The organism is Neobacillus sp. DZ-9 (assembly GCF_059587065.1).
Genome location: NZ_JCAIOL010000005.1, coordinates 1 through 57,671, shown reverse-complemented (window position 1 = coordinate 57,671; position 57,671 = coordinate 1). Strand labels below are relative to the sequence as shown.

Genomic DNA, 57,671 nt, shown 5'->3' with positions numbered 1-57,671 from the left:
AATCCAGTTGATATTTTTTGGAAGCTTGTTGGATCGTTTCTAATACATTATTCACTTTGACAGTCATGTCCTCTTCCCCCTAAAAATAAAAAATCCGCTCGGGGAGAATTCGAGCGGATGAAACGATAACAAATACAAAAGGGCAAAATGGAAAGAAATTAGGACCCTCTGCTGCCACCGTTCCATCTTCTCAATCCCCGAAGAAGCTGAAACATCTTAAGAAAGACAGGTCTCCTGACTTATGCATCTCCCTACTCTGAACCCTTCCCATATAACCGCCTAATTTAATAAGCTTTTTTATACAGTGGTTTGTTCATTTCGTCAGCATTTACAGTTGCGGGGGCAGTTCTGGATTTTCACCAGATTCCCAATTAAGCCGTTTCCGGCATCTCAACTTAAGGCAAACACAATATATAGTTTTATTTTTAAGAACTAAAACAATATGTTGATTTTAAACTAAAATCTATCATAGTATAAACTTAGTAATTTATCAAGTATTTTAATTAGTTTTTTGCTGAGTTTTGAAGTAGGATGGTTTATTCCCTAAAAGATATTGCCCATATTGAAAAAATGGATAGGCTATGAAAGTGAATAAAGCTAATATACCAAACACAATTGCACCACTTCCAACCCCAAAATAATTGAGGAGCCAGCCGCCAAACCATGCCGCAGCGCCTTGACCGATAAATTGCAGACCGACAGCCCCGAAATAAGCTCCCCTTAAATTGGATGGCGCAATATCACTAATCAGCACATCCCCAATAATAAAACAAAGAATTTCCCCTACAGAAAAAAGGATCATGGAAACGATGAACAAAATTAGTGAATCAGATACTCCAAAACCCAATATCCCTATTGAAAACAATAGACACCCTGCTTTTAACGCGGTTAAGGAAGAGTACCTCTTCATCATATTTATAATAGGAAACTGTAGGAGAAGAATGGTCAATGCATTGGTGGTAAACAAAATCGTATAAACACCTGCTTTGTCACTGCCTAAATATTGAGAAAGAGTCGTATCAAGATGGGAATAGCCACCAGTTACAAATATATTCCCTATCAGGAAAAAACGAAAAACACGATCCTTGCTAATAATCTTCAAACTCTCACCAAAGGTATTTTTTTCTTCCTTTTCTCTCGTTAACTTAATCGGATATTTGCGGCTCCAAATGAAAATTAGGAACCCGTATAACAGATATATAGATGCACTTATCATAAAGGGAATCATGGTTTGTGCTCCGCAAATGAACAAGCCTATAATCGGTCCAATGGCTCCGCCTAGATTGATGGCAAAATACCGGATGTTGAAAACTTCTACCCTTGCTTCCTGTGGCGTAACATCTACAAGTATGGCTCGTGCAGTCGGTTCAAAAATACTTCGGCACAAACCGTTTAAGGCATTTAGAATAAGGAAATGCCACACCTCTTCTGCTGCAGCGAACCCTAAAAATACACCTCCCCATGTAAAAATGGAGAAAATCATAATCGGATATCTTCCAATTCGGTCCGACATTGCTCCTCCAATGAAACTCGCAAAGGGACTAACAAAAAAACTTACTGCCAAAATGGCGCCAGTCACAGCAGAGTTAAAGCCTTTTACTTCATGTAAATAAATCCCTAAAAACGGAAGACTCATAAAAAAGCCTGTTCTTGCTAAAAAGGTCCCATAAATGATTCCCAAAGCTACCGGGTGAAATTTAGTTATTATCAATGATTTCATATGTCGTTCACACTTCCTAATTAGTTGATAGCTTAAATTTATCAAAGGATTTAAGAAGCTTCTCTGTCAAAATTGCTTTAATTCTTACAGCAACTTTTGAACATAAAAAAAACCATTGCGTATTTTGCAATGGTTTCCGTTTATGTTTTATTTTTCTTACGAAAATCAGAAATCGTCACGCCATATTTTTTCTTGAATATCCTTTCAAAGGTATGAAGGCTGCCAAATCCTACTTCAAAACCAATCGTGGTAATATCAAGGCTCGTGGCCAGCAATAATTCAACTGCCCGCTTCAGCCTAGTATCCGTCACATATTGAGCCGGCGTACAGTCCATCACCTCTTTAAAAGAACGAATCAAATAATACTTACTGAGACTTGATTCGGCTGCTAAAACCTCCAGTGAGATTTCAGAATGATAATTTTCCTCAATATAATCAACAGCTCTCTTAATTAACGGATGGAACCCAAGGGTCACTTCCCTTTTCCATTGTTCGCTATGGGGGCCTTTTTGGATACCTAAAAAAGTCTCCGCTAATTCCCATTCCAGCTCCTCTGTCCTGACAGGATCTGAATTCCCTAAGAGATTCAATCTGATAAGGTCATTCGCAATTTTAATTAATTTTTCAGAAGAGCCATCACCAAAATGTTTGAAGCCCATTTCGCCAAACTCTTTGTTTAAACGGGAGGACACCACCTGTTCAAGAAAGTGCCTATTAATATTAATTAATAAAATTCGGCTCTCCTCTTCACCAGTGAAGTGGAAATGCTTTTCACCAGGCATGGTAATAATCCGATTGCTTTTATTCAAAGAATTCAATTTTTGCTCAAGTTCTAAAAAAGGTGTCCCTAAAATGGGAATGGTAATTTGATAATCATCCCCATGGTCATGTGCCAAGGGATCAGATTCATGAGGCGATAAATGAGTCATCATAAACTTCGTATTATTCAGTTTCAGTCTTAAATACCTCATTTGCCTTCCGCCATTTCAGCATTTATTTTTTTAACTCTTGCAAAATTGAATAAAGCTCTTCAAGGTGCTTTATTTCATAAGAAGGAACCACTTCATTTCGCTCCTTTTTGTGGCGGTTAATCCACACGGATTTAATTCCGGCTCGATTGGCACCGAGAATGTCTGTCATCAGGTTATCGCCAACCATGATAGCTTCCTCCTTATGTAAGGACATCCGTTCCAATGCATGTTCAAAAATAGCTGGATCCGGCTTGCCTCTGCCAAAATCTCCAGAAATGACAATATGGTCAAAATAAGGGACAAGCTCTGGCGTAATCGCAAGTTTAGTATTTTGCAAATCCGGTGATCCATTGGTTAACAGAAGAAGCTGGTAATTATGTTTTAAATCATCCAATATTTTAAAGGTTTCTTCATACACAAATGGCAGGTTACGACGCTCTTGAGGGAATCGCTCTGCTAACTCATGGCCAAAATCAGGGTCCTCTATCCCCATTGCTTTTAATCCCAATGTCCAGGCATCCTTGCGATAAGCCGGAACCGTTTCTTTCATTTTTTTAAACTCATCCTGTTCATCTAAAAAATTGCCCCATAATCCTTCAAAGGGATTGATTCCAATCATTTGGGTAAAAGGATAGAATTCATAGGACGAGTAAAGACTTCTAGCAGTCTCTCGTACGGCTTCTTCAAATTGAATCGGGTCAAGGCCGTGCTTTTCCTGAGCTACCTTACAGGTGGCAGTAAAAGCTTCCTTTATGCTTTTTTGATCCCATAAAAGGGTATCATCTAAATCAAAAAAAATGGCTTTAATCATATCGTTCCTCACCTATTAAAAAGATTTTTTATTAGTTTACCATTTTTACATAAAATTCGTAATATTTTTATTCATTAACTTATACAAAAAGTCCCATCAACTTAATAAAAGGGACCTTCGTTCCCTAAACTTTTTAACAAAGCGTGAACAAAAAAACGCTCAAAATTAATGATGATTTCAAGCGTTTGATTTACTAATTGTATATTTTTTTCAAATTCGGAAACCGAAAGTGGTTTACTATAATAAAATCCCTGAGCCTCTGTACATTTTTGTTGAAGAAGAAATGATATTTGCTCTTTCGCTGCCTGAAACTCAACTATCAAAAAAAGAACCACCTGAGGATAAGGCGGTCCTAAATTGGATCTATTTTGTATTAAACGCTTTCTTTAGGGTGCTGCCTGATTTTTCAAGGGCACGTTTTCCTTGGTCTATCACGGCAGCCATGCTGACAAATCCATGGATTGTTCCGTCGTAGCGAACACATTCCACTTCTACACCGGCTTCAGCAAGCTTCTTCGCGTATTCCTCACCCTCATCTCTGAGAGGATCAAATTCAGCCGTAATCACAAGTGCTGGCGGAAGGTCTTTAAAATCTTCATACAGAATTGGCGATAAAAGCGTGTTATGCTTATCTTCTTCACTATTTAAATAACAAGCCCTAAACCATTCCATCGTTCCTTTTGTTAAGAAATATCCTTCTGCATTTTCCCTCATAGAAACAGTTGGTTCTCCTCCAACGTTTGTACTTGGATAAATTAATAGTTGGAAGCATATAGCTGGGTAGTTATTATCCTTGGCCAGATTCGTAACGACCGCCGCCAAATTTCCACCGGCACTATCTCCACCAACCGCAATCCGGGAACGGTCAACTTGAAAAGCTTCTGCATTTTCGAAAACATACTGAACTGCCGCATACGAATCTTCCACTGCAGCAGGGAATTTATGCTCAGGCGCTAGACGATAATCGACTGAAATTGTTACACAATTGGCTAGATTAGTTAATGTCCGGCATACATTATCATGAGTTTCAATGTTTCCGATAACCCAACCGCCGCCATGATAAAAGACCAGTGCGGGATAGTTAGCTTGACTTTCCTTTGGATAATAGATTCGAACAGGAATGTTCGTCACTGGACCAGGGATTGTCCGATCTTCTATTTTACCTACTTCCTCTAACTCAGCCTGTGGCAATAAAAACGCTCGTCTTGCTTGCTCAGGAGTTAAAGTTTCCATAGGAGGAGCTCCGGCAGCAGCTAACTGATCTAAAACTAATTTTGTTTGTGGATCTAGTGACATGAATTCGCCTTCCTTCTGTTAGAATATTCTTACATTAATTCAATTCGAGATAAGGCATTTATTTCCTTCTATCGGAAATTATTTGTTAACCATAGAATAAATGAGGCACACATCGAGTAAACGATGGCTATTGTGTCCGATTCCGTGCCCTATTCGGACAGCTTTGGGGATTACAAGGTCGTTCGTGTCCGAATAAGGTGCTCTTCATTTAATACTTATCGGTAATGCTGTTTGAAAAACAGTAATTTTTGCGAAATAGCTTTTAACTAAAATCTTTCCAGATAAAATCAACACTAAGCATACCGACAAATTCTTCTGTTAATGGATCTGGTTCTTTGGTTGCTGCTGCTGGATTGCGGAAACAAACGAGGTGTTTATAATAGCCGAACTTTCGGCAAGTATCAGGCCGAGCTGCATGAATTCCACATCTATCTTTATCAAGGTCGTAGAATATACATGTTCCATAATATCTTTTTTGATTTTGAAGCTGTAGACGTAATTTAACTGGCATTGTTTTGATCTTTGTTTTAATTCTTTTTAATTCCTTTGATGTGACGGGCACAGGACCGCAGCATAGACCTCTACAGCCTTGACATGGAAGACTTTCCATAAATCTCTCCCTTTATTATCTATTTATTTATTAATCTCATAAAAGTAAGGTCGTCCAATTTTTCTGAAAATCCCCATTTATGATAAAAAGGGACCATTTCTGGGCGGCAATATAATTCGAAATGTTTTACATCTCTTAGAGAAGGTTCTTCTAGAATAGTATTTATTATAGCAGAACCTAGATCCCTGCCTCGATAGGATTCCTTTACTATAACATCAAAAATCATCGCCTTATAGACATAGTCCGTTAATACACGCGCAAAAGCAATTAACTCATATGTCCCTGGATCAATATATCCTACAATGAAGTCTGAATGTTCAACCATCCGCTTAATATCGGAAAGTTCTCGTCCTTTTGTCCACCATTCTAACTGAAATATTCTTTCTAACTGGAACAATTGCTCGTTGGAAAGCTGAGTTACAATATTAAAATCCATTTAATTTCACCTTTCGATTTAATATCGAGTTAATCTTTTCATAATCTCTCTTTTTCTATCCCTATCTTGAATTCGCGTTAAATCAAGGGCATACTCATGTCCTTTATGCTTTGCCCGCAAAATTTCTCTAATCGCCTGTTTTACACTGTCTTCATCATCTATAACAACAATGACATTTCTAAGCATTGTTTCCCCTTTCCCTTCTATTAGGGTGTAAATTGCCTGGCTTAGTCTGTTTGGCATTTATTTTTATTACAAATTTCTTCACGTCCCGTAATAAATAGACGTAAGTTTGATAAGCGATGTTTCAGAAAATTTTTTCTTTTATAGAATAAACCTTTTATTTCTATTTCCCTCAAAATATTGAACAGTGTTTATTGAAGGGAATGGAGCCATTCAATATCCAAAGAGTGGGCTGGTCTAATTGGTCAAAATTATCGAGAGTTTTTCATGTCCCCATGGGTTGTGCTCATCCCGCTCACTTGTTATTTTCTCCCAATCATGATTATTAATATGGTTAAGAAAGAAATTGAAGCATCCTTGGACATCCATTCACTCGGAATGACCTTTAAAAAGAAAAAGAAGAAACATAATGAAGCGGCTAGTAAAAATAATTTAGGCATAAAACCAGATTTTACTTTTCAAAAATAATGACCAATAATTAACAACAGGGTGTCAGGTGCCTTAGAATTTTTCACAAAGGCACCTGATACCCTAATTTAATTTTGCTAGTTTTCTTTGTAAATAGTTTCTTCTTTCTTTAACATAGTTGGAAATGACCTCTATTTCTTGATCGAATTGGTCTATGTTTTGTTTTTTATATGGGTCTTGCAGGACATAGGGGCGAATTAATTGAAGGAGCTTTTCTGCTCTTGGAATCATAAATTCTACTGTAAACTGGTTTTTCATAATGTCTTCAAGCAGATTTCGATATTGCCTCCGAAAACTGTCCACATTTAACAATCTTGCTGTCAAGGTGTTAAAACCTTCAATCGGCACATAATTTGCCTCCATCACTTTTCCGTTCACATCCCTCCCCCATGTTGCATCGTAATCCCAAGGAATGACTTCAAATAACTTTGTTTCACGGTTTCTGTAAAGAGCATAATTATGAACAAACCCGTCATAGTTAGCAGTAAAGATAATCCCGGCAATCCAGCGGAGGTATTTATCGACATCCACGTATTTCGGAATTTCCTTTTCAAATTCCGGGACAGGTATGGTGTTAATCTTAATGATAAATTCCTGCAAAAAGAAATCATCAGTCTCCGGCCCAAATTTTCTTTCATAGCCTAGTTCCAATGATTTTTTTATTTCCTTATCCAAATCACTCATTAAGGAAAAATTAGCATCACCATCAACTGCATAGAAAATGCTCCCTGTTGGGAGGTTTCTACGCTTTAAAAAATGCTGATCCACTGATTCAATTTCTAAATAAACCCCCTCAAATTTTCCATTAAGCGTTAATAAAACATGCTGGGATTGTGGCGAGAGAACCCCAAGCTCCGAAAAAAAGTCAAAGGACAACTTGTTCCGTATTAACGATGGGTCCTTGTACTCTGCATTTAAATGGATTTGTTTTGAACCTTTAAACATATTGGGTTTATAGAAAGAAATTTGATAAGACTTTTTCGAAAAATCACGGATATGAGACCCACGGTAGCTTATATCAATTTCGAGTCTTTTACCATCCACTTTTAATTGTGCCGGAATTGGGTCATCAATCCAAATGTCTCGTTTAAGCTCTTTAATATCAAAAGGGTTAATGAAAAGCTTATATTGCGGAATATTAGCTCCCTCGTCCATGACCTTCTCCTCCCTCCATTATTCGTATGAATAAAAATAGGGAGATGTCACGCCATGAGTGCATTTTTTCCTGCGTTAGGCGTTTGTCCCAAACAAAAGCTCACTTTCATACGTAAATTGTAAAAAGAAGAGTGAGTTTTATAGACAAACACTGTCAATCAGTTTTCGTACTCCCTTTTCTATTTTTAAAGGAGGTGCAAAAATGAGCGAATTTACTTCAGATGATATTCAATCCGCTGCAGACGAGGCTAGACGAGGCGGGTTGTGGGATTTCATGTTCAGAGACCCTGGGCATAATCGCGGCACTTCACGCAGAAGAACTTCTAGAAACCAAAATACTTCAAGGAGAAACACTTCAAGAAGAAACACTTCAAGTAGAAATACTTCAAGAAGAAATACTTCAAGAAGAAATACTTCAAGGAGATTCACTTTTAGATTATTCACTTCAAGAAGAAATACTTCAAGAAGAAATACTTCAAGAAGAAACACTTCAAGAAGAAACACTTCAAGAAGAAATACTTCAAGGAGAAATACTTCAAGCAGAAATACTTCAAGAAAGAACACTTCCAGAATGAACACTTCCCGTCGCAATACTTCAAGGAGAAACACTTCAAGCCGTTGTACATCAAGACGTCGTACATCAAGACGCCGTACATCTAGACGTTGTACATCTAGAAAAAGATGCCACACTACTTGCTACCGTAATAGCGAGATAAAGAAATGCTGGGATAGAAGTAATAATCAGAATTATTTCAGAAAAAGAAACTGTAGATAAGATACCGAAACTGTTCAGGTAAAAAAGGGAAAGGAGCCAAAGACCCCTTTCCCATCTTTATTTATATTATTTTTCAGGAATGGCACAGCTGCCATCATCACAGCTTACATCTGCATCTGTAGACAAATCCTGCAGCACCGGTGAAGCTGATTCTTCCTCCCATACCTTAAGTAGCGCACCCTTAAAGGTTTCAATAGGCTGGGCTCCAGAAATAGCATATTTTTGGTTAAGAACAAAATAAGGAACACCACGAACTCCATATTGCTGAGCTAAGGACTCGTCAAACCTTACATCCTGTGCAAATGAGTTTTTATCTGCTAATAAGTTCAAGACTTCTTGACGATCAAGGCCTGCCTCAACTGCAATTTCTACTAAGGTTTCATGCTCTCCAATATGCTTTGAATCTGTAAAATAAGCTTGAAGAAGTTTTTCCGATACTGTCGCTTCTTTTCCTTTTGTTTTAGCAAATTTCGCTAACCGATGTGCATCAAATGTGTTAGTCGGCTTCATTTCATCAAAATTAAAGGTCAAACCAACCGTTGCTGCCTGCTGACCAACGTTTCGATTTGCCTGCTTCGCCTGCTCAATACTCATACCATATTTTTTAGCAAGGACCTCATGAATATTTTGACCGCTATTCTTCGGAGAATTCGGATCAAGCTCGAAGCTTTTAAATTCTACCTCAACCTGCTCTTTATGTGGAAACTGGGCAAGCGCCTCTTCTAATCGACGTTTTCCAATATAACAAAATGGACATACATAATCAGACCATACCTCAATTTTCAAGTTCTGCACCTCATTTATCTTAGGTTGGTTTTATAGTAACACATCGGGAAACAAATCCAATAGAAGGATGCTCATGGAAGGAGTAAGCGAAGGGTTGAATTTGGCTGAAATTAATAGTGCCCTCCATTTTGAAGGGCACTTCTTACATTGGTTTTAATCATTTTCCCGTTCAAATTCATCTTCCAATCTTCTAATCTCATCAATTGATTTTTCAAGGGCAGCTTGAGGGCCTTTAAAGTTCTTTTTATAATAACCAAAATCCATAATCAGCAGTAGAACAAACATTCCTCCAAGCGCGTATGCCGCCATTTGATTTGGCGGAATGACCATGATGACGCAAATAAACACGATCCAAATCAAGCTGATAATATTAATCGGCCTACTCCATTTTCCAAGGCTCCAAGGACCGTAATGCTTCGGTAAAAAGATTCCCTTTGACTCTGCTCTAAGCTTTAAATAAATCGGGATTCCATAGGCGACATATAACCCCACCACACTAACCGCTGTTAAAAAGGCAATCGTGGAGTACCCGACATTTGGGTTAATCAGCTTTGTGATGTAGTCTATCAATGCTAAGACGAAGGAAAGTATAACCGAAAGCCAAATGGCTTTTGCCGGAGTACGGAACTTGCGGCTGATTTCTGCCCAGTGGCGGCTCAGAGGCATTCCATTGTCTCTCGAAAAAGCATACATCATCCGTGAAAACGAGGTGATGGAAGATAAGCCACAGAAAAACATGGCGAAGGTTACGAGCCAAAGGACGACTTTACCAAACGTACCGCCTAATGCCTGGCTGATGACATAAATAAAGGCATTATCAGAGTTGACTGCACCGCTTGCATCATGGATGGAAAGCGTAACGAAGGAAAGCATGATAAAACCAAAAACGAACGAAAAAGCAACCGAGTTAAAAATCCCCCATGGGGCGCGAACCCGCGGGTGGACCGTTTCCTCAATCGTATGAGCAGATGCATCGTAGCCTGTAAACGTCCATTGTGCTTGCAATAATCCAATTAGGAAAGCGAGAAAATAGGGTTTATCGGAAAAGGTTTGCCCGACTTTAAACAAATAATCAATTGGCTGCAAGCCATTTTTTGTAAAAAATGCCAGACTGACTACCAAAATAGCTACCACAATCATATGGTACCAGGCAGAAAAATCATTAAGTTTTGCAACGATTTTGATCCCTACATGATTGAGGATTCCGTGTAAAAGGAGAACAGCGCCAAAGAAAATTAGAGTGGTAGTATCGGTGGAAGAATAGTCGAAGATTCCTGCCAGGAGCGGATCGGCGAATAAGGCTACAGAGTAATCAATTCCGGCAACAATGCCAATTTGACCAATTAAGTTAATCCATGCAGTGTACCAGCCAATCCTTGTTCCTTTCAAGGCAGCGGCCCAATGATATAGGGCACCTGCAGTAGGAATGGCTGATGCCAGCTCTGAAAGGGAAGCAGCTATGAGAAGGACGAAAAAAGCGACGATTGTCCATCCAAATCCCATCATCCCTGGGCCGCCATAGAGTAAGCCATGACCATAAAGCGATACGGCACCGGTTAAAATGGAAATAATAGAAAAAGAAATGGCAAAGTTTGAAAAACCACCCATATCACGCAGCAATTCTTGGGCATAGCCATAACGATTGAGATGTTTTCGATCCTCCAACAACTGTTGGTCCTTATTTTTCATTTCCCTAGCTCCTTTCTATTTGTTATCCCTTCCGACAAAAATTTCATGTTCTTCTTCATTAAAGGCTCTGACATTTTTATTTGCCCTCACACCAATGGCTGCTCCAACAGCTAGTGTGAACAACACTAAAGCAAATCCAATTAAAACCCCCATTCTTTCCCCTCCTTCCTTTCCTATTTCAACAAAAGACAAACAAGACTATAACTCTAGTTTCACACCGCTCACCTTTTGTTCAATCATTCTTCGTAGAACGGTTCCTATGTGAGCGCCAGCTTCTATTGGAGGGGTACCCAGCGGATGGATATTCGAGATGACGTTGCGGTCTGATTCAATTATCCCCTTTCGCGGCCGGTAACACATATACGCACTCATCGAGCTTGCTGACACAAGCCCAGGACGTTCGCCGATTAAAAGCACGAGTACCTCCGGCTCGAGGATTTCACCAATATGGTCCATACAGGCAACCCTTCCCCCTTTGACAAAAAAAGAAGTTCCACATGATAGATTGTTTATTTTCAATGAATCTATCAGGGCAGGGTAAACATCTTTTAGGTTTGTCTCAACGGCACTGGCACTCAGTCCATCGGAAACAACAATTTGAACTTGAGGGCGATTTTGACAGCGGCTGTTGATACTGTCAACGGCAGCGTCCGTAAGCACCCGGCCCTTATCTGGCCTTTTCAGGTAAACTTCTTTATTTTCATAGCAGGTCTCAACAGTAAATAAATTGAATTCCTCTAAGTATTTTTCTAGGACCTCACTGCCAACCGCATCAATAGCAGCTGCATGATCGAACTGCAGCTTTAACATTGTTTTCGTTAATGGCCGGGTGCCTGTTCGCCAGACTCCAATTCGTGCAGGGGTCGAGGCGGTCAACTCCGCCACTCCTTCCTGATAGGCAGGCAGCGGAATCGATGTTTTCCAATCCTGTTCTGAAAAAATTAAACCTTTTTCGATAATTTCTTTTACATTCTCCCTGGCAATATTATGGTCGGGTGTAAACCTTTTTTGCAGCTGTTCCATTACTTTTTGAACAATTAATTCAATCTGTCCCTCATTCATTCTTGAACCCTCCTTTCTACAAAAATATCGTCGGATCTCCTGCACGCTCTGTTAATTTGCCGTTTTCCATAATGCCTATTTTCTCCAGCCATTTCTCGAAATAAGGGGCAGGTCGTAAACCCAGAACACCTCTTACCGATGCAATATCATGAAAGCTCGTGGATTGATAATTGAGCATGCAATCATCAGCCATTGGCACACCAATAAGGAAATTGACCCCTGCAGAACCAAGGAGAATCGCAAGGTTTTCCATATCATTTTGATCGGCTTTCATATGATTTGTATAACAAACATCGACCCCCATTGGTATCCCCTGCAGTTTCCCCATAAAATGATCCTCAAGTCCTGCCCTAATCACCTGCTTGCTGTTATACAGGTACTCAGGACCAATAAATCCGACAACTGTGTTGACGATAAAGGGGTGATATTTTTTAGCGAGACCATAACATCTCGCTTCAAGTGTTACTTGGTCAATGCCATGATGGGCATCCGATGATAACTCAGAACCCTGTCCTGTTTCAAAGTACCAGAGATTCGGGCCAGCTGACGTTCCTTCTTTTTGAATTAAATCATTCGCTTCATCTAATAATGCAACACTTATTCCAAAAGCCTTGTTACCTGACTCCGTTCCAGCTAAGCTTTGAAAAAGCAAATCGGACGGCGCCCCATTTTTTATCGCTCGCATTTGCGTGGAGACATGGGCCAATACACAGTTTTGTGTAGGGATTTGAAAACGGTCCATTTCCTCTTTCGTCATTTGTAAAATTTGCTTTACACTTTCAGCTGTATCAATCACGGGATTAATGCCAATGACCGCATCGCCGATTCCATAGCTTAATGCTTCATAAAGGGATGCTTTGATGCCTTGGATAGAGTCGTTCGGATGGTTGGGCTGTGCCCTGCCGGAAAGCGTTCCTTTATATCCTATTGGAAAATTGCACTGAGTTATGACTTCTATTTTCGATGCAGCTTGAATTAAATCCAAATTGGACATAATTTTCGTGACGGCTGCAACCATTTCACTTGTGAGGCCCATCCTGAGGCGAGTGATTTCCATGTTAGCTGTGGTATCGGATAGAAGAGTTTCACGCAGGTCACTGACGGTACAATTGGCAATTGATTGATAGATTTTTTCATTGATTGAATTTTCTATTACTCTCGATACCTCGTCCTCTTCGGGGGCGAGGACTGGGTTGTTTCGAATATCGTTAAGGGTTAAGTCAGCCAGAAGGTGCCGTGCGGCGAGCCGCTCCTGAGCATCCTTTGCCGCGATGCCCGCAAGCTGATCGCCAGACTTTTCTTCATTAGCTTTTGCGAGGATTTCTTTTAAATTACTAAATTGATAAGTTTTATTTAGCAAAGTAATTTTTGTTTTCATTGCTTTCACCTCCTAAATGCTAGCGTTTTGACGACAACCGGCACTATCGTGTCTGTTAACGGTTCGCCAATATCGATGTAATCACCATGTTCAATTTTAATTTGATCGATACAAATAACATCGAAGGCAAATTGCAGCTGTAACGTCTGTCCTAAGGCCTTTGCCATATCATTTTCACAAACTACTACTAGAATCTCACTACGAGGAAAATATTTATAGTAAAGGGTTCCGATGACAGAGGATAAGTCTTTCATTTTTTCATAGGTTAAATATTCTGTCCCAGATAAACCAATGGCAAAGGGTAATCGTTCATTTCTACCAAACATTTCTTTTCCAAGTAAAAGGTTTCGTTTAATCTCCTCGACTGAAAGAGTTATTTTAATAACGGGAATGTTTCGTAACGGCAGACGGTTCGCTTGGATCAAAATTGTCGCCCCACTGATCTTGGTCGTTTGCATCCCGGCCCCGATGACAGTTGCCCTTGAGGTTTGCAAAGGCTTGATGACCTGGAAATGGTAATCTATTATTTTTTGATTTATACTGTTTGCCAGCAAGGGTCCAAAGTCATTATATTTCGCTGCCTCTTCCATTGTAGTTGGGGGTCCTGCTAAGGTGAGACTCCCTACTCCTCCAGATATCATTACTTCATCAATCGTTGGCAATGCCTCACATGATGAACTATGAACCAATGTATTTAGTGAATGGATGGATTTTTTACCAGCTAAACAATCCAGCATATCAATGACTAGTGCCGTACTGATTTCAGATAAGATCTTTTGCGTCAGCTGCATGCCCTTTTCTATTTGAAATTTTTTTAAAAAAAGCCAGGGCCTTATGGAAGGTGAAACTGCTAAGACTTCACCATTCGGATTGATTTCTATTAATCTGCCTCCAACATGAAACGTAATTGTTTCAAGAACTTTACCTTGTTGAAAAAGAACCACATTTGCCGTACCGCCGCCAATGTCAATATTGGCCACTATTCCCTTCGTCTTATTGGAATGCTCATGGGCGCCCGAGCCTCTTCCAGCTAAAACCGCCTCTAAGCTGGCACCCGCTATCGCAACCACAAAGTCCCCCGCTCGTTCGGCTAAATAATGAATCAAGGCATCTGCATTCTTTTTAATGGCTGTTTCACCCGTAATTACGACAGCCCCAGATTGTATATCCGAAATGGTTAGACCCGCTTGAAGGTATTCTTTTTCTAGCCAAGCAACTAATTGTGTTAGGTCGATTTCCTCTTCGTCTATCAGTGGTGTTGATATGATTTCACTTACAAAGGTGACCTTGCGCTCGATAATATCAAAATGCGGCAGAGCAAACTGACTTGACACCCGTCCAAATGTCAATTCGCTCATCATCAATTTGGTCGTACTCGTGCCGATATCGATTCCTACACTTTTTATTACTTTATTGCTCAAGCTAGGTCACCTCCTGATTTAGTCATGTTTTGCACCAGATTATTCCAATTGCTCTGACTATATTCGGAAATGAGTCGATTGACATCTCATCATTTTTAACATTAATTTTTGGAATAAAATGTCTAATTGTCCAAACTTTATAAAAAATGTCCAAACATCTTTGAAAAATGTCCAATCCACCGAAAAAAAAGTCCAAAGCACCCTTAAAAATGTCCAAAACACTAAAAAAAATGTCCAATCTAGATTTCGCTTTTAAAGATACTCCAGAATAGCCGCCCGAAGCTCTGAAATTCCTGCCAAAGTAACCGATGATACCCGAAAAATAGCTTGAATAGGCAGGACTTGCCTCAATATCTGCTCAGACCGCATTAAATCTGCATTGGGATGATCAATTTTTGTAATCACACCCACAGCAACTATAGGAAATCCCCCCGAAAAATTAGGTGGAAGTACTTGATAATGCTTGGTGGCATCCTGTATCACCAGCAATACGCGTGCTTCCAATGACGTCGCGATTAAGGAACGATAAAACATCGGGTTTTCACTATATTCACCTGGTGTATCAATAATCCAGTCTTTATAGTTAAGTGCCTGAGTTTTCTTGACTGGAGATGACTCCTCCAATAATCGCGCCGCTAATGTGGATTTTCCTGAACCAATTGGACCAATCAGCATAACCTTACCTTTTTTCATGACCGTGTGATTTCCGCAGGTTCAAACTTTAAATGCCTGCATAAAAAGTGATTAATGGCTTGTATGGCCATTTCAACATTTGACACAGTTCCACAAATAACCAACGATCCAGTAAAACGGTCTAAGTAACCTATCTCGATATCCGCAGCTTTTGTGGCAATGTCGGCCGCAATAATGGCCGTTTCAACAGGGGTTAATGTTAAAATTCCGATCGCTCCAGCCTGTCCGATACCCAGCTTTGTATATAAAGCTTCATCTGGGTTGGCAATGATGTGAGCTAATGTTAGTTGTTTACCGGGAACATATTCTTGAATGACGCGCTGCTTTTTCTCAGTCATAGAATTCAACACCTTTTTACAAACTAATGTTGCTATAATTTTCCTACCCTATTAAAATGTTAGATGAGGAGTTTTTGCAATTTTCTTAATTATATCAGCAAACGTCTCCGCTGCGGCCATACAGGCAGATTGGCTTCCTGTTAATAGGCCGCCTCCAAAGTTAGTTTCCGTCGGCGGACCATAAAACACACAAAGCCTTACATCTGCAGCCTTCAAGGCGGCGTCCAGACCGACCATGGCTTCAAGCGGCGGTGCGATTAAATACGCTAAGGGCTCTCCTGGATTGATTCCGGCCATTTTGGATAAATAGGTTCCTGTTCTGGAAATCGTGTGGGCATAATAGGCATGTTCTCCTGCTTCGTCCATTGCATAAAATGCGGGACCTTCGTTTATCATTTGAATCGCAATTTCAAGACCGCTCTTTACTTCTGATGGAGTTGCTGCTCCTAAAATGCCCAAAAACTCTCCTGATAATGGACCAGAAGCATGAGCAGCCCCTGCGTAGAAGGACTTCGCATATACAACCTCAACAGCAGATTTCTTTGTCGCTTCGTCTAATGCGGTATACCCAACATCGTCACTAGTACTTGTAACTAAGGCAAGACTCTTAATATGATCCTGGAGCTTAAGTGACTCTCTTAATCCAGTATCGACATTCGGGATGATACGGCTTGCCAGTGCAAGAGAGGGAACTTTTTTTACTTCCATGTAATCACCTCCTATAACTAAGAAGTGCCCTGAAAACAGCGCTAGACTGCATACAAGGCACCAAATCCAGCATCTATTTACTTATATATATATCTGCTTCTTTCAATCTATGACTTATTAAGTCGGAATGTTGGCCAAATGTTCTAACGACTTATTTTTAACGTAATCATTACTATATTAAATCTAGGAGGATTTTTGCTTGAAACTTACTTTAAATGAATTGGAAAAAGACGAATTGGTCCATATTACACAGGACAATATGATTGAGCTTATGCGCTATTGGAGTGAATGTACCGACCAATTTCAAGTCGTGGAAGATCAGCAAAGCTTCCGAGTAAAGTCCTATTTGCCTCATCCATTATTTAATAACATCCTAAAGACAGCCATTAATCATGACGAAACGGAATCAGTCATGCAAATAGTAAAAGAATATAAGGACCAAAAGGTTCCTTTTCTTTGGCGAATTTGGGACCATGACACTCCAGTAAATATCGAGGAAATTTTGTTAGAAAATGGCGGGCAGCAAATACCTAATACAACGCTTATGGCCATTGATTTAGGTTCTTTTCATCCGTTGACAGAGCCATATCCAGGCCTCATCATTCAACGAGTTAAAAATAAACACGATGGATTAAATTTTTCAAAATGTGCTTCAAGCGCATTTGGTATACCTTCAGATTTAACTAATGTCATGGCTGAAGTAATCGCAAAGCAGGACCAAAACACATCCCATTATGTTGGATTTATCAACGGATCCGCCATTTCTACGTCATCCATTTTTTACAACAATGATGTTGCAGGTATTTATAATGTTGGAACCTTACTTGATTTTCAGGGCAAAGGAATCGGGTTAGAAATGATGACCACTATTCTTCTAAAAGCAAAACTTGATGGATATAAAACGGCCATTTTGCATGCTACCCCTGCAGGAAAGAGACTATATGAAAAGCTTGGATTCAACACATATGGTGAAATGAGACAATATTTATTTGTCTAATAATTAATATGAAAATGCATCGGTCGCTTTTTATTTCTCAAAAGGGTTTCTACTTTAAAAATAGAAGTATTAATTAAAAAATAACAGAGGTGATGTTTGTTGAAGGAATGGACAAAAGAAATTGAAATCGATGCTCCCATTGACTATATATGGGATTTATTAGAAGGACCCTTGGAAAAAATGCAAAAAATTATGCCACAGGTGGTCGACCACCAACCAGTGAAGCTGACGGATGAAGTGGTGGGAAGTATTTACCGTCAGAAATATAAGGAAGGGAAACGGATTGAAGAGTATGATGTGGAAACACTAGACTACCTAAATACTCCTGACAAAAAGAAATTAAAGGTTGGATTTACTCTTGCTAAAATGTTCGAGATTACAGCTTTATATGAGCTAAACCCACTCAACGAAAACAAAACTCTATTTAAATACACCTGTACAAATCGTCCATTGAAATCATTCCTCAGATTATTCATGTTGCTTGCAAGTGATCGCGTTGTGGTCCAATTTTGTGAGAGAGTTAAGGAAACAGCAGAAGATGAGTTCAAAGACTCAAAGTTTATATTAAAGTAGTTTTCCCAAATAGAAAGGTGATTTTTATGACTAATGACTATCGTTTTTCACATCGGTTAAAGGTTCGTTATTCAGAAATTGATGGACAAAAGATTGTGTTTAATGCCCATTATCTGACTTATATCGATGTGGCCGTAACGGAATATTTTCAAGAAGGGTTAAAACTGGAATTGGGAGAATCAGATTTTGATTTTGTCTTGGCAAAGTCCACTTTGGAATATAAAAAATCCGCCCATTTAAATGACTGGTTAACTATTTGGTGCCGAATAGGTAAAGTCGGCAAAACGAGTATGACAATGAATTGTATGATTACAAGAGAGGGGGAAGAAGACCCCATCCTCTTAGCAGAGATTATTTACGTCAGTTATAATGCTGAAACGAATTCCTCCCAGCTAGTTCCTGATTTTGTCCGCACCCGAATCGAAGCATTTGAAAATGATAGCTTTTCATTGAGCTGAATCTAATAACCTTTACTTATCGCCATTTTGTGGATATAATTTAACTATAATATCATATACTAAAAAAGAGCTCCGGCTGGCGGGCCGGAAGCTCTTTGTACAGCGTACTGCAAGATGTGCAGTGGCCTAGAGGAGAATAACTCACCCAACTTATGCCAAGAGCGGGGTGGGTTATTTCTTTTGTTGAGAAGAAATAACAACTGCTATGACTGCCACGATTAAACTTCCAAAACCAATCATCAGACTGATTACCTCGTAAACAGTTAGCATCAAGCGTCACCCCCCTTCTAAAAAGGAGTGCCACTGCCACCCAGCTTTTTGCTGTACTTTTTTATTATAATATTCGTTTCTGTAATTGTCTAACTACTAAAGTGCCGCCAATCGATTTTGTTCAAGGAAATAGAGATATACACCTTTTACCTTTTCTCCGGTTAACACTTCCCAAGCATGCTTATAGAAATTTAGCTGACTAGTATAGAAATCCTGCAACTTTTCATAATCCTCGAGCTGCTTAGCGCGATCCGTTTTGTAGTCAACGATCATCCAGGTCCCATTCTTTTTGTAGATAAGGTCAATGATTCCTTTAACATAAAATGGATGATTATCATCAGGATCCAGTGTAATAAGTGAAAAGAGCTGTTGACTCTTTTCTACCTTTAATGTAAACGGTACTTCGGTTAGAATTTCTTCTGCCGCTTGTAATTCGTTCCAAAGTGATGACGACCTTAAATTATCCAAATAACGTTTTACTTCTTCTCCTCTTGTTATAGGGAGGTTAAATTTATTTAATGCGATATTAATATAATGTGACACGTCCATTCCTTGTACTACTTTATCAAAAATATCATGAATGAGTGTTCCCCACTGTTTTCCGCCGCCTGAGTCCCGTTCAATCGTTATTTCTGAAAAATCCTTTTCCTTAGTCGGTGTCCAATGATCATAGGTTTTAAGCTTGCTTTTCTCGAGCCAGGCATTTTTGCTGCCCGTTTTTGCTTGGTAATCACCTAGTGTAATCTCACAGGATGCATCATTCATTTCCAACCTAACTAGGTCAAGAATTTCAAGATCCTTCATGTTGTCTATTTCAAAAAGGATGTTCCAAGGATTCTTTTTGTTTCCTGCGTTTGAACTGATTACTAATGCCTTCTCTGCCCGAGTTGACGCTACGTAAATAATCCGAAGCTCCTCTTCCGTTAAATACGTCAGTTCCTCAGCCTTATGAGTCTCCCACTCTAGAGGAATCGCCACCTCTTTATTGCCATATCCATTTTCTACTGAAAAAGTAAAATACCCTTTTGATTGTTGGTCTTCCCGTTTAATATGCTGTGATAAAAAAGATTCCGGACTAATTGCCTTAATAGGATGGGCTAAAAAGACAATCGGCGCCTCCAGTCCTTTCGCCTTATGAACATTCATAATGCGTACGGCATCCGCCTCTTCTTCCATATTGGCAACAGCCGTTTTTTCAAATATCATATCGGTTAAGGTATTCACAACATGTTTATAGGTGGTATTCCCTGCAGCTTCCTGATTCCTTAAGGATTCGATCATTTGCAACAGACTTTTAAATGTCCGTTTGCAGTGACCATTTCTTAAAAGTAATGGATAAAATCCGATTTCTTCGATTATTTTTTCAATCGCAGCAGTAGGAGCTAGTTGACGAATAAACCTTTGACAAAGCTGCAATTTAGCCAAGGCATATTCAAACTTTGCTTTTGTTTCTGGTGCTAAACCAAGTGGCACATTTGCATAAATGGAAAAGCGGCCCTTGTTCAATCGCCACTGATACAATTCCTCATCGCTAAAGCCAAAGAAAATCCCTCTTAAAACGGCCAAAAAGCTGACTTCGTCGGTTGGTTCCAAGAATGATTTTAAGAGAATCCACAATTCTTGGAACTCTCTTGTCTCACCAATGATAACTTCACCGCTTATACTGACTGGAATACCAAGGTCTTCAATCATTTTTGCATAAACAGCGACTCCATCGTTATACCTGGTCAGTACCATAAAGTCTTTCGCCATATGTCCCTGAGCCATTAGGTTATAAATAGTAGATGCAATGTTTTCGGCGTCCTTTAGGATTACTTCTTCTTTCTTTTTAAAATCTGCTGGCACCGAAAGTCTTTTGATCCCAGAAAATCCATTTCCCAGATCTTCGTGATAAGAGATTAATGGGCGGTAGGCTGCTTGATAATCGGTTTCAAATTCGGGTAAGTGTTTTTCAAAAACTGCATTTAATTCTTTAGTAACCGTATCTAAGGTTCGGAAGTTGGTTGTTAGCTGGAGCACTTCCCCGTCATGCTCCTCCAGAAGCTGCTTGACGCGATTGTAAGTATCGATATCTGCCCGGCGAAATCGGTAAATGGCCTGTTTAGGGTCGCCGACAACAAATAAAGATCCCGGTTTTGGCCTACAGTTAGTCCAGTTTCTTTCGTTGATATTTTCACCTGTCAAAAAGAACATGATTTCTGCTTGAATCGGGTCAGTGTCCTGAAACTCATCGACCAGCAGGAATCGATATTTTTCCTGAAAGTAACCGCGAACTTCAGTATTTTCTTTCAATAGTTTAGAAGTATGCATCATTAAATCCTGAAAGTTTAACAAGGACCTTTGCTTTTTAAGAACCTCATACGTAAGTATGGCTTCCCTTATGAATCTGACAATCTTAGGATGACAGTATTCCTTCCATGCTTTAAGAAGCGGCTTGATTGTACCCTCGAATTCTGCACCAATTTTGTCAAAGTAAAAATTTGCATCCTCTTTTGAAAGCCAGCGGTTGTAAGTAGGTTTTAGCTTTTTATCAAATAAGCTGAAAATGCCGATGATGTCCTTTTCTTTTGGGGTATCAATAAACCGGCTTTTTTGCAGGGCTGTTACTATGGCCTTCTGCAGGGCATCGTACCCTTTATCCGGCTCCTTGTCAGGTACGCATTTTTTTGCCTCTTTAATGATTTTAATAAAAGACTGGTATTCCGAGTGTAACTCTGGTTTTTGGACCAAATTTGTTACCCATTCTACATCAGAACACTCCTTTAAACGCTTTATCCACGGAAACAGCTGGTCCACTGTTATGCCGATTTCATCTATTTCCTCAAACTGGCGGGGTGACTTATCCCTCAGGTTTTGTAAATAGAGCTGCCATGCTTCTTCTAATACCTCCATATCATCCGCTTCCTCAAGCTCTTTAAAGGTCAAATCAAGCTGAGCTTCAATTGGACGCTCACGAAGGAGCTTAGCACAAAAGGAATGGACCGTGCCTAAAAAGCAGCGTTCCAAATTTTGCAAGGCTTCACCTAATCGAAATTGAGCATCAATGTCGGTTTCTTTCTTCCATGCTTCCTCTAATTTTGCTTGAAAACGGACCTTTAACTCGTCTGCTGCCTTTCGTGTAAAAGTAATCGCGACTATTTCCTGAATCCGAGCCGTACCTGTATAGATAAGGTTAACCATACGGTCTACCAGACTGGTTGTTTTTCCAGACCCAGCCCCAGCTTCCACGAGAAAATTCGTTCCAAGTTCAAGCTTAATTTTATCGCGTGCTTCTTGATCGGGAATCCTTTTAGTCATAAGCTCTGACCCCCTTTAATTTTTGATTGGACTGCTTCATTACCAAGGTTTCTTTTGGATAAAAATGTCGCCTGCAAACCAGCTTATACTCACAAAACTTACAATCATTTTCGTCATCGGTCATCTCAAAATAACCGTGTTTGATCACATCAATTAATTTTTCTAAAATATCCAAACCCTTTGTTCTAAGGGCCGTGTCCTGTTTTCGTGAAAACCGCTCCGCCATACCTTTCACCGTCGGAAAATAATAGGCACTTTCTTCAACGGCACCATCACCAAGATTTAGATGCTGTTCAATGGCTAAGGCATAAATCAAATGCTGCAGTTGCCGTCCGCCCTTGAATTCTCCATTTTTCGCATATCCATAAGTGCTTCCTGTTTTATAGTCAATGATATGGTAATTACCATCCTTCGATTTATCGACTCGGTCGATAATTCCGGAGATTTTAAGCTCACCTGATGGAAGAGTAACAATCGCTGGTTCCTGATCGCCAATCCCAAATGAATATTCAAAATGAAGCGGATCGTAATTTTCACCATACCGCTCCTCTTCTTTTAAAAAGATTTCACAGCACGCTAAAATATCTTTTACTTCACGTTGGCAGACTCTTTCATTTGGAGGTGGAAGGATTTCTTTTTGCTGCTCGATTAAGCTTGCAACAATATCTTTGATCAAGTTCAAATGTTTAGCAACTGAAGGCTTTGAGTTTTCCTCCTTCAATGTTTTATAAAAAGTTTCAAAAATACTGTGCAGCAAGCTACCCCGGATTGCGGCATCTAGCCATTTATTGGCGTCATATGAAACATCCTCAACAGGTCTTACCTTTAAAACTTCTTTTAAGAAGTAGGAATATGGACACTTCGCCAGTGTTTCCAGCTTCCCGGCACTCATGGTTTTTTCATGATTTTGAAGCGGGTCAAATTGTGCTGCATCGATTTTTACAATCCCGTCGTATTCTGAATATCCATTTGAATGACGAGCTCTTTCGGCATTTAGACCATTAATGACATTGGGAAAGTGCTCCAAAATCCCCCGCGTCACATAACCATTTACATTTTTCGTTAATTTTTCATTCCAGTAATCTTTATCTTCAAAAATATCATCAGCAATGATAAAGGTAGGAAGTTTTTTTAGCTCTTTGAATTCCGCCTCTTTATTGCCAGTCAACAAGCGATAGCATTGTATGACAACAAATGCTGGATTGATGGCCCGATTATCGTTGATATCAAAATTGCAATAGCTGACCGTTACTCGTCCTGCAGATTGAGCTAAAACCTGAAGCAGGGTATATAAACTTTCTTGCCCTTTTTCGCGAAGCAACCTTAGATTGTTTCCAAGCCTTATTCTTTCTGTATCTAAAAGCATTGGGTCTTCGCTTGAATTTCCAGGAAACTTCCTATTATCTAAACCAACTAAAAAAATATTTGACCGACTGCAATAAATTCCATCCTGATAGGAAGAAACATGGAGATGACCTGGTTTTGGACGTGATTGATTGACCCGTATAGAAAGTAGGGAATCCCTTACCTTTTCAATAACCTCATAAGTTGGCAACGTTTCATCTGCATAAGGTAGGATTCTTTCAATCGCCTCAATTAGTGCTGATTTTGATAATTCATCGAGGGCCGATCCTGTTTTACAATTATTTTCAAGTATAAACCTTATCCCTGTTAAGCATTTTTTATAGTTAATGGTCGCATCCATTGGAGGAAGGTTTTTAAAAATGGTTTTAAAACTCATCCATACCCATGTATGTTCTTTAATATAGTTTTCAAGTGAAGTATTTTTGGAATCTTGGAGTAATTTTTGAGTCAATCGATCGATTTCATTTCCAAATTGTTTATCATAGCGTTCAGGTGACCATCCTATTTGAAGATCCCTAAGGATTTTTGCTATTTTCGCTTTGGAAACAATCATTTTATCCAGTTCAGCAAATCCTGAATTAATAAACGGGACATTCTTCCCAAGATCAATTAAGCCTTCATTTAACAAATCCAGAAAGACTTGTACACTATAATTGGACTGAATCCACTCCAACAGCACTAAAGTCAGCCGGCCTGGACGACTAAAGGTAATAGGAAGACCGTCTCCAAAAGTAATAGGAAGTTCTATCTTTTGTGAAAGTTGATAAAGCAGGGTTATGTAGGCATCACCGCTGGTATAAAAAATGACACTTTCATCTAATGGTTCATCTGTCATTTTTATTTTTTCTAATACCTGTTTTATTTCCAACTCTTCTGTTTTTGCCGTAAAAAGGTGCAAATCTGCTTCTCCTCTTGCATTATCCTGTTGGTAGAGATAGCTAAGTGGAGTTGGGTCAGCAAAGCTAATGGAACTAAGACTTGTCCTTTCAGGGGTATTGATACCAAATACAGGTGCGAGCGGAAGTTTATTGTGCGTTTCAGGCAGTATTTTACTAAGGAATCGTTCTTCCAGGTACGAAAGCTGAAGATTCGACTGTAATATAAATACAACTTGATCATTTATTTTTACATGTTGGTTTGCTTTTGTTAAAAGTTCAGCACGGTCGATAAATTCCAGACTGTTTATCCTTTCTTCATATGCTGAAAGAATATTGTCCATATCCTCGGCTTTGATAGGAGTTATGAAGGCATCCTTTTCTAACGTATCTAGTGTATAACCTGCTAGGCGAAGGGTTTGTATGGTTTTATAGATGGCATGGCTAAAAGAAGGGGTAATCTCCATCCCTTCAAAGTATTGAAGTTTCCCTTTTTCCTTTAATTCCTTTAGCAAACTGTACGTTAATTGAACCCCAATGGAATGGTCCAAAAGCTCGATCTCCTCGTTAGAGTTCAATTCAACTAGATTTCGCGCAAGGTCGGTCACCGTTTTATACTTTAGATTAATGGCTTGATGGCCTTTTTTTACGAATGCTTCATTGATTTGCTCCCCAATTGAGTGAGAATCGACAATGACAATTTTTTCATTAAAAATATATTTGGTACAAATTTGGTTTAATTCATTTACTAGTGTTATCAAAGGATCACCACCATATTTTATCTACTAGTTTATTATCCCACATTATTTACCAATGGCATTACCAAAAATGGGAAAGGTTTATGAAATATGTATAAAGGGTTGATTTTGCAGCCAATTATCTCAACATAAATTTTAACATATTGGAAATAATAACCTCGATGAACTTTGAGAGGATGGGATAACGGATGTCGTTAGAATGGTTTGATAGAGTTTGCGGGGAATTGCAGGACCATCTGGAGTCTATTTGTGAAGAATATGATCAAGTAGGCCAAATGGCAATTGAAAGAGCCGCTAAACATCCAAGGATTGAATTTTTCGTTGAAACAGCGGATACAGAATCTGATGAACTTGATCGTGAATATTTTTGCTCCCTTTTCTTTGATCCGCAAAACGAAGAGTTTTACATTGATACCTTTGATGTTGACAGTGGTCACACTGCAAAAATCATCCTTTCTGATATCGAGGAGATTATCGAGGAGGTTCACGAAAGCCTTCATGATTACATGAACGGTGAGGATCATTATACCGATGACGGGGTTTATCTTCAGACAGATGAGGTCTTTGAAGATGAAGAAGCTTGTGAATCTGTTGACGACGACGAGTATTACCAGGCTGAACAAGTGAACAGCGATGACATCTTTGAGGAAATTGATGTTGATTGGTCTACACCTGAAGTTACGGCTTTTAAGCATGAGGATGAAGTCGAAATCACCTATCAATTTGGTGTCGTGCAAGCAACTGGGGACGGTGTCCTCAAACGGGTTAACCGAATTTGGACCACTGAGGATGAGTTAATCAAAGATGAATCTCATTTTATTTTTAGTAGAGAAGAAGCAAGTACGATTATTGCGATGATTGCGAGTCATATGGATCAATTAAGTGAGTTTAATTTTGATGATTATCAATAAAAGAAGGGAGCATGCCGTTAATGTGCATGCTCCCTCTTATTATTCACTCCATTATTGGCTGGCTAAAAATGTGACTATCCTATCTTCTATTTTCTTGCCCTTCGACTCATCTAGAAGGTTGTTTAACAAAATGGAAAAAATTAATGTTTTTCCACTTTTGGTATGTACATATCCTGACAATGAGCTGACGGTAGAAATTGTGCCAGTTTTGGCTCTAACTCTTCCTTGAGTGTCCGGATTTTTCATCCTATTTCTTAGTGAGCCGCCTACCATTTTGTCATGGATGCCTGATAATGGCAGTGCATTAAGATAGGAGGAATACCATTTTTGCCTTTGTACATTCCATAACAGAAGCGATATTTGGTTAGCTGAAATCAAATCCACATGGGAAATTCCTGACCCATCTCGTATTACCATTGTCCTCGGGTTAACACCTAAATTTGTAATCTCTGTCTTTAGTACATCTAATCCCTTCTCCCAACTTCCCTCCCCTTTCACTACCCTCCCCATTTCTTTAATTAAACCTTCTGCATGAACATTGTTGCTCAATTTTAAAAAAGGGACTAATAGCTTTGAAAGTGGCATGGAATGATGAGTGTATAAATTTCTTGCTTTTTCAGGCACCCTGCCAGATTTTATTTTCCCCGCCAATGTAATTCCATGATTAGCTAAAGACTGTTGGAAAAGTGTAACCGCGTAACGGGTAGGGTTCCACACACCAATCCATTCTTTTTCAACTCTCGCTTTTATAGGAATGGTTCCTTGAATGATAATGGTATTTGTCGCATGCTCCCGTTCGACGGTAAGTTTCTTTCTGCCATCCTCTTGCACTGTAATTGCCTTGTTTACTATTTTCACATAGTCCGTTTTCGGGGTAATTTTCACTATGGGTTTGTCCCATCTATGGATTCCTGGCCGAACCTCCACTTTTATAGACCCTGTATCGTAGTCGGTTGTCGGTGAAGCAGTAAGAGCTGATACTTGCGCGCCGTAATAGGCGGTTTCGTCACTCCAGGGCAGATCAAGTGAATAACGTACATCATCGTACCAAGAATCATCACCTATTAAATTTCCCTTTATTTTTTTGATTCCTAGTTTTTGAATCTCTTCAGCCATCTCATCGAAATCCGTTTTTAAAAGTGTCGGATCACCTTTTCCTTTTAAAAACAAATTTCCTTTAAGTGTATGCTTTTTCACTGGGCCGTCAGCATATATTTCGGTCGAAAAAGTATGGTTTTCACCCAAAACGTTTAGAGCAGCGGCTGCTGTTAATAGCTTCATATTAGAGGCAGGCCGCAGCCTTACATCACCTTGATGCTGATAAAGAATTTTCCCATTTGCAGCAGAGCGAATGCTTATCCCAGCCATTGCCCCTTGCAATGCAGGGTCAGTAGATAGAAGTTGATCAATTTGGCTTCTCAAAGAAGAGGTGTTTTCATTTGCAAATACCGGCTGATTATTAGCAACTGTTGTTACGGATAACATCATAAATAAAATTACCTTACATTTATTAAGCAAACTCTTTCCAGCCTTCCCTTTTTTCTTTAAGTTTGTCCAAAATGTTCCAAAAGATGAAAAATTGATTAAAAAGTAGATAATTTATAATATTTCTCCTATATTTAGGAGGAAAGATATTTTTTGTGAGGTGACTAATCATGGCCGTACTTACGGAATGGAAAACTTTTGATGGAAAAAACAGCAAGTGCAGGGCATATTTTGCTTCCATCGGGCCTGCAGTTGAATTGCGCCCTACCGTTATTATCATTCAGGAAATCTGGGGTGTAAACAAACATATCCAAGAAGTAGCAGAGAGGTTTGCCGCTGCTGGTTATGTAGCCATTGCTCCAGATTTATTTGCAATTGAAGGGATCCCACCTGAAGAACTAAGTGCTGAACGGTTAGAGGATGCGAAAGAATTTTTACATTCAATTCCCCATTCTTCATGGTTCAATCCGGATGAGCGGGAAACCGAAATCCTAAAGCAGCCTTCATCACGTCAGGAGAACCTCAGATCGACATTAAATGGATTATTTGGCTTGTTAAATCCTTCGAAATCCCAGTCCTTAACTGGAATTTTAACAGACACGGCTGATTATGCCAGAACTTCATTTGAAAAATCAAAAGGAATGCCAGTCACTTCCGTTGGTTTTTGTATGGGCGGGGCCTTATCGGCGGTTTTAGCTACATTAGATAGGAAACACTCCGGTTCGGTTGTGTTTTATGGCCGGCCGCCTCAGCAGGGCATTCCGAATATTAATTGCCCGATACTTGGTTTTTACGGCGGAGAGGACCCAAATATTACAAATTTAGTGCCAGGTTTTGAGGAAGAAATGAAAAAGAACGAAAAAACATTCGAAGTGGTCATTTATCCTGATGCAAAACACGCATTCTTTAATGATACGAACCCAACTTATCACGTCACTCATGCTCGTGATGCCTTTGCACGAACGCTTAACTTTTTAAATCAGGTTGTAAAATAGGTATTTAGAAAAAAAGCATCGGTTTTCATAGACCGATGCTCTTTATTACTTATAATCTAGGATCAATCGGTTCCGCTTCTAATGCCAATACCCCTAATACACATTCATGATATCGTTCCAAAGATTCTCTTTTGACAAAACGATTTACTGCTTCAACACCCAATGCGAATTCCTTTAATGCATTCCTTTGTTTTTTACCAGCTTTGCGGAGCTTTAACCGAGTTAAATTCTCAGGCTCCAAGTAATCGATTCCGTAAATGATGTGCAAGTATTTCCGGCCTCTGACTTTGATGGCTGGCTGCAAAAGCTTCCCTTTATTACGCGCCACAACTGACTCCGGTTTTACCACAAAGCCTTCATGACCATCTTCTGTCATATCCTTCCACCACTGAATCGCAGTCTTCATCGAATCTTCATCCGTTACCACCTGATACTCCGTTTCCACGAACAAAGAGGATATCTCGCTAAATTCTTTATTTTTTTCCATATGCCAGGTATGCGGCTTATTGAAAAAGGTCTCGATGCTGTGGGCTAATGTATGGAAAGGTGCAATTTGAATTCCTTCCAGTCCTTCCGTTACCCAGCAGTATTTTTGATAAACCTCATTAAAAACAACTGCATTTTCAATCTTTTCATCTTCTTCTCGCAGCCAGTCAACAACGTCATGGCCATTTTCATATGCTTTTTGCAGTCCGGCCCTTAATTTATTTCTATCAAACAGTGCCATTTCGCCAACATGTGCGTATTGGTTCATGATTAGCTCTTTTGCTTTTAAATTCCACGGAAGGATTTCCGCATCAAGCAAAACGAAGTCGGTGTTGTATTTTTCAAAATAGCCAGCTAGGTCTTTATTCAATACCTCAAGAATTTGTGCCTCCAGTTCTTTTTGAAAAAAAGCCCTTCCGGTTCTTGTATAAATGGCCCCTAATGATTCCCTGCCAATGTATTCCTTGGCTGCTTCCTTATTTTTATATAGAAACAATATTCCACGGCTGCCCATATGTTTTTTCTCCACAACCATCGTGTCCACGCCATTGGACTGATAGTATTCAAAGGCTTCCAACGGGTGCTCCAAGTAGCCTTCTAAACTCGATGGTTTTGGTGTCGGGCTCATCGTCGGCGGCAGATAAATGATTTCCTCAAGAGGTAATGTGTAATGGGAAAGGTCATCCAAAGCGGATTTGATTCCCTCTTTGTAAATGGCTATTTCCCCCATTTGCTCCGTTAACACAGAAAAGCCATTGATAAATTTTCCAAGGTTCGGCGGTGAGAGCCGTTTTCTTTCCCACTCACGAAGTGGATTGTCCGGAACATTGGCATAATCCTGCTTTGCCTCAACGGATACAAATTGTTTTTCGGGATAACGATAAGCAGTTAATCGGCCCCCAAATACTACACCTTGGTCGATATTCAGGGTATTATTGACAAGCAGCGGCTGTGGTTTGGGATCATGACCCCAGATAATTAATTCACTAGATTGATGACCGATGGTCCAATCTTTGCGGATTGGCTTACCATTTTCATCCAAACCATCTGAATCACCATATCTGCAAAAATCAGAGATCCGCTGCGATTGTTTGCCAATATAATGATCTCTTATTCCAGCGTGTGTGGCGACCGCAATCTTTACTCCTTTTTTTTCAATGATTAAATGCGATTTTGCTGCTAAGAGTAATTCTTTGAATTCATACTTTAAATGGTCCGAAGCTTCTTTTCCAAATGTTTTTTCATATTCTGTAAATTCAGCAGCCAGCTTCTCATCTCCATGTGCGAGCTTTACACTGCGGCCATCGAGCCAACGGGCAATCTTCCAGCCATGGTTACTGTCAATCATATAGGCGAGCCGCGCTTCCACATGTTTTTTGAAAAATTGCAAGGTTTCCAATGAACGTGGTCCGCGGCTCATAACATCACCTAAAGATAATATCTTTCGTCCCTCAGGATGTACATAATACCCTTCTGTATTTTCTTTATAACCCAGTTTTTCTAATAGTTCCATAAATTCCTCAAAGCAGCCATGAATGTCTCCGATAAAATCAATGCCATTTCCAAGGTTCACAAGCAATGAATTCTGCTGACGCCCCAGCCCAAGTTCCTTGAGTTCTGCTTCATTTAAAATATATGTTCGATGAAAGCCTTCTTTTTTTATAAATTTAAAGGTCCGTTTAAATTGCTGATATTGCTGTTTGATACGATTCTTTCCGCGTGGGTTATCACGATGCTCATCACGTGTAAGGAGCTCTTTTTCTGAAACATTGAAAACAATCGCTACTACTGGAACATGATATTTCTTGCCCATACGTATATAGCGTTCACGATCGTCTTCTTTTAAATGGGTAGCATCAATAATCGTTAATTTATTTAAACGGCACCGTTTCCCAATCAAGTAGTCCATTGTATCGAAAGCTTCGTTTGAGATGCGAAAATATTCATCATAAAGGACATCTGCTTCATCCTTTGGCCGCTGATTCCAATTAACAAATTCAACATCGCTGACGAGTACACGAAATTGGTCTGAGCTTATCACCTCGGAGGATAGAATACTTTTTTCATTCACTAACCGGTTTAATAACGTCGTCTTGCCGCTATTTGATGGTCCGACCATTAAGACGATGCCAGCGTATGGTAAATATATCTTTGTCATGAGTGCCCATCCCCCTTTCTAGTGAAAATTGCCATTTGTGTTGGGTGGCCATAGGTTGGATGCTCCTCACCTATTCCTTGATAACTCAATTGGTATGGAAACAGACTCGACCAATCCTCACAATTTCTCTTAAACTCTTTTCTAGTCCACTCAAAACGATGGTCAGTGTGTCTCATTTCTTCCTTCATTTCATAAACAGCATTGTATTCCTGGTTTGGGGTAGTCACAATCAGCACGCCTGGCCGATAATCTTTAAGGATGGTTTCGAAAATTTTAGGCAGCCGATGTTCATTGATATGCTCGATCACTTCACATAAAATCATAACATCCTTCTTGCTAAGGCGCTCATCATAATAAAATAGTGAGCCTGTTACTGAAATTGGCTCGAGAAATCCATGTTTTCTTTTAGCCAGTTCAAACCTTTCGATCGCCCTTAAACGTGCTCTATTGGATGGTTCCACAGAAATGATCTCATTTATTCCATCCACAAATCCTAGTTGAACCGAAAGCTTTCCTTCACCTGCCCCCAGGTCGACAATAAATTCTTTTTTTTCTAATGCTTTGACATAATTTAGGATTGCTTTATAGCGAAGGTCATTTAACCGAATTTTAGATGGTTCATCTAATTTTTCAGAGTCCGTTTCTTTTTCATAGAATTTGGATTGGGAAATCATGTTTTGAAAGCGTAAAGAGCGCTTTAAAATTAATGCTTTAAATGGGTGTGATTCTAACCACCCTTCTCCATAACGGTCCAGCTTTTCAATTTCCCTTTCATCGATAAAATAATGTTTATAGTTATCCATCACGGGAATTAGAATGGAAACATGCCTTAATGCCATTTGAACGGTTTGTATACCATATAATTTAATAAACCTGGCGGAGCTTTTTTCACGTATAAAGCTTTGACTCCGTTCAATCTCTACCCGATAACCAATTGGCTCAAATAATGCTGCAATTTCCTGATCCCGTAGGTCAGAAGCAATTGGGCCAAATGCCAGTTCCATTTCAAACGGATGCCCCACCCAAACTTCATATTCTTCTTTCGGCTTCCCATTTAACGCTGTTCCTAAAGCCTTACGGATGGAGGAAACAAAAATACTGCTCGCAGCAAATTCGCGGTCATTTATGTAATGGGTGATATCATAAAGGTCCGGTGAATTTTTCACTAATTCAATTGGGTCTGGCTTTACATAGATTAACACTTGAACCTCTTCTGGCAAGAATTTGGGATAAACAATTCGAACGGTCAATCCTTTTTCACCTCGTTCATAGAGGTTGTTAGGATTTTTGGCTAACAAATGGGACACCACTTCAGCATCGGTACCTTTCACTGTTAATAATAGCTGCATTTTTAACACTTCACTTTCCTAAAAAAACAATCATAGATTTATTTTATCAATTATTTCATTAATAAGGAATTAATGGTAAAAATCACATGCCAAAACAAAAAAATTCCACCAGCGAAGGTGGATTTTTTATGATGAACCTAACTTTTATTAAAAATCTTCATCATATCTATATTTTTTAAATCTTGCCCGATAGCAAGCATCACAGGTCGGAAAGGAATGATCCCAAGGAAGTTTCTTGCCGCAGTTTTTACATTTTTTGACGAATTTTTTGATGTCAGTTTTTAGACGTTCCTGCACCTTATCACTGATTTCCTCACGCAGCCTTTCCCAGTACATTGCTTCGGTTCGTTCTCCCAAGCGATACAGGAATAATAAATGCAGGCCAATTGCTTTATAGCTAAGTTCTAATTCCTCTAAACTTCGTTCTTTTACAATTGGCTCAGGTAATTGGCTATCACGGATAATCGCATACATGGTATCTTCCCACTGCTGGGTAAGTAAAGGTTCATTTTTGGCAAAGGGCAGGTGCAGGAAGCCATACAAATCTGTCAACGAAAGTCGTGCTTCAATTTCTGTACCGGCAATTTTTTCATATAGCATTCTTTCCTCAGACAATGAGGCCTTTTTGGTCCCATTTGGACTTTCAAATTTCCCCCATAATTCAAAAAAGGTGCCTAGGTCCCGATAATAGCGCAAAAATCGTTCAAAAACTGAATTGGTCGGGGCTATAGCAAAGGAATGAACAGGTGTATCTTCCTGCAATAATAAATTCCTCATTTTTTTAATATCGCTCGCAAATGCAACCTTTCCGACATTATAGATGCCTTTACGACCGGCACGACCGGCAATTTGCTTCACTTCTTGAGAATTCAAAAGACGTCTTCTTGTGCCGTCAAATTTTTCGTTTTCTAAAAAAACAATCCTGCGAATCGGCAGGTTCAACCCCATACCTATGGCATCTGTTGCCACAATGACCTTTGTCTTCCCTTTGTTAAATTGCTCTATCTGCTTCTTCCGTGTTTCTGGCGGCATACTGCCATAAATCATACTCACCGAATGACCGTCATTTTGTAGTCGAGAGGCCATCTCCAATACACGTCTTCTAGAAAAACAAATAAGTGCATCCCCTTTTTTAACATGTTTAATATGGAATTCTTTCGATTCAACATCTAGAGGTGTATCTCGCATGTATTCATGAATTTCAATTTCCGAGTCACCTAGAAGTTCCAGAAGCATATTTTTTGAATTTCTGCTGCCGATAATATGTACTACTTCCGCATTTGCCTTCGTAATCGCTTTATACCAAGCAAATCCCCTGTCCTTATCCGTTATCATTTGTGCTTCATCAATAACCACCACTTCATAAAAATCCTTTTCATGAAACATTTCTACCGTACAGGAAATATGACTGGCATTTGGATGGACTTTTTCTTCCTCACCCGTCTTTAATGAGCACGGGGTTCCTTCGGCATTTAACTTGTCATATACTTCTAATGCCAATAGTCTTAATGGTGCCAAATATAAACCGCTATTAGCCTCTTTCATTTTTTCTAAGGCATGATGGGTTTTGCCAGTATTCGTTTCCCCGATATGCAGTATATAACGGGATTGTCTTTGTAAGGAAGGATCATATTCTGCACCAAAAATGCCTTTCATGATCCTTTCTTCCTCTGCTTTTTTCCTTTCCAACTCTGCTTGTTCTTCTGCTTGTTTCCGTTCTCGTTCTTGGAGATCCTGTTCAAACTTTTCCTGATGCACGGACAAGTCAAATGGAATCTCCACCAGTTCTAATAAATCAGAGAGGTATTCAGCCTGGATATCCTCAATAAAATATCCCTCAACATCATAAAGAATTTCAGTTATACTCCCTTTCACGAAGGATGGCGTTAATTTTTCATGAAAAGTTTCAAAAAACCCTTCCTTGAGATCATCAGGAAGCCCTTCCAATACTTTTTGAGGAATCAATTCTGAAAGGTAATCTGAAATAAGACCTTCATAAACATAGAAGTAAGTCTGATATTCAAAGTAGCTTCTGCCCCAATTTAATGTTTTATGGATATCTCCAGTTAATTCCTCAAAAAAAGTCGCGACGGTCGTATATGACGAAGGGTTAAACGGACCTTCACCCTCTAATTTTTCTTCAAGAGCAAACGTATCTACAGATTTAAACTTCACATTGTTTTTTATATCGGCAGCCAGCTGCTTTGCAACAAAATGTCGGACATATAAATAGAAAATCTGATATCTCTCTTCCAAAATTAGAGCTGCTTCTTCTTCAATTCCACTTTGAATATTTAGCTTCTGTTCTTCAAACTGCTGTTTCTCTTCCCTTTTGATAAAATTTTCCTTCGCGATCTGATATCGCTTTGTCCATTCCTCTTCTTGATTTTGAAAGCTTTCTTTTACCCATGACATAATATCAAAAGGCTGATAGGTCCTCATTTCATCACGAAAAAGCTTGTTGATTAATTTTCGGTCCACCCCTTGAACCTCGAACCCTTTTTCACTTAAAAATTGTTTCTTTTCGTTCTTTGGAACATCATTGGTGGACTTATTAAGCCAAACATTAATCCAAAGCTGTTCAAGATAGTGGCTGCGGTCGCTTAGATACTGCTCAAAGGTTGTCACCGATTCCTTCGTTTCCAAATATCGATCAATATCTTCATATACTTTCAATTTTGTATGTTCAATCGCTTGAGGATAAATGGTTATTAATTTACTCATTTCGTTCTCACCTCAATATTTCTTTTTTCTAAGAAGTTATGTATAATGTTAGTATAGAATCTCATATAGTAAAAAAGACCGAGCATGACTAGACGACTCGGTCATGCAATAGCTGTTTCCCTCAGGGGAATCGGCATATAAGGCAGTAATCCACCGCTTATGCTTGCCGGCTCAAGGGTGGATTATTTTTTTTTGTGGAAAGACAGAACCGTGACAATGAGACTAGCAAAGGAAATAGCTAACATCAATGCTTGAAAAACTGTCAAAAGCATCACCTCCTTCCAATCGGAAGTGTGCCGCCCACCCTTGAGAAATTCAATTCTATTGCATTTTTAATTATAGCATTTATCTCTTTATCGAACAAGCGTTCCGTTAAATGTTATGTAAATCGCAATATCGGTCAACCAGGTCCTCGATTTGATCTAATTCAGGAAATTTTCCAGAAAACTGAAATTGAATTTCCTCTATGAAATGATCTTTGTTGTAAACATGTATGGCTCCGTTCTGTTGAATGATACTATACTCTGGTACAAACCGGTACCCGTTGCGTTCAATTGCCCCCATATCATTACTCCCTTTTCCATGATTTTTTTTAGTATAAGCAGAAAATAAAAGTATAATCCCATTAAAAGGGACGGTACCTTTCAAGGTAACCGTCCTAATTTAGTGTTAAGCTGTTGTATAAACCTCTTCTTTATTCAACTCATGACGAATTGTTGCCTGTGCAGCTGCCAATCTTGCAAGAGGCACACGGTATGGCGAGCAGCTGACGTAGTCTAATCCTGTGCGGTAGCAGAAATCAATCGAGCTCTTTTCACCGCCATGCTCACCACAGATTCCTGTTTTTAACGATGGCTTTGTGCTGCGGCCAAGCTTTACACCTGTTTCAACAAGCTTACCAACACCATCCTGGTCTAGTACTGCAAATGGATTTTCTGGCAATACTTTGTTTTCAATATATGCTTGAAGGAATTTGCCTTCGGCATCATCACGGCTATACCCGAAGGTTGTTTGTGTTAAATCATTCGTTCCAAATGAGAAGAAATCAGCTTCCGAAGCAATTTGGTCAGCCGTCAAAGCAGCACGAGGGATTTCAATCATCGTTCCAATTGTATATTGGAATGTTTTCCCTGTTTCCTCTTGAATCTTAACAGCCGCATCAATAACCAGCTGTCGCATCTGCTTTAATTCATTCACATGGCCAACAAGCGGAATCATGATTTCCGGCTGTACTTCAATGCCTTTTTCCGAAAGCTTTGCTGCTGCATAGAAAATCGCTTTCGCTTGCATATCATAAATTTCCGGATGAATCATACCAAGGCGGCAGCCGCGGTGACCGAGCATTGGATTGAATTCATCTAATTGACGAACTTTTTTAAGCAATAGTTCTTTTTTCTTTAATTCAGGTGATTGCGGATTTAAAATTTGCAGCTTTGTCACTTCTACTAAAAGTTCCTCTTTATCTGGTAAAAATTCATGTAATGGCGGGTCTAGTAAACGGATGGTTACCGGGAAGCCTTGCATCGCTTCAAAAATCCCTTCAAAGTCGCCTTGCTGCATTGGTAGAAGCTCATCTAATGCTTCCATTCTTTCACTGTAATGCTCCGCTAATATCATTTTTTGAACAATTGGAATCCGCTTCAGGTCCATAAACATATGTTCCGTACGGCAAAGCCCAATTCCGCCTGCCCCAAATTCAAATGCTTTCTTTGCATCCTCTGGATTATCAGCATTAGCTCGAACACCTAGTTTTCGTTCTTGATCAGCCCAAGCCAGCAGCAGCTGGAACTCATCTGAAAGCTCAGGGTCGATCATTGGAATTTCTCCGAGCATAATTTCACCCGTTGAGCCGTCGATGGTAATAATGTCACCATAGTTAACGACGGTTTCACCAATCGTAAATTGTTTGGCTTTTAAATCAATTTTCAAAGCTTCACAGCCGCAAATACAAGCTTTCCCCATTCCGCGTGCGACAACAGCTGCGTGGCTGGTCATTCCTCCACGGCTTGTTAAAATCGCTTGAGAAGCTACGATTCCATGAATATCATCAGGAGTTGTTTCTGGACGAACGAGAATTACTTTTTTCCCATCATTCCCCAAAACTTCTGCTTCATCAGCATCAAAGACTACCTTCCCTGTTGCCGCTCCTGGGGACGCCGGTAAGCCCTTTGCTAAAATTCTTTTTTCAAATTTGTCATCAATACGGCGGTGCAGCAATTGATTTAATTGATCGGGATCGACACGAAGCAGCGCTGTTTTCTTATCAAGAATACCCTCTTCTACCATTTCAACGGCAATTCGAATCGCAGCTTGAGCTGTACGCTTTCCGTTACGGGTTTGCAGGATGAAGAGCTTTCCGCGTTCAACCGTAAATTCAATATCCTGCATTTCTTTATAATGCTGCTCTAAACGTTTGCAGGTATCAGCAAATTGCTTGAAAACACCAGGCATTTCATCCTTTAAAGTGGCAATCGGCTGCGGAGTACGAATTCCGGCCACCACATCCTCACCTTGGGCATTAATTAAATATTCACCATATAGCGCGTGCTCCCCCGTTGAGGGATTTCTTGTGAACGCTACACCTGTGCCAGAGTCATCGCCCATGTTACCAAACACCATACTTTGAATATTAACAGCTGTTCCAAGATGATCAGGAATTTTATTGAGGCGGCGGTATACAATCGCACGTTGGTTATTCCAAGAGTTAAATACGGCATTAATGGCAAGGAAAAGCTGTTCTTTTGGATCTTGTGGGAAGTCTTTTCTCGTATGCTTTTTAACAATTCCTTTATACCCGGCAATAACCTCCTGCCAGTCTTCTGCGGTCATTTCAGGGTCAGAGGAATAGCCTTTTTGCTCGCGGGTTTCTTCTAAAAATTGTTCGAAGAAATACGTATCGATTTCAAGAACGACATTACTAAACATTTGAATAAAACGGCGGTATGAATCATAGGCAAAACGAGCATTATTCGTTAATTTCGCCATCCCTACAACTGTTTCATCATTCATTCCCAGATTTAATATGGTGTCCATCATCCCAGGCATTGAAAAAACAGATCCAGAACGAACAGATACTAGTAATGGATTTTTCGGGTCACCTAATTTTTTGCCCATTTTTTCTTCTAAACGGGTAAGAGCTTCTATAGTTTGCTTTTCTACGATTGTTGGGATGGTTTTGCTAGCTTCATAGTAGGCATTACATGCTTGCGTCGTAATCGTAAAGCCATACGGCACTGGTAAACCAATCCGGGTCATTTCTGCTAGATTTGCTCCTTTTCCACCTAGCAATTCTCTCATATCGCCATTACCTTCGTGAAATAAGTAAACGAATTTCTCCATGATTAAAAGCTCCTCTCTTTTTTCAACACATCTAAAATTAAACCCGCAGTTTCTTCTACTGCTTTATTTGAAACGTCAATGATCGGACAGCCAACCCGCTTCATAATTTTTTCCGCATGATCGAGTTCGTCTAAGATTCGCTGGAAGCTTGCATAATTTGCCTGCGAGCCGAGCCCCAAAGCCTTTAAGCGCTCCTTGCGAATTTCGTTTAATTTATCTGGTGAAATGATTAAGCCGATACAATTTTTCCGCGGAACTTGGAACAATTCATCTGGCGGCGGTACTTCTGGAACTAAGGGTACGTTCGCGACCTTAAAGCGCTGATGAGCTAAATACATCGACAAAGGTGTTTTGGAGGTCCTTGAAACTCCAATTAGGACTATATCAGCTTTGGTAATTCCCCTAGGGTCACGGCCATCATCATATTTTACGGCAAATTCAATCGCTTCAATTTTCTTGAAATATTCCTCATCCAGCTTTCTCATTAATCCTGGACGGTGATGCGGCTGCTTATTGAACCTTGTTGCAAATGCATTCATCAAGGGACCGAGCAAATCAACTGCTAAAATACCTTCTTCGGAAGCACGTTGATCTATATATTCCTTTAAAGAAGGAATAACAATGGTATACGCAATAATGGAGTGACCTCGTTTCGCCAGCATGATGACATCTTCAATATCCTCAAAGTCATCGACATAGGAATTGCGGCGGATTTCAACCTGTCCTCCGTTAAATTGTGTTGCCACTGCTTTTACTACAAACTCAGCCGTTTCCCCTACTGAGTCAGAAACTACATAGACAACCTCTTTCTGTACCAAAATGACAGCCTCTCCCCTTAGTGTGATTTTTCTTCCATAATTTCCAAATAGGCTTTCGTTATTGTCGTTTTTGTAATTCGTCCCACTAGCAAATATGTATTGTTTTGCTCTTCCTTAACAACTGGTAAGGAGTCTATGTGGTTATTTATCATTTTTTTCGCTGCTTCAAGCAGAGTTTCATCTGGATTAATGGTGATGATATTCGGCATCCTCGTCATGATCACACTGACCGGCAATTCATGAAGATTCCTGTTTCCTAATGATGCTCTAAGCAAATCTTTACGGGAAATCACTCCAGCCAAATGCCCTTCTGTATCTACGGCATAAAGGGTACCAACATCCTCTAAAAATAATTGGACTATAGCGTCGTAAACCGAGGTCGATTTTTCAACTACAATTGGATGTGCTTTGTAATCCGTCACTTTTTGATGGATAAATTCCTTAGCTTGGAGCTTAACTTCATAATTATCATTAAAAAAATAACCGACTCTTGGTCTTGCATCCAAGTTTCCTGACATGGTTAAGATAGCGAGATCCGGCCTTAATGCTGCCCTGGTTAAAGATAATTTCTCTGCGATTTCCTTCCCTGTTATAGGTCCATTCTGCTTAACGATTTCAAGAATCTCATCCTGGCGTTTCGTTAGTTTAATCATTAACACCCCCTCACTTTTCCATTAGGTATCTTATTTTATAGAATAATTTTAAATGTGTTATACTTATTTGTATATAGTATATTACATTTGATACAAAACCGAAACAATAACTTATACTTTTTTTTGACAAAATAGAAAACTATTTATTTTGAATATTTAGATTATTTTTTTAAAAAATTTCCCCGCTATTGATCGCGGGATCTATTTCTGACAATTAGGACAATAAAAAGTTTTCCTTGAAGAAATCATTTCTTCGATGATTATCGCTCCACACCTTATAGATGTCCCACCTTTTCTGTCGTAAACTTTGCGTATTTTATAAAAGCTTCCAGTTAACTTGTCGACATAATAAAATGGATTTTCAAGATATCCTCCGTGTTTTAGGGCTTCCTGAAGGACGAATTTCATAGATTGATATAACTGTCCTTTTCCCATTTCGGTAATATCATCTATATCTTTTGTTGGTAAAATCTTTGCATGGAAGCATATTTGAGCAGAATAGCAATTGCCAATACCAGCTATGAATTCTTGATCCAGCAACGCTGTTTTCAAGCGTCCATGTTTTTTAATGATTCTTAATAAAAAGTCATTAACTGTGAAATCGTCTGACAATGGTTCGGTGCCTAAATGGGAAATCTCCTTTTCGACTTCTGATTGATTATAAAGGTGAAGATATCCTAGTCTTAAACCGATAAAATATAAATGATTTAGCCCGAACGATAACCGGATTTGAAACCGTTCGTTTTGGTTTGTCCGCTTCAGACCCATAAAACATCCAGCCTCCGAGCATTAGGTGCAAAAGAAGGATTTGTCCATTTTGCAGTTGAAAAAGCAAATGTTTCCCACGCCTGTTTATATTGAGGACTTTTTGCTGCTTAACGGTATTGATAAATAGAGTAGGATTAAGATTAATTGATTTTTCCCTGTTTACTTGTACATCGGTAATAACCTGACCAGGTATCCTTTCGTTTAACAGGATTTTATAGTTTTCCATTTCCGAAAGTTCTGGCATTTCATGTACCTCCACATAAAGATCTTTTCTTTGAATTATTTTCCCCAAAGACACAAAAAAACCGAACAAAAATTGTTCGGTTTCTCTAAAACGATATGATGGGCCTAAATGGACTCGAACCATCGACCTCACGCTTATCAGGCGTGCGCTCTAACCAGCTGAGCTATAGGCCCAAATTGGAGCGGGTGATGAGAATCGAACTCACAACATCAGCTTGGAAGGCTGAGGTTTTACCACTAAACTACACCCGCATATGTTATTCTCAACGACCTAAATAATTATAACAGTAATTTATATATTTGTCTAGATATTCATAATATCTCGTAGTAGGTAAGGTCTTTTGATTAACCGAACACCTATTTTATTTTGGTATCCGGTCAATCAAATTTTTTTCAATGACCCTGAGTTCTCATTTTTTGGTTCTAGAGCAATGAAAGCCTGTTTCAATTACAGTATCTCCTCTTTTTTTGGGTTAGCGGGCAATGAAAGCCCGATTCATTTACCGTATCCCCTCTTTTTTCGGGTTGCCAGGCAATGAAAACCCCTTTTCATTTACCGCATCCCCTATTTTTACATGCTCTTGGTCAATGAAATTAGCTCATTTTGGAAGTCCATGGAGTTGATTGGCGATTTTTAAATAGAAGTCATTAATTTGTCTAATTCCAATAACATGAGCTTCACTTAATCCAACAAAATCGAAGTGATCCCATGTGTATTGGACGGGATAATAGTTCCAAACTCCTTTTTGAATCGTGCCGTCAAATGGTTTATTTGCCTGTCCGAATGGATATTTGGAAGATTTCACGTTAACAATACCATCGTTTTGCCACCAAGATTTGTCAATCACAGGTGCGGTGTTTGTTCTTGTATAAGATCCAATGAACAGACTTGTATCCCATAACAGAGGAGTCATGGTTGGCAGAGGATAATAATGACCAGTCAAAAGCCCTTTATAGGAGGCATCCCCAGTATATGAAAAATAGTATACATCTTGATTGGTTTTCACCCAGTTGTTAAGTTCAGCAGCTCCGACAGTGTTTAAATCATAAGAACTTATATCTTTACTTGTCCAAATTGAGCTATTCATGACACGCTCCATATAAGTAAGGAAGAATTCTTCTGGTTTTCGTTTCAATCCCCATTGGTCCATCTTGAAATCATAAACGATATTTTCACCACCAGCTCCAGTTACAGCGGCAAAATCAGCAACCATATTTTTGACAAGCGTTTTTACTGTTTCTGCATCAGCATACGTAGAACCATTATTGGGTGTAGCCAGAGTGGTAACACTATGAACCCAATGCTTTCCTCCTTCAAACAGTGGAGAAATTCCTTCCTCAGGGTGCGTCTTATAATATTCTTGTTCAGACTCGTTTCCATTTTCCAATAGCTCTGTCAGCGTTCTAATAGTTTGTCCGCCCATACTATGCCCAACAAGATGAATTTTATTTTTACCATTCCATTCGCTATAATGGCCAGGAAAAGTCTGTCCATATCTTGCGTGCCCAAACTCTTTTGCATGGACTGCCCCATAGTCAACCGTTCCACCTTTTATATAGTAATAAAGTTCCACCGCCCTATCCCAGTTACTAGAAATTGGTCCAACCTCAGCAGTAAACGTTCTATGTCCGCTGTTATTCAAGTATTGTTCAAGGTCATTTGTGCCTCCCCAATATTTGAAGCCAAACAATTCATCCCGTCCCCATCCTGTAAGCCCATGTACTAATACAATTGGATAGTCATTACCGGAAGTTTCAGCTGTTGAAGAAGATTCAGCACTTGCTGAGAAAGCTGGCATGAGCAAGCTGAATAAGGAAAGTGATGATAAGACATATCGCATTTTTGATACCCCCTTTGATAAATTTTTAAAATTTTTTGAATTACAATTTTATTTTAAAAGAAAACAAATAAAAAAGGACCCTACATTTGTAGGAATCCTCTTGTACTATAAATTTCTATTCATTTTATTAATTTCGTTTTTCGGGACCAAATCACCATTATATCCATTCCTTCTTCAACCTGCACACTTAGGTTAATAAGGAAATAGAGCCGCAACAGCGACTCCTAAATTTGATTTTCAATATCTGAGTGGGAAGATGATGACCTGCTTGCGAAAGACGATGCAAGTATCATGCGCTAATATGCTAAATCAAACCCCTGTTGAACAGGTGGTTTGATTCAGCCTTTTATGTATTTTTCCACCACTTTGAAAGACGGGTTAAATAATTCATTCTTTGGCAGATGCTGATAATCTCTTTCCAAATATCCCAGACTCATTTTATCGAAGTACCGTTGACCTTTCGTCTTGATTTCTTCAAGGTCGAGGTTTGGAATTTGCCTGTCTTTCATGACGATTCGTCCATTGATTATCGATAACTTCACATCTCTTCCCGATCCACACGAAAGCATCGTCCTAATCGGATCTCCTATGGTTCCCATGTGGAATCCATCAAGATCAATAGCAATAATATCCGCTTTTGCCCCGGGAGCCAGCCGCCCTAGATCTTCTCTCCCTAGGAATTGCGCCCCTCCTAACGTTGCAGCACGGTAAAAATCTGCATAGGTCGAGTCTTTGACCTCGCCTTCAAGTATTCGTGAAATCATACTGCCTGATCGGATGTTTTGGAACAGATCCGGCGGGAAGGTATCCGTCCCGATAGCAAGATTAATCCCTTTCCTTTTATACCTGGCAAACGTTTCAAGGGCTGAACCATGTCGACCTATGACGAGGGGACAGTGAATGACGGTTGTTTGCGTTTCCTTCAGCAGTTCCAGATCATTACCTTCTCCCGTACTGACACCGCTGTAACCCGCTATATAATGGCCATGTGGTATGGCAGTACTGCGCCCCAGAAATCCCAAATCATAAAGGAATTGGATTGGAGTCTTGTGGTATCTACGTTGGATTTCGTTGTATTCAAATATCCCCTGTGCTGCATGCAGCTTAATTGGGCAACCTAGTTCTTCGCTGTATCGCTTCGTATTGATTAGATTTTTCTGTGTCTGCGTTTCAATCCGCTCAGGTGCAAGCATTCCACGAATCAGCCCGTTGTATGCTCCGTCGAAATTTTTCACGAATTCCACCGCACGCTTGAGGCCATCTTCGCCCTCTTTTTCGTTCCAGTATACCTCCGTTTCCCCATTAGGCTTGACGACTCTCATCCCGGACTGGTAGCTTGGCCCCATGTATATGCGGATCCCAAGCTCCCCCGCATGGTGGGCTGCTGCCTCCAATTCTTCGTAGGTTTCAGCCCATCGTTTATAGAAAACGGATGTAATCGGCATGGCGGTTGTTACGCCGTGCATGATTAATTGCACGTACGCATATAACGATTTGAATGCCTCTTCTTCTGGTGTCATCACTTCATGATAGCCCTTAAGAAAATATTCTTCTGACCATAGGAGGTTCTTTGATTTCGCCGCATCTGCCTCAAGGTGTATGAGATCATGGTCAATGTCTCCTAAGGCGTTCAAATCAATAAAACCTGGGCTTACGACTGAATTTCCCACATCGATCACTTTATCTACTTCACCTTCATACTCATGACCAACGAAAACGATGGTATCCCGTTCATAGACTACTTCCCCATCTTTGAGAATTACATGATCCTGTCCATCAAACCCGATGACATATCTTCCTTTTATCTTTATTTTCATCTTAATATCCTTTCTACCCTACTGGTTATTAGGATCATATCTTCTTTCATCCACATATGCTCTGGCATGGTCAAGCTCTTGTAGAAATTGAATAATTTGCTTCTGATTGTTTTCTACCCATTGTAGTATTTCTATTTGGGCTTCATTCAAAATTATTTCTCCTTTACATAAATTATTAAGTCACAAACCACCTTCAAGAGGTGGTTTGATTTAGCCCAGCATCAATACGGGTTAGGTACCTGGTAACAGTGCGTATTCGTTCATCAATATCTCCCACTAGGGACAGCGGCGATTCGGACAGCGGCATTCCTTTCGAGATCCACGTCGCCACTTCATTAGTTTCTATATCTGGATGATCGTCGAACCAGCCCTCGTTAAGGAACGGTATATCTAGTTCAGCGCGATGGATCTCCCCCCAATACCAGGCATCTGGGTCACTTGCGCTGATTCGTGCCATCAGGGCTGGCCAGTCGATGCATCCCTTACCCACTGGGCAGAGTAATCGGGAGTAGCCTCGGCCGCTCCACAGGAGACGTGCATCGTCAACGTGGACTTGCCCAATAAGACCCGCGAGACGGTCCGCCGCTGCTATCGGATCTTCCATGCGTACGATAACGTTCACTGGATCGAAGGCAACACCAAAAAGATTGGGATCGAGTACTTCGAGTAGTCGTAGAACCTCCCAAGAAGTGATTTCTTCGTGAGTCTTGATGAGCACACGTGACCCTAGCGAACGGAGGTCGGGTTCAAGTCGTTTCAAGAACGAGGAGACCTCTGCCAATTGGTCGGACCAAGCCACTGAACGATTAAAGCGGTCTTCTTCCTTACCAACTACCAACATCACATTAGGTTGTCCGAGGTGGAGAGCCGCCTCCGTCAACTTAAGCAAACCACATGCAAGGTCTCCGTTTCCGACTTTCAATGCATCGGAGGATCGTTCAGGCCTATAGGGATTAAGCATCCCGATCTGGAGTCCAAGTGTGATGCCTGATTCCTGTGCGACTTGCCGGATGTCTTCCAGTTCCCACTGATCCAATGTCGGACTGGCATTGAGGGCGGTCCCAATGAAAGAACCTTTTAACCCATGATGGAGTGCCGCCTGAACCGAATCCCGTACATTAAATGATGAACCGCAGAGATCCTTCGCGAAGATTCCAACAGTCTTAGGCAACTTGTCAAACATGGGCCCTTGCTCCCCTCGTGATCCCAATTTCATGACAGATATTTTCAATGTGCTGTCTTGACGACTCGATACATTGGATAGCTTCGGGGTACTCAAAGGTCTCTGAGTTATGCTGCTGCCAGCTCTTGACCATTCCATTACGAATCCGTTCAGTGAACTCACGAACGAGTTCAAAATATGCGGCAAATTCTTCACGTGAAAGGTCGGGATGTCCCGCGATCCATTCTGGGTTATAAAGTTCTAGAAAGTGCGGCTCACCTTTTACCGCACCCAATCGTGGAGGATCACATTCAATTGTTAAGTTAAGGTCAGGGCGATATTTGTTCAGTTCAGTAAGGACGGCAGTAAAATCGACAAGACCTGATCCGATCATACGTGACTGGTAATATGCACCATCTTCTATAAGTTCAACATAAGCGTCCTTTAGGTGTGTCTGACGTACGTATGGAGCAATGCGCTTAGCGGCATAGACCGGATGCTCACCTCGAATATGGATGTTACCTGTATCAAAGACAATTCCTACAACATCCTCACCGATAGATTCGATAAGGCGGAGAATTTCAAATGTAGTAATCTCCTCGTGTGTTTCAAGATTCAAGTGGATCCCGAGGTCCAAAGCAATCGGCTTAAGCTTCATCATGAAGCGCCGTGTGGCCTCTAGCTGGTCTTCCCAGGAAACATCAGTTCTGAAGCGGTCTGTAGTGAATCGCCCTCTGTATTGTTGTTTTATTCCTGCAGTGGAAATCCAAAGTTCTCTAATATCGAATTCTGCGCAAGCCTCCATCATTCTACGAAATCCGAGTAAAGTATCCCCATCACCGATATCTCGTATCTCAGGTGTTTCGGGAAGTGCAAAGGGATTTACCTTACCAAGACCTGCTTCAAGGTAGAGTCCGAGCTCGTCGGCACGCTGACGGACTTCACGAATCACCGATTTGTCGAGTTTCGGGCTTACATCTAGGATGGTTCGGAAAAATACTCCTTCCATCCCAAGACTTTTGGCATGATCGAGAGCGCCTAAAGGTCCTCTCACTTTTGACTCAGGTATTTTTCTACCATCAATTCCAATACGCATCGCTAAAACATCCTTTCCCGATTTCCTTTTTTATATAATATTTAGTAGATTCTGAATATTTTTTCCGTGGAAATTTGGCAAACATGCTGTCCCATTATCTCCAACTACTGCGGCGTCACTTGCTCAACTATGTCTCAGTTCTGGTCGTGTAACGATTGGATGATTTTCATACACTTGATTCTTACTGACTTATGGTGGTATTGAGTAACTCATCGGCTCTGCAGCATGAGCAAAAGTGGCTATTTCCAAAATCCTTGAGCTCTAAATCTTGACCTACACATTGTGCCTGACTATACAAACATCGTTTTGCAAACCTGCAGCCAGGTTCAGGATCAATTGGACTTGTCAGTTCTCCAATAAGTTTAACTCGCTGCATCTTTTGCCGTATGTTCGGGACGGGTATTGCAGAAAGCAATGCTTGTGTATAGGGATGAACAGTCTTTTTAAACAATTCATCTGATTCTGCAATTTCAACAAGCTGCCCAAGATACATAACCGCTATCTTGTCTGAAAAATATTTTACGACTGATAAATCATGGGTGATAAATAGATAAGTCAGACCATATTCAGCCTGAAGGTCCTTAAGCAAATTCAGAACCTGTGCCTGAATCGAAACATCCAAAGAAGATACTGGTTCATCGCAAACAATAAACTGTGGATTCAAGGAAAGTGCTCTTGCAATTCCAACACGCTGCCGCCGTCCCCCATCAAGCTCATGGGGATAAGAATTGATAAATCTTTTACTTAATCCCACAACATCCATTAAACGTCTGACTTCGGAATCAAGTTCCGCCCGCTTTACTTTTTTATAGATTAAGAGCGGTTCTCCAATAATTTCACCAATGGACATCCTCGGATTTAGTGAGGCAAACGGGTCCTGAAAAATAATTTGCAACTCTTTTCGCAAGTCATGAATCTGCTTCTTATTCATTTTACAGATGTCTTGCCCATTGAAGAGTATTTCCCCACTTGTCGCTTGATGAAGCCCTAATATTAAGCGTCCTATTGTTGACTTCCCGCAGCCTGATTCGCCTACAAGCCCCAATGTTTGACCGCGCTTAATACTGAAAGAAACATCATCGACGGCATGAAGTGTTCCGTTTTTCGATTTAAAATGCTTTTTAAGGTTCCTAACCTCCAGAATATTATCTGACATAATTGACTTCCTCCATAGACTCAGTAGAATCAAGTTTGCCCTCGTGGATAAGACATTTCACTATATGAGTTCCTGCAACATTCGTCATTGCCGGTTTCATTTTCGTACAGACTTCATTCATGTGCGGGCAACGCGGATGGAATTTACAACCCGATGGCAAATTTGTAGGATCCGGCATCTGCCCTTTTATCGGCTTTAATCTATCAACCTTTTCATCCAGCGAAGGAATTGATCTAAAAAGGCCTATCGTATACGGATGTTTTGGATGTTCAAACACTTCCTCAACCGTTCCGATTTCTACAATCTCACCAGCATACATAATGGCGACTCTGTCACATACCTGAGCAACAACACCGAGGTCATGCGTAATGAGAAGAAGCGAAGTGTTCAACTTAACTTTCAAATCATTCATCAATTCTAGCACCTGTGCTTGAATCGTTACATCAAGCGCTGTCGTTGGTTCATCCGCCAAGATAAGTTTTGGCGAACATGCAATACTCATGGCGATGACAACCCTCTGCTTCATTCCTCCTGAAAATTGATGTGGAAATTCATCATACCGATCCTTAGGAATACCGACCATTTCCAACATATCAGCAGCCTTTTGCTGCGCTTCCGCTTTACTGCATTTCTCATGGAGATAAATTACTTCCGCAATTTGGTCGCCAACGGAATAAACAGGATTAAGGCTGGTCATAGGATCTTGAAAAATCATGGATATTTTGTTTCCTCGGATATGACGAAGAAAATCCCTTTTTGCTTTTAGAAGGTCTTCACCCTCAAAAAGAATTTCACCGCCCGTTATCTTCCCCGGGGGGTCAGCAACAAGCTGCAAAATGCTGAGTGCTGTTGTTGATTTACCTGCGCCTGTCTCCCCCACCAGACCAAGGCTTTCTCCGGAACTTAAACTCAAATCAAGGGAGTTAACTGCATAAACAATTTCATCATCCGTTCTATACTCAACATTAAGATCTTTAATTTCAAGTAGTTTGCTACCAGTCATAGTTACCTCCTAATTTTTCAATTTAGGGTCCAAAGCATCACGCAATCCATCCCCAAGTAGATTGAGAGAAAGAATGGTTAACATAATCGCGATACCAGGGAATGCGCAAATCCACCATGCGTATCGTATATACTGCCGTCCACTACTGAGCATGGCCCCCCATTCAGGAGCAGGTGGCTGAATACCGAGTCCGATGAAGCTTAAGGCGGCTATTTCTAATATCGACCCAGCGATACACAAAGTTGCTTGAACAATTACAGGAGCCATAGAATTGGGAATGATGTGTTTAAATATAATTCGTACATCATTTGCACCAATCGCTCTAGCTGCTTCAATAAACTCTTCGTTACGAATGGACAGAACAGAGGCTCTTACGATTCTAGCGAAAGGAGGTATATTTGCTATACTTATAGCAATCATCAAATTCCTCAAACTTGGGCCAAGCGCAGCTACAATGGCAATTGATAACAAAATTCCAGGGATGGCAAGAAAAATATCCATAATCCGCATAATGATATTGTCGACTCTTTTACTTCCATAACCGGAAATGGCCCCGATTAAACCACCTACAACCGTAGCAATTAGAATGGTTGTAAACGCAATAGGAATTGAAACTCTCGCACCATGAACGATTCTTGCCAGAATATCTCTTCCTAATTCATCAGTTCCAAGCCAATGTTTTGCTGATGGTGGTTGCAGCCTCTCTGCGGCATTTTGTTGAATTACTTCTGTCTTATAATCAAATAAAACATTTGCAAAAGCAGCCGAAAGAATGATAAAAATTAATATTACTAAGCCAGCAACTGCCAGTTTATTCTTCCTTAAGCGTTTCCAGATAGAAACCAACTGGGACTTTTTTTTCTTTTCCGTTAATATTTCAGTTCTTTGGTTCTTACTCGGTATTATGGTTGTATTCATCCCCTACACCCTCTTCGCCTTGTACTGTGCCCTAATACGCGGATCAAAAAATGCGTACATAATATCAGTGCCTAGATTAATAACCGTAAACATTGCTGCTTTAATAAGGACAAGTGATAATACAATAGGCGTATCTTTTAATTTTATTGCCTCGACAAGAAGTCTGCCAATTCCAGGCCAAGAAAAGACAGTCTCTATAACCACAGCGCCGCTAATAAGAAAACCAAACTGCAACCCCGATATGGTAATGATTGGTATCATTGCATTCCGAAGCGCATGTTTAATAATTACTTTATACTCCTTGAGTCCCTTGGCACGTGCTGTTCTGACATAGTCCTGCCTGATTGTTTCCAAAAGGGAAGAACGTGTCATTCGTGTAATTATGGCAAGCGAGTTTGTACCTAAAGCAATTGCCGGTAGAACCAAGGACTTTACCCCACTGAATTCTGAAGATGGAAACCACCCTAAACCTGCGGCAAATATTATGATTAACATTAACCCAAACCAAAAGTTTGGCATTGAAACTCCTATTAAAGCTGTAAATGTTGACGTTGAATCAAATATTGAATTTTGCTTAGCTGCTGAAATAGTTCCCAATATAATACCTACCACAATAGCAAAGATTAATGCAGCGATGGCAAGAACGAGGGTATTAGGGAATCGTGCCAGAATTTCATCAAGTACTGGTTGGTGTGTTGAATAAGAAATACCAAAATCACCTTGAATCGCATGTCCGATATAATTTAAATAACGGACAATAAATGGCTTATCGAGACCTAGCTCCTTCGTCATCTCAGCATGCGCCTCAGCTGTATAGTTATCACCTAAATACATCTCAACAGGATCACCGGGAGTAAGATCCATAATTGAAAAAACGATGAAACTTACCCCCAATATTACGGGAATTAGCATGGCTAACCTGCGTAGAATAAATTTATGCATCTGGCACCCCCAAAAAATTCTAATTTACTCTCCTAAAAAAATCGGCTTTTACCAGACCGTTTGTATTTTCTTAGTTTCATGCCGTTGGTTTACCGGCATGAAACTAAGGTCAAAACTTTATTTTTCAAAATACGTTCCATAAATGGAATGCGTTTTTCCAGGATATAAGTTAAAACCCTTAACTGTTGACTGCATCCCGGCATTTATGTGCTCAATTGCTATTGGTACAACCGGAAGTTGCTCAGCCACCGTTTTCTGTACCTCTGCATAAAGTTGCTTAGCCTCGTTACGATCAGTTGTCGCACTTGCTTTATCTAACATTGCATCAACTTCTTTTGTTGCCCAGAATGAACGATTGCCCGAGAGTCCAAAGGCTTCGGAATGATATATAGCTCTGAGCATACTATCAGGATCGATAGATGTTTTTGTCATTAAGGCCAGGTCATGTTCACCCTTTCCTGTAGAAGAATAGAATGTCGCTGACTGCATCAACTTGACTTCAACATCAATACCAATCTTACTAAGTTGCCCCTGAACTACCTCTGCAGCACTTTTTAGAACCTGGGTATCAGGAACCCAAAGCGTTGTCTTAAAGCCATTTGGGTGTCCAGCTTCAGCAAGCAAGCTTTTCGCCTTGTCTAAATTGTATTCATACGTAACAGTATCGGGCGCAGAACCAACTAGGTTCGGTGGAAGCATCGTATTATGAGCCGGAGTTGCTGTACCGTTAAAAACGATATCAATAATGTCCTTAGTGTTAAGTGCATAGGCGATCGCTTTTCTGACGCGAACATCATCAAGGTTAGGCTTTTTGGTATTAAATCCAAGATAATATACTGTTGTACTGGCAGCTTCATTCACCTTAAGATTTTTGTTGTTCTTGACTTTATCCAAATCAGTAATTCCTAAATCATAAGCTAAGCCAATTTCTCCAGTTTCAAGACCAATCGATCTGTTGATAGCTTCAGGAATATGCTTGAAAATCAATTTCTTAATTTTGGGTTTGCCCTTGTAATAATCAGGAAATGCCTCTAAAACAACATCGCCACCTAGATCCCACGAGACAAACTTATATGGACCGGCACCAATGGGATGTTTATTAAAATCTTTATCACCCGTAGCTGCCTTTTTGCTCACTATTGCAGCTGCATCAAGCGAAAGCCTGTACAATAAAGCATTAAAAGGTTGTTTTGTTACAATCTTAATTGTGTAATCATCAACAATAATGATGTCCTTGATAATGAGGTAATTGTAATTTACGCCTGCACTTGCAATAGCTCGTTCAAGACTAAATTTAACATCTTCAGCTTTCATTTCTTCCCCATTGTGGAACTTGACACCCTTGCGAAGATGGAAGACGGTAGTTGTTTCATTTTCTACTTTCCAAGATTCCGCAAGTGCAGGAACAACCTTCATATCTTTATCAAGTGCTACAAGCCTGTCAAAAATCTGTGTTGTTACACGGTATGAAGCAAGGGTAGCTTGAATCTGAGGATCCATATAAGCTGGCGCTTCTGGAACCCCAATAGTTAGAGTATCCTTTGTACTATTTGTGTCAGTTGTACTATTTCCAGCTTGACTGGAGCAACCGGCAATAACACTGACAATCAGAATAAAAACAATAAATAAAACTGAAAATCTTTTAACCATCTTTTCACACCCCTCATTTTTTTTGATTGTCTCGATAATTGGTTTTTGGATCACCTAAAACGTATTAACAGCGTACGACTTCATCAATTTCATAACTCTTTGTAACTTTAAAAGAGATCGATAATAAAACTGAAGTATCTTTATGAGTTTCATAGATTCTACTGCACTCAGCTAAGGTGGTGTTGACAATCCGACAACTTCCTCCTCGTTAATCGGTGCGGAGGACATTGCCTTACCGCAGAGATCCAAACTTTTTTAGGCAATTTGTCAAACACGGGTCCAATTTCCCCCTTGTAATACGTTAACGACATCACAGTTTACCGATTTGTCGAGTTCTGGACTTACATCTAGGATAGTACGGCCCCCCTTCCATTGGCTTGGCAGAGATTGCCTAACGGTTCTTTCAGCATTTCCTCAGGCATTTTCTAACATTAATTCTGATACGCATCGATATACCTACCTCCCTTTCCTCTAATCTTTTCTCAATAGAATTTAATAGACTTTAAATAATTGATAGTTTTCCATCTAATGCAAAATTTACCTTTTTCCGTTTACCATGAGTCATTGAGATTTTCTATGATCGCACAATATAATTTGAAGATTATTGGGAAAGAATTAATTGTCCAATGGGTTTTCCGACAATCCCTTCATCTACGTCATAGACTAACTGCCCCCTAACGAATGTCTTCGTCACCCGGCAATCAATCTTTCTATTGGTATACGGACTATGCTTGTGTCGATAGTAGTAGTTTTCTGCTTTTACTTCATAGGATTGATTAGGATCAATCAAGATAATATCAGCATCTTTGGAGATGGCGATTTCACCTTTCGCTCTAAGGTTGAACCTTTCGGCAGGATTGGTTGCAATCATCCGGACAAATTGGGTTACCGGCACTTTACGCTTTTTAACTGCTTCATCAAACATCAAATCTACATTGTTTTGGCATCCCGTAATTCCTCCCCACACTTCAAACATATTGTTAGTTGCACTAAACTTCATTTCGGGTGGACAAGGAGAATGATCTGAAGTTAACATATCAATTTTGGCTTGTTTAAATGCTTCCCACAATTTTTCCTGTTCCACCTTACTCCGTAAAGGGGGTGAGCATTTGGCAAGGGGGCCAATTGCTTGAAACTGACTGGCCGTGATTGTAAAATAATGCGAACATGATTCCAGGCTCACATCCTGTCCCTGATTTCGTGCTGTGATAATTTCTTCTACTGCATCTGCACTGCTAATATGCACAAAATGCAATTTACAACCCGTTTCTTTCCCTAATAATAACGCCCGCTTTACTGCATCTACTTCGGTAAAAATAGGGCGGGATGCGACAAAATCGGAGGCTGAAGTTTTTCCTCGCTTGATCATTTCTAGGGCTAGACGGTCCGTAATCTCTGCATTCTCTGCGTGGATGGCTAAGACATGCTCAAGCTCGGCTAATTTTTTCATCCCTTCATAAAGCGTATAATCATCAACATTTTTAAAATCACCTGGTAAGTCGCTTCCACATGTGGCCATGAAACACTTGTAAGCTACAACGCCTACATCAGAAAGCTCTTGCAAGTTTTGTAGATTTCCCGGAACCAATCCCCCATACAAAGCATAATCTATGTAGTTCTTCCCTTTTGCTGCCGCAAGTTTTAATTCCAATGCTTCCTTTGTCGTTGTTGCCGGTAATGCATTCAAGGGCATATCGATGTAGGATGTGGTGCCTCCAGCAGCCAACGCTTTGGAACCGCTTTCAAATCCCTCCCACTCCGTGCGCCCCGGTTCACAAATATGCACATGTGCATCGATCATCCCTGGCATTACCAATTGACCTGTTGCATCAACAATCTGATCAGCAGTACCAATTAAGCACTCGGCAATGGCAACTATTTTTCCATTTTTAATGGCTATATCTGCCTTTTTCACGTTTTCCTTAAAAACGATCGTACCGTTTTGAATAATTAAGTCATACCCCATTGCTGATCTCCTCTCTTCTGTAATCCACGAAACCTTGTGAAAAATAAAGAAGGTACAATTAATTTGAATACTCTGAAATTTGCATGCAAAGAAAAAACTAGTTAAGCAAAATGAGATTGGCAACCCCATTCCTTTCAAAGAACGTCTTTTTTCATTTCTGTATTTTTTTTGGGGTTCATGCGAACCTTCCAGCTTATGGTATCCGAAAATCAACGTAATTTATTGGGTTTTAGGTGTGATCAATTTATAACTTATTTTGAAATAAGTCCGACAAAGATGCAGGAATCTGAAGGTTTTCATCAAAATGGAGGGTATCTTCAATTTCTTTCAAATGTTCTATTACCAATTTTTCTGCAAGGTCTTCATCCCGTTGCTGAATGGCGTTGTAGATATGATGATGATGGAGACAGGTGCTTTTTTTTCCATGGCTCTCTCCATATATGGAGATAATAACAGAAGATTGGGATATTAAGTCTTCAAGATACAGATAAAAGTATGAGTTTCTGGCAAGTTCTGCTATCTTCAAATGAAATTTTCCAGACATTTGAATCGCTTCAATGTAGTCAGCATCTTGATAAGTATTAAGTTCGTATTCAACTAGTTTCCCAAATCCATGCAATTGCTCTTCTGTCGCTAGACGACAGGCATTTCGAACTGCATTGGATTCGAGAATTCGTCTCATCTCAAATACTTCTTTTGCTTCATTTACCGAGAACCAGGTCACAAACGCCCCTTTATTCTCAATAATTTTTACCAACCGTTCATATGACAACTTTCGAAGGACATTACGGACTGGAGTCCGGCTCACACCAAAAGCTTCAGCGATTTCTTTTTCGACTAGCTGCATATTGGGCCGAAGTTTTTGATGAACGATTGCTTGTTTAATGTTCTTGTAAATTTCAAGTTCTTTCGAATTCATTTGTTTTTCACTTCCCTTTTTCGAGCCTCGATGCTGGAATCAACAATGTATACAATATGAGTAAAAAAGAAAAACCTTCTTGTATCTTTCTTTTCATACATTATTGTATACAATCTCTTATACAAAAAAGTTTACAATATTTTCTCTAAAATAGCAACATATTTTCTGAAAAATCTGAATATTATTATGATATATCTTTATTGTTGGTAAAATTAACCTCTGATACCAAGATAGTTAATGCTAATATAATAAATCTCACTTTTGGGTCACTTTTTAATCTCTTAGATAAGGATTTATACACAATAAAGCACCTTGTTTTATTTGTAGCGGGATCACTACTGCCATAAAATGAGGTGGATCACACCTTTTGTTAAAATGGGTTCATACCCACTGGCCTTGCATGTGAGTAGTTAAATTGATTTTTTACAAAATATTACATTTGTTTTTTAACCTTAACCGAAAAAGGAGAATAGGGTATTAAACGACCTCGTTCCCTTTTTTTCCATTTTAATAATAATTCCCTAATTTCCTCTCATTATTATTCCGCTGCTTATTGCCAGATTTTCGCCCACACATAAAAAATCCTTCGTTCTTTTCAACGAAGGACAAGATGTTTTATGAGTGGGTCGTGCGTGTCTAAAAAAAGCTGCTGAGCTTTTCACGACCTTCCAATCTGACACCGATTTTGACCAACAAAAAAAAACCGCTGTATTTCAGCGATTTTCCGTTCCATTACTAGAAAACAATACCGATGGTCGGGGTCGAACCGACACTCCTCACGGAACACGATTTTGAGTCGTGCGCGTCTGCCAATTCCGCCACATCGGCAAGGTGATAATAAAAAAAACAGGGGCAGTAGGAATCGAACCCACACTGAAGGTTTTGGAGACCTTAGTTCTACCTTTAAACTATGCCCCTATGTTATTGAAAGTTATTTTCGCTAATGCGAAAAAACTTTGGTGGAGGGGGACGGATTCGAACCGCCGAACCCTGAGGGAGCGGATTTACAGTCCGCCGCGTTTAGCCACTTCGCTACCCCTCCAAAAAGGATAAATAAATATGGCGGAGGAAGAGGGATTCGAACCCCCGCGCGGTTTAACCCGCCTGTCGGTTTTCAAGACCGATCCCTTCAGCCGGACTTGGGTATTCCTCCGTTATAAAAAACTGATTGGTAGCGGCGGAGGGGATCGAACCCCCGACCTTACGGGTATGAACCGTACGCTCTAGCCAGCTGAGCTACACCGCCAAATATAGTATTGAAATATGGTGGAGCCTAGCGGGATCGAACCGCTGACCTCCTGCGTGCAAAGCAGGCGCTCTCCCAGCTGAGCTAAGGCCCCATGTTGTTATTATAAAAATACTCACGACTGGTCGGGAAGACAGGATTCGAACCTGCGACCCCTTGGTCCCAAACCAAGTGCTCTACCAAGCTGAGCTACTTCCCGAATAATGAAAGTTATTTTGCTAACGTAAGAAATTTTGTTTATTTTACTTCGTAAAAAAACTTGGTGCCGAGGACCGGAATCGAACCGGTACGGTAGTCACCTACCGCAGGATTTTAAGTCCTGTGCGTCTGCCAGTTCCGCCACCCCGGCACTTTTGGAGCGGAAGACGGGATTCGAACCCGCGACCCCCACCTTGGCAAGGTGGTGTTCTACCACTGAACTACTTCCGCAATATGTTAAGTTAATTTACTTTGTAAAAAACTTGGTGCGGGTGAAGGGAGTCGAACCCCCACGCCTTGCGGCGCCAGATCCTAAGTCTGGTGCGTCTGCCAATTCCGCCACACCCGCATAAATGGTGCCGGCTAGAGGACTTGAACCCCCAACCTACTGATTACAAGTCAGTTGCTCTACCAATTGAGCTAAACCGGCATAATTTACATATAAATATTAAGTAAACAGCCTGGCAACGTCCTACTCTCACAGGGGCGCGTGCCCCAACTACCATCGGCGCTGAGAAGCTTAACTTCCGTGTTCGGTATGGGAACGGGTGTGACCTTCTCGCCATAATTACCAGACTATTTTATTAAGGGTTCATTCCCTCAAAACTAGATAATGCAGAAGAAGTTTGTAAAAACGAGTTCACCTTCATATGTTCATATGACTTGGTTAAGTCCTCGAACGATTAGTATCAGTCAGCTCCACACGTCACCGCGCTTCCACCTCTGACCTATCAA

General features: G+C 40.1%; 52 protein-coding genes, 13 tRNA genes, 1 rRNA gene and 1 riboswitch (1 of these 67 running past the window's edge). Of the genes, 7 read left to right on the top strand and 59 right to left on the bottom strand.

Annotated features, from left to right (window positions below; all coding sequences use genetic code 11):
- From AC59HZ_RS15200 to AC59HZ_RS15160, 9 genes are all read right to left on the bottom strand, one after another.
- Positions 1 to 67, bottom strand: the start of a protein-coding gene (locus tag AC59HZ_RS15200) for a ribonucleoside-diphosphate reductase subunit alpha (RefSeq protein ID WP_496546652.1). The gene continues 2,204 nt to the left of window position 1, outside the view; 67 of the gene's 2,271 nt are visible here — the first part of the coding sequence; the start codon lies at positions 65 to 67; its stop codon lies beyond the left edge, outside the window.
- A gap of 141 nt (positions 68 to 208) precedes the next feature.
- A riboswitch (cobalamin riboswitch) is annotated at positions 209 to 408 on the bottom strand.
- A gap of 91 nt (positions 409 to 499) precedes the next feature.
- Positions 500 to 1,720, bottom strand: coding sequence for an MDR family MFS transporter (locus AC59HZ_RS15195; RefSeq protein ID WP_496546651.1), 1,221 nt, complete (start codon positions 1,718 to 1,720; stop codon positions 500 to 502).
- A gap of 140 nt (positions 1,721 to 1,860) precedes the next feature.
- The gene (locus AC59HZ_RS15190) at positions 1,861 to 2,691 is read right to left on the bottom strand and encodes an AraC family transcriptional regulator (protein ID WP_496546650.1); all 831 of its coding nucleotides are present in this window, start codon (positions 2,689 to 2,691) and stop codon (positions 1,861 to 1,863) included.
- A gap of 22 nt (positions 2,692 to 2,713) precedes the next feature.
- A complete protein-coding gene (locus tag AC59HZ_RS15185) occupies positions 2,714 to 3,502 on the bottom strand; it encodes an HAD family hydrolase (protein WP_496546649.1) in 789 nt (262 codons plus the stop codon).
- Between the two features lie 101 nt (positions 3,503 to 3,603).
- On the bottom strand, positions 3,604 to 3,825 hold the full coding sequence (locus tag AC59HZ_RS15180) for a hypothetical protein (protein ID WP_496546648.1): 222 nt from the start codon (positions 3,823 to 3,825) through the stop codon (positions 3,604 to 3,606).
- Between the two features lie 40 nt (positions 3,826 to 3,865).
- Positions 3,866 to 4,798 (bottom strand): LipP1 family hormone-sensitive lipase, encoded by a 933-nt coding sequence (gene lipP1, locus AC59HZ_RS15175; protein ID WP_496546647.1) that lies wholly within the window; start codon positions 4,796 to 4,798, stop codon positions 3,866 to 3,868.
- Between the two features lie 262 nt (positions 4,799 to 5,060).
- Positions 5,061 to 5,408 carry a YkgJ family cysteine cluster protein gene (locus tag AC59HZ_RS15170; protein ID WP_496546646.1) on the bottom strand — a complete coding sequence of 116 codons (348 nt, stop codon included), beginning with the start codon at positions 5,406 to 5,408 and terminating at the stop codon, positions 5,061 to 5,063.
- Positions 5,409 to 5,427: 19 nt separating this feature from the next.
- Positions 5,428 to 5,844 (bottom strand): GNAT family N-acetyltransferase, encoded by a 417-nt coding sequence (locus tag AC59HZ_RS15165; RefSeq protein WP_496546645.1) that lies wholly within the window; start codon positions 5,842 to 5,844, stop codon positions 5,428 to 5,430.
- Positions 5,845 to 5,862: 18 nt separating this feature from the next.
- Positions 5,863 to 6,087: a hypothetical protein gene (locus tag AC59HZ_RS15160; RefSeq protein WP_496546644.1), complete on the bottom strand. Its 225-nt coding sequence runs from the start codon at positions 6,085 to 6,087 to the stop codon at positions 5,863 to 5,865.
- A gap of 258 nt (positions 6,088 to 6,345) precedes the next feature.
- Here AC59HZ_RS15160 and AC59HZ_RS15155 point away from each other — a divergent pair, with 258 nt between their 5' ends.
- Positions 6,346 to 6,495 carry a hypothetical protein gene (locus AC59HZ_RS15155; protein WP_496546643.1) on the top strand — a complete coding sequence of 50 codons (150 nt, stop codon included), beginning with the start codon at positions 6,346 to 6,348 and terminating at the stop codon, positions 6,493 to 6,495.
- Between the two features lie 63 nt (positions 6,496 to 6,558).
- On the opposite strand, the gene AC59HZ_RS15150 is transcribed toward AC59HZ_RS15155, so the two are convergent.
- Positions 6,559 to 7,650 (bottom strand): CotH kinase family protein, encoded by a 1,092-nt coding sequence (locus AC59HZ_RS15150; RefSeq protein WP_496546642.1) that lies wholly within the window; start codon positions 7,648 to 7,650, stop codon positions 6,559 to 6,561.
- A gap of 202 nt (positions 7,651 to 7,852) precedes the next feature.
- Here AC59HZ_RS15150 and AC59HZ_RS15145 point away from each other — a divergent pair, with 202 nt between their 5' ends.
- Positions 7,853 to 8,425, top strand: coding sequence for a CotG/ExsB N-terminal domain-containing protein (locus AC59HZ_RS15145; RefSeq protein WP_496546641.1), 573 nt, complete (start codon positions 7,853 to 7,855; stop codon positions 8,423 to 8,425).
- Between the two features lie 66 nt (positions 8,426 to 8,491).
- Here AC59HZ_RS15145 and AC59HZ_RS15140 read toward each other — a convergent pair whose 3' ends face one another.
- The 9 genes from AC59HZ_RS15140 to eutL form a co-directional block, all read right to left on the bottom strand.
- Complete coding sequence (locus AC59HZ_RS15140; protein ID WP_496546640.1) at positions 8,492 to 9,211, bottom strand: DsbA family oxidoreductase; 720 nt, start codon at positions 9,209 to 9,211, stop codon at positions 8,492 to 8,494.
- A 153-nt stretch (positions 9,212 to 9,364) separates the two neighbouring features.
- Entirely contained in the window at positions 9,365 to 10,900 is a 1,536-nt protein-coding gene (locus AC59HZ_RS15135) for an amino acid permease (protein WP_496546639.1), read from the bottom strand.
- A 15-nt stretch (positions 10,901 to 10,915) separates the two neighbouring features.
- Positions 10,916 to 11,053: a hypothetical protein gene (locus tag AC59HZ_RS15130; protein ID WP_496546638.1), complete on the bottom strand. Its 138-nt coding sequence runs from the start codon at positions 11,051 to 11,053 to the stop codon at positions 10,916 to 10,918.
- A gap of 45 nt (positions 11,054 to 11,098) precedes the next feature.
- Entirely contained in the window at positions 11,099 to 11,962 is an 864-nt protein-coding gene (gene eutC / locus AC59HZ_RS15125; RefSeq protein ID WP_496546637.1) for an ethanolamine ammonia-lyase subunit EutC, read from the bottom strand.
- Positions 11,963 to 11,978: 16 nt separating this feature from the next.
- A complete protein-coding gene (locus AC59HZ_RS15120; RefSeq protein ID WP_496546636.1) occupies positions 11,979 to 13,340 on the bottom strand; it encodes an ethanolamine ammonia-lyase subunit EutB in 1,362 nt (453 codons plus the stop codon).
- A gap of 5 nt (positions 13,341 to 13,345) precedes the next feature.
- Positions 13,346 to 14,761, bottom strand: coding sequence for an ethanolamine ammonia-lyase reactivating factor EutA (locus tag AC59HZ_RS15115; protein ID WP_496546635.1), 1,416 nt, complete (start codon positions 14,759 to 14,761; stop codon positions 13,346 to 13,348).
- Positions 14,762 to 15,013: 252 nt separating this feature from the next.
- On the bottom strand, positions 15,014 to 15,454 hold the full coding sequence (locus AC59HZ_RS15110; RefSeq protein WP_496546634.1) for a EutP/PduV family microcompartment system protein: 441 nt from the start codon (positions 15,452 to 15,454) through the stop codon (positions 15,014 to 15,016).
- On the bottom strand, positions 15,451 to 15,792 hold the full coding sequence (eutS, locus tag AC59HZ_RS15105) for an ethanolamine utilization microcompartment protein EutS (RefSeq protein WP_496546633.1): 342 nt from the start codon (positions 15,790 to 15,792) through the stop codon (positions 15,451 to 15,453). Before eutS ends, AC59HZ_RS15110 begins: the two co-directional genes overlap by 4 nt.
- Positions 15,793 to 15,843: 51 nt before the next feature.
- Positions 15,844 to 16,500, bottom strand: coding sequence for an ethanolamine utilization microcompartment protein EutL (gene eutL, locus AC59HZ_RS15100; protein WP_496546632.1), 657 nt, complete (start codon positions 16,498 to 16,500; stop codon positions 15,844 to 15,846).
- Positions 16,501 to 16,699: 199 nt separating this feature from the next.
- Here eutL and AC59HZ_RS15095 point away from each other — a divergent pair, with 199 nt between their 5' ends.
- The 3 genes from AC59HZ_RS15095 to AC59HZ_RS15085 all read left to right on the top strand — a co-directional run bounded on the left by AC59HZ_RS15095 (position 16,700) and on the right by AC59HZ_RS15085 (position 18,528).
- Positions 16,700 to 17,497, top strand: a complete 798-nt coding sequence (locus tag AC59HZ_RS15095) for a GNAT family N-acetyltransferase (protein ID WP_496546631.1) — start codon at positions 16,700 to 16,702, stop codon at positions 17,495 to 17,497.
- A 99-nt stretch (positions 17,498 to 17,596) separates the two neighbouring features.
- A complete protein-coding gene (locus AC59HZ_RS15090) occupies positions 17,597 to 18,070 on the top strand; it encodes an SRPBCC family protein (protein WP_496546630.1) in 474 nt (157 codons plus the stop codon).
- Positions 18,071 to 18,096: 26 nt separating this feature from the next.
- On the top strand, positions 18,097 to 18,528 hold the full coding sequence (locus AC59HZ_RS15085) for an acyl-CoA thioesterase (RefSeq protein WP_496546629.1): 432 nt from the start codon (positions 18,097 to 18,099) through the stop codon (positions 18,526 to 18,528).
- A 171-nt stretch (positions 18,529 to 18,699) separates the two neighbouring features.
- Here AC59HZ_RS15085 and AC59HZ_RS15080 read toward each other — a convergent pair whose 3' ends face one another.
- The 3 genes from AC59HZ_RS15080 to AC59HZ_RS15070 all read right to left on the bottom strand — a co-directional run bounded on the left by AC59HZ_RS15080 (position 18,700) and on the right by AC59HZ_RS15070 (position 25,096).
- Positions 18,700 to 18,798: a putative holin-like toxin gene (locus AC59HZ_RS15080; RefSeq protein WP_223590929.1), complete on the bottom strand. Its 99-nt coding sequence runs from the start codon at positions 18,796 to 18,798 to the stop codon at positions 18,700 to 18,702.
- Positions 18,799 to 18,894: 96 nt separating this feature from the next.
- Entirely contained in the window at positions 18,895 to 22,095 is a 3,201-nt protein-coding gene (locus AC59HZ_RS15075) for a UvrD-helicase domain-containing protein (protein WP_496546628.1), read from the bottom strand.
- The gene (locus AC59HZ_RS15070; RefSeq protein WP_496546627.1) at positions 22,088 to 25,096 is read right to left on the bottom strand and encodes a PD-(D/E)XK nuclease family protein; all 3,009 of its coding nucleotides are present in this window, start codon (positions 25,094 to 25,096) and stop codon (positions 22,088 to 22,090) included. The genes AC59HZ_RS15075 and AC59HZ_RS15070 overlap by 8 nt, the downstream gene beginning before the upstream one ends.
- A 185-nt stretch (positions 25,097 to 25,281) precedes the next feature.
- Here AC59HZ_RS15070 and AC59HZ_RS15065 point away from each other — a divergent pair, with 185 nt between their 5' ends.
- Positions 25,282 to 26,004 carry a hypothetical protein gene (locus AC59HZ_RS15065; protein WP_496546626.1) on the top strand — a complete coding sequence of 241 codons (723 nt, stop codon included), beginning with the start codon at positions 25,282 to 25,284 and terminating at the stop codon, positions 26,002 to 26,004.
- A gap of 51 nt (positions 26,005 to 26,055) precedes the next feature.
- Here the strand turns inward: AC59HZ_RS15065 and dacB are convergent, their stop codons facing one another.
- Positions 26,056 to 27,492 (bottom strand): D-alanyl-D-alanine carboxypeptidase/D-alanyl-D-alanine endopeptidase, encoded by a 1,437-nt coding sequence (dacB, locus tag AC59HZ_RS15060; RefSeq protein WP_496546625.1) that lies wholly within the window; start codon positions 27,490 to 27,492, stop codon positions 26,056 to 26,058.
- A gap of 167 nt (positions 27,493 to 27,659) precedes the next feature.
- Between dacB and AC59HZ_RS15055 the strand changes: the two genes are divergently transcribed.
- Positions 27,660 to 28,484 carry a dienelactone hydrolase family protein gene (locus tag AC59HZ_RS15055; protein ID WP_496546624.1) on the top strand — a complete coding sequence of 275 codons (825 nt, stop codon included), beginning with the start codon at positions 27,660 to 27,662 and terminating at the stop codon, positions 28,482 to 28,484.
- 49 nt (positions 28,485 to 28,533) lie between these two features.
- Here the strand turns inward: AC59HZ_RS15055 and AC59HZ_RS15050 are convergent, their stop codons facing one another.
- The 36 genes from AC59HZ_RS15050 to rrf form a co-directional block, all read right to left on the bottom strand.
- Positions 28,534 to 31,128, bottom strand: a complete 2,595-nt coding sequence (locus AC59HZ_RS15050; protein WP_496546623.1) for a polynucleotide kinase-phosphatase — start codon at positions 31,126 to 31,128, stop codon at positions 28,534 to 28,536.
- Complete coding sequence (locus tag AC59HZ_RS15045; RefSeq protein ID WP_496546622.1) at positions 31,125 to 32,477, bottom strand: 3' terminal RNA ribose 2'-O-methyltransferase Hen1; 1,353 nt, start codon at positions 32,475 to 32,477, stop codon at positions 31,125 to 31,127. The genes AC59HZ_RS15050 and AC59HZ_RS15045 overlap by 4 nt, the downstream gene beginning before the upstream one ends.
- A 147-nt stretch (positions 32,478 to 32,624) precedes the next feature.
- Positions 32,625 to 35,201: a DEAD/DEAH box helicase gene (locus tag AC59HZ_RS15040; protein WP_496546621.1), complete on the bottom strand. Its 2,577-nt coding sequence runs from the start codon at positions 35,199 to 35,201 to the stop codon at positions 32,625 to 32,627.
- 182 nt (positions 35,202 to 35,383) lie between these two features.
- Positions 35,384 to 35,473, bottom strand: coding sequence for a putative holin-like toxin (locus tag AC59HZ_RS15035; RefSeq protein WP_223590865.1), 90 nt, complete (start codon positions 35,471 to 35,473; stop codon positions 35,384 to 35,386).
- A 100-nt stretch (positions 35,474 to 35,573) separates the two neighbouring features.
- The gene (locus tag AC59HZ_RS15030) at positions 35,574 to 35,765 is read right to left on the bottom strand and encodes a YbxH family protein (RefSeq protein WP_223590867.1); all 192 of its coding nucleotides are present in this window, start codon (positions 35,763 to 35,765) and stop codon (positions 35,574 to 35,576) included.
- 105 nt (positions 35,766 to 35,870) lie between these two features.
- Positions 35,871 to 38,540, bottom strand: coding sequence for a pyruvate, phosphate dikinase (ppdK, locus tag AC59HZ_RS15025; RefSeq protein WP_496546620.1), 2,670 nt, complete (start codon positions 38,538 to 38,540; stop codon positions 35,871 to 35,873).
- A gap of 2 nt (positions 38,541 to 38,542) precedes the next feature.
- On the bottom strand, positions 38,543 to 39,358 hold the full coding sequence (locus AC59HZ_RS15020; RefSeq protein WP_496546619.1) for a pyruvate, water dikinase regulatory protein: 816 nt from the start codon (positions 39,356 to 39,358) through the stop codon (positions 38,543 to 38,545).
- 17 nt (positions 39,359 to 39,375) lie between these two features.
- Positions 39,376 to 40,011, bottom strand: a complete 636-nt coding sequence (gene ccpN / locus AC59HZ_RS15015; RefSeq protein WP_430067132.1) for a transcriptional regulator CcpN — start codon at positions 40,009 to 40,011, stop codon at positions 39,376 to 39,378.
- A 201-nt stretch (positions 40,012 to 40,212) separates the two neighbouring features.
- Positions 40,213 to 40,623, bottom strand: coding sequence for a zinc finger domain-containing protein (locus AC59HZ_RS15010; RefSeq protein ID WP_496546618.1), 411 nt, complete (start codon positions 40,621 to 40,623; stop codon positions 40,213 to 40,215).
- Positions 40,624 to 40,669: 46 nt separating this feature from the next.
- On the bottom strand, positions 40,670 to 41,023 hold the full coding sequence (locus AC59HZ_RS15005) for a DNA-formamidopyrimidine glycosylase family protein (protein ID WP_496546617.1): 354 nt from the start codon (positions 41,021 to 41,023) through the stop codon (positions 40,670 to 40,672).
- A gap of 99 nt (positions 41,024 to 41,122) precedes the next feature.
- A tRNA-Ile gene (locus AC59HZ_RS15000) sits at positions 41,123 to 41,196 on the bottom strand.
- A 4-nt stretch (positions 41,197 to 41,200) separates the two neighbouring features.
- Positions 41,201 to 41,274, bottom strand: a tRNA-Gly gene (locus AC59HZ_RS14995).
- Positions 41,275 to 41,621: 347 nt separating this feature from the next.
- Positions 41,622 to 42,863, bottom strand: coding sequence for an esterase/lipase family protein (locus tag AC59HZ_RS14990; RefSeq protein WP_496546616.1), 1,242 nt, complete (start codon positions 42,861 to 42,863; stop codon positions 41,622 to 41,624).
- 338 nt (positions 42,864 to 43,201) lie between these two features.
- Positions 43,202 to 44,680, bottom strand: a complete 1,479-nt coding sequence (locus AC59HZ_RS14985) for an amidohydrolase family protein (RefSeq protein ID WP_496546615.1) — start codon at positions 44,678 to 44,680, stop codon at positions 43,202 to 43,204.
- Positions 44,681 to 44,698: 18 nt separating this feature from the next.
- Complete coding sequence (locus AC59HZ_RS14980; RefSeq protein WP_496546614.1) at positions 44,699 to 44,830, bottom strand: hypothetical protein; 132 nt, start codon at positions 44,828 to 44,830, stop codon at positions 44,699 to 44,701.
- A 43-nt stretch (positions 44,831 to 44,873) separates the two neighbouring features.
- On the bottom strand, positions 44,874 to 45,863 hold the full coding sequence (locus AC59HZ_RS14975) for a sugar phosphate isomerase/epimerase family protein (RefSeq protein ID WP_496546613.1): 990 nt from the start codon (positions 45,861 to 45,863) through the stop codon (positions 44,874 to 44,876).
- The gene (locus AC59HZ_RS14970; protein ID WP_496546612.1) at positions 45,856 to 46,938 is read right to left on the bottom strand and encodes a sugar phosphate isomerase/epimerase family protein; all 1,083 of its coding nucleotides are present in this window, start codon (positions 46,936 to 46,938) and stop codon (positions 45,856 to 45,858) included. The genes AC59HZ_RS14975 and AC59HZ_RS14970 overlap by 8 nt, the downstream gene beginning before the upstream one ends.
- A 181-nt stretch (positions 46,939 to 47,119) precedes the next feature.
- Positions 47,120 to 48,094, bottom strand: coding sequence for an ABC transporter ATP-binding protein (locus tag AC59HZ_RS14965; RefSeq protein ID WP_496546611.1), 975 nt, complete (start codon positions 48,092 to 48,094; stop codon positions 47,120 to 47,122).
- On the bottom strand, positions 48,084 to 49,097 hold the full coding sequence (locus tag AC59HZ_RS14960) for an ABC transporter ATP-binding protein (RefSeq protein ID WP_496546610.1): 1,014 nt from the start codon (positions 49,095 to 49,097) through the stop codon (positions 48,084 to 48,086). Before AC59HZ_RS14960 ends, AC59HZ_RS14965 begins: the two co-directional genes overlap by 11 nt.
- Before the next feature lie 9 nt (positions 49,098 to 49,106).
- On the bottom strand, positions 49,107 to 50,015 hold the full coding sequence (gene nikC, locus AC59HZ_RS14955) for a nickel transporter permease (protein WP_496546609.1): 909 nt from the start codon (positions 50,013 to 50,015) through the stop codon (positions 49,107 to 49,109).
- A 3-nt stretch (positions 50,016 to 50,018) separates the two neighbouring features.
- Positions 50,019 to 50,957 (bottom strand): nickel ABC transporter permease, encoded by a 939-nt coding sequence (gene nikB, locus AC59HZ_RS14950; RefSeq protein WP_496546608.1) that lies wholly within the window; start codon positions 50,955 to 50,957, stop codon positions 50,019 to 50,021.
- A 117-nt stretch (positions 50,958 to 51,074) separates the two neighbouring features.
- Complete coding sequence (locus tag AC59HZ_RS14945) at positions 51,075 to 52,607, bottom strand: ABC transporter substrate-binding protein (RefSeq protein WP_496546607.1); 1,533 nt, start codon at positions 52,605 to 52,607, stop codon at positions 51,075 to 51,077.
- 601 nt (positions 52,608 to 53,208) lie between these two features.
- Positions 53,209 to 54,573, bottom strand: coding sequence for an allantoinase AllB (allB, locus tag AC59HZ_RS14940; protein ID WP_496546606.1), 1,365 nt, complete (start codon positions 54,571 to 54,573; stop codon positions 53,209 to 53,211).
- A gap of 244 nt (positions 54,574 to 54,817) precedes the next feature.
- The gene (locus tag AC59HZ_RS14935) at positions 54,818 to 55,492 is read right to left on the bottom strand and encodes a GntR family transcriptional regulator (RefSeq protein WP_496546605.1); all 675 of its coding nucleotides are present in this window, start codon (positions 55,490 to 55,492) and stop codon (positions 54,818 to 54,820) included.
- Positions 55,493 to 56,238: 746 nt separating this feature from the next.
- Positions 56,239 to 56,320: transfer RNA gene (locus AC59HZ_RS14930), tRNA-Leu, on the bottom strand.
- A 19-nt stretch (positions 56,321 to 56,339) separates the two neighbouring features.
- A tRNA-Trp gene (locus AC59HZ_RS14925) sits at positions 56,340 to 56,410 on the bottom strand.
- 39 nt (positions 56,411 to 56,449) lie between these two features.
- Positions 56,450 to 56,534 (bottom strand) — tRNA-Tyr (locus tag AC59HZ_RS14920).
- A gap of 18 nt (positions 56,535 to 56,552) precedes the next feature.
- Positions 56,553 to 56,645, bottom strand: a tRNA-Ser gene (locus AC59HZ_RS14915).
- 16 nt (positions 56,646 to 56,661) lie between these two features.
- Positions 56,662 to 56,738: transfer RNA gene (locus tag AC59HZ_RS14910), tRNA-Met, on the bottom strand.
- Positions 56,739 to 56,756: 18 nt separating this feature from the next.
- A tRNA-Ala gene (locus tag AC59HZ_RS14905) sits at positions 56,757 to 56,832 on the bottom strand.
- A gap of 28 nt (positions 56,833 to 56,860) precedes the next feature.
- Positions 56,861 to 56,937, bottom strand: a tRNA-Pro gene (locus AC59HZ_RS14900).
- Between the two features lie 61 nt (positions 56,938 to 56,998).
- Positions 56,999 to 57,087 (bottom strand) — tRNA-Leu (locus AC59HZ_RS14895).
- 5 nt (positions 57,088 to 57,092) lie between these two features.
- Positions 57,093 to 57,167, bottom strand: a tRNA-Gly gene (locus tag AC59HZ_RS14890).
- A gap of 33 nt (positions 57,168 to 57,200) precedes the next feature.
- Positions 57,201 to 57,285: transfer RNA gene (locus AC59HZ_RS14885), tRNA-Leu, on the bottom strand.
- Positions 57,286 to 57,290: 5 nt separating this feature from the next.
- Positions 57,291 to 57,366: transfer RNA gene (locus AC59HZ_RS14880), tRNA-Thr, on the bottom strand.
- Positions 57,367 to 57,395: 29 nt separating this feature from the next.
- A 5S ribosomal RNA gene (gene rrf, locus AC59HZ_RS14875) occupies positions 57,396 to 57,512 on the bottom strand.
- Positions 57,513 to 57,671 lie beyond the last annotated feature (159 nt).

Excerpts from the sequence above, each read along its gene's own strand:
- AC59HZ_RS15040 (WP_496546621.1), bottom strand. The coding sequence starts at position 35,201 with ATGAGTAAATTAATAACCATTTATCCTCAAGCGATTGAACATACAAAA.
- eutS (WP_496546633.1), bottom strand. The coding sequence starts at position 15,792 with ATGACTGAGAAAAAGCAGCGCGTCATTCAAGAATATGTTCCCGGTAAA.
- AC59HZ_RS15170 (WP_496546646.1), bottom strand. The coding sequence starts at position 5,408 with ATGGAAAGTCTTCCATGTCAAGGCTGTAGAGGTCTATGCTGCGGTCCT.
- ccpN (WP_430067132.1), bottom strand. The coding sequence starts at position 40,011 with ATGATTAAACTAACGAAACGCCAGGATGAGATTCTTGAAATCGTTAAG.
- AC59HZ_RS14990 (WP_496546616.1), bottom strand. The coding sequence starts at position 42,863 with ATGCGATATGTCTTATCATCACTTTCCTTATTCAGCTTGCTCATGCCA.
- dacB (WP_496546625.1), bottom strand. The coding sequence starts at position 27,492 with ATGATGTTATCCGTAACAACAGTTGCTAATAATCAGCCGGTATTTGCA.
- AC59HZ_RS15005 (WP_496546617.1), bottom strand. The coding sequence starts at position 41,023 with ATGCCAGAACTTTCGGAAATGGAAAACTATAAAATCCTGTTAAACGAA.
- AC59HZ_RS15135 (WP_496546639.1), bottom strand. The coding sequence starts at position 10,900 with ATGAAAAATAAGGACCAACAGTTGTTGGAGGATCGAAAACATCTCAAT.
- AC59HZ_RS15155 (WP_496546643.1), top strand. The coding sequence starts at position 6,346 with ATGATTATTAATATGGTTAAGAAAGAAATTGAAGCATCCTTGGACATC.
- AC59HZ_RS14985 (WP_496546615.1), bottom strand. The coding sequence starts at position 44,680 with ATGAAAATAAAGATAAAAGGAAGATATGTCATCGGGTTTGATGGACAG.
- allB (WP_496546606.1), bottom strand. The coding sequence starts at position 54,573 with ATGGGGTATGACTTAATTATTCAAAACGGTACGATCGTTTTTAAGGAA.
- AC59HZ_RS14945 (WP_496546607.1), bottom strand. The coding sequence starts at position 52,607 with ATGGTTAAAAGATTTTCAGTTTTATTTATTGTTTTTATTCTGATTGTC.
- AC59HZ_RS15075 (WP_496546628.1), bottom strand. The coding sequence starts at position 22,095 with ATGACTAAAAGGATTCCCGATCAAGAAGCACGCGATAAAATTAAGCTT.
- AC59HZ_RS15065 (WP_496546626.1), top strand. The coding sequence starts at position 25,282 with ATGTCGTTAGAATGGTTTGATAGAGTTTGCGGGGAATTGCAGGACCAT.
- AC59HZ_RS15150 (WP_496546642.1), bottom strand. The coding sequence starts at position 7,650 with ATGGACGAGGGAGCTAATATTCCGCAATATAAGCTTTTCATTAACCCT.
- ppdK (WP_496546620.1), bottom strand. The coding sequence starts at position 38,540 with ATGGAGAAATTCGTTTACTTATTTCACGAAGGTAATGGCGATATGAGA.
- nikB (WP_496546608.1), bottom strand. The coding sequence starts at position 50,957 with ATGCATAAATTTATTCTACGCAGGTTAGCCATGCTAATTCCCGTAATA.
- eutC (WP_496546637.1), bottom strand. The coding sequence starts at position 11,962 with ATGAATGAGGGACAGATTGAATTAATTGTTCAAAAAGTAATGGAACAG.
- AC59HZ_RS14960 (WP_496546610.1), bottom strand. The coding sequence starts at position 49,097 with ATGACTGGTAGCAAACTACTTGAAATTAAAGATCTTAATGTTGAGTAT.
- AC59HZ_RS15055 (WP_496546624.1), top strand. The coding sequence starts at position 27,660 with ATGGCCGTACTTACGGAATGGAAAACTTTTGATGGAAAAAACAGCAAG.
- AC59HZ_RS15080 (WP_223590929.1), bottom strand. The coding sequence starts at position 18,798 with ATGCTAACTGTTTACGAGGTAATCAGTCTGATGATTGGTTTTGGAAGT.
- AC59HZ_RS15160 (WP_496546644.1), bottom strand. The coding sequence starts at position 6,087 with ATGCCAAACAGACTAAGCCAGGCAATTTACACCCTAATAGAAGGGAAA.
- AC59HZ_RS15035 (WP_223590865.1), bottom strand. The coding sequence starts at position 35,473 with ATGCTTTTGACAGTTTTTCAAGCATTGATGTTAGCTATTTCCTTTGCT.
- AC59HZ_RS15050 (WP_496546623.1), bottom strand. The coding sequence starts at position 31,128 with ATGACAAAGATATATTTACCATACGCTGGCATCGTCTTAATGGTCGGA.
- AC59HZ_RS14970 (WP_496546612.1), bottom strand. The coding sequence starts at position 46,938 with ATGCGTATTGGAATTGATGGTAGAAAAATACCTGAGTCAAAAGTGAGA.
- nikC (WP_496546609.1), bottom strand. The coding sequence starts at position 50,015 with ATGAATACAACCATAATACCGAGTAAGAACCAAAGAACTGAAATATTA.
- AC59HZ_RS15110 (WP_496546634.1), bottom strand. The coding sequence starts at position 15,454 with ATGAAAAAAGGTAAGGTTATGCTGATTGGTCCAATTGGTTCAGGAAAA.
- AC59HZ_RS15130 (WP_496546638.1), bottom strand. The coding sequence starts at position 11,053 with ATGGGGGTTTTAATTGGATTTGCTTTAGTGTTGTTCACACTAGCTGTT.
- AC59HZ_RS15185 (WP_496546649.1), bottom strand. The coding sequence starts at position 3,502 with ATGATTAAAGCCATTTTTTTTGATTTAGATGATACCCTTTTATGGGAT.
- AC59HZ_RS15195 (WP_496546651.1), bottom strand. The coding sequence starts at position 1,720 with ATGAAATCATTGATAATAACTAAATTTCACCCGGTAGCTTTGGGAATC.
- AC59HZ_RS15030 (WP_223590867.1), bottom strand. The coding sequence starts at position 35,765 with ATGGGGGCAATTGAACGCAACGGGTACCGGTTTGTACCAGAGTATAGT.
- AC59HZ_RS14975 (WP_496546613.1), bottom strand. The coding sequence starts at position 45,863 with ATGTTTGACAAGTTGCCTAAGACTGTTGGAATCTTCGCGAAGGATCTC.
- AC59HZ_RS14935 (WP_496546605.1), bottom strand. The coding sequence starts at position 55,492 with ATGAATTCGAAAGAACTTGAAATTTACAAGAACATTAAACAAGCAATC.
- AC59HZ_RS15120 (WP_496546636.1), bottom strand. The coding sequence starts at position 13,340 with ATGAAAACAAAAATTACTTTGCTAAATAAAACTTATCAATTTAGTAAT.
- AC59HZ_RS15085 (WP_496546629.1), top strand. The coding sequence starts at position 18,097 with ATGACTAATGACTATCGTTTTTCACATCGGTTAAAGGTTCGTTATTCA.
- AC59HZ_RS14965 (WP_496546611.1), bottom strand. The coding sequence starts at position 48,094 with ATGTCAGATAATATTCTGGAGGTTAGGAACCTTAAAAAGCATTTTAAA.
- lipP1 (WP_496546647.1), bottom strand. The coding sequence starts at position 4,798 with ATGTCACTAGATCCACAAACAAAATTAGTTTTAGATCAGTTAGCTGCT.
- AC59HZ_RS15165 (WP_496546645.1), bottom strand. The coding sequence starts at position 5,844 with ATGGATTTTAATATTGTAACTCAGCTTTCCAACGAGCAATTGTTCCAG.
- AC59HZ_RS15145 (WP_496546641.1), top strand. The coding sequence starts at position 7,853 with ATGAGCGAATTTACTTCAGATGATATTCAATCCGCTGCAGACGAGGCT.
- AC59HZ_RS15045 (WP_496546622.1), bottom strand. The coding sequence starts at position 32,477 with ATGCAGCTATTATTAACAGTGAAAGGTACCGATGCTGAAGTGGTGTCC.
- AC59HZ_RS15190 (WP_496546650.1), bottom strand. The coding sequence starts at position 2,691 with ATGAGGTATTTAAGACTGAAACTGAATAATACGAAGTTTATGATGACT.
- eutL (WP_496546632.1), bottom strand. The coding sequence starts at position 16,500 with ATGGAAGTAAAAAAAGTTCCCTCTCTTGCACTGGCAAGCCGTATCATC.